The organism is Streptomyces sp. NPDC007095, from assembly GCF_040634475.1.
GTDB lineage: Bacteria > Actinomycetota > Actinomycetes > Streptomycetales > Streptomycetaceae > Streptomyces.
In genome coordinates, this window is record NZ_JBEYFS010000015.1 from 1 (window position 1) to 57,671 (window position 57,671).

Annotated in this window: 48 protein-coding genes and 3 pseudogenes (1 of these 51 running past the window's edge); 31 read left to right on the forward strand and 20 right to left on the reverse strand. The window is 69.9% G+C overall.

Annotation, left to right across the window (positions count from 1 at the left end; translation table 11 throughout):
- Nucleotides 1–91: 91 nt before the first annotated feature.
- Together ABZ656_RS07650 and ABZ656_RS07655 are read right to left on the reverse strand one after the other, a co-directional pair.
- A complete protein-coding gene (locus ABZ656_RS07650; RefSeq protein ID WP_101406081.1) occupies nucleotides 92–622 on the reverse strand; it encodes a hypothetical protein in 531 nt (176 codons plus the stop codon).
- A 60-nt stretch (nucleotides 623–682) separates the two neighbouring features.
- Nucleotides 683–2,440, reverse strand: a complete 1,758-nt coding sequence (locus tag ABZ656_RS07655; RefSeq protein ID WP_360265579.1) for a S8 family peptidase — start codon at nucleotides 2,438–2,440, stop codon at nucleotides 683–685.
- A 285-nt stretch (nucleotides 2,441–2,725) separates the two neighbouring features.
- Here ABZ656_RS07655 and ABZ656_RS07660 point away from each other — a divergent pair, with 285 nt between their 5' ends.
- Nucleotides 2,726–3,700, forward strand: coding sequence for a superoxide dismutase (locus tag ABZ656_RS07660; RefSeq protein ID WP_101406083.1), 975 nt, complete (start codon nucleotides 2,726–2,728; stop codon nucleotides 3,698–3,700).
- A gap of 148 nt (nucleotides 3,701–3,848) precedes the next feature.
- Here the strand turns inward: ABZ656_RS07660 and ABZ656_RS07665 are convergent, their stop codons facing one another.
- From ABZ656_RS07665 to ABZ656_RS07690, 6 genes and pseudogenes are all read right to left on the reverse strand, one after another.
- Nucleotides 3,849–4,844 (reverse strand): PAC2 family protein, encoded by a 996-nt coding sequence (locus ABZ656_RS07665; RefSeq protein WP_095855555.1) that lies wholly within the window; start codon nucleotides 4,842–4,844, stop codon nucleotides 3,849–3,851.
- 170 nt (nucleotides 4,845–5,014) lie between these two features.
- Nucleotides 5,015–5,686, reverse strand: coding sequence for a FadR/GntR family transcriptional regulator (locus ABZ656_RS07670; protein WP_054231141.1), 672 nt, complete (start codon nucleotides 5,684–5,686; stop codon nucleotides 5,015–5,017).
- Nucleotides 5,687–5,786: 100 nt separating this feature from the next.
- Nucleotides 5,787–7,088, reverse strand: a pseudogene (locus ABZ656_RS07675) (amidohydrolase).
- Nucleotides 7,085–7,843: a nucleoside phosphorylase gene (locus tag ABZ656_RS07680; RefSeq protein ID WP_360265652.1), complete on the reverse strand. Its 759-nt coding sequence runs from the start codon at nucleotides 7,841–7,843 to the stop codon at nucleotides 7,085–7,087. The pseudogene ABZ656_RS07675 and the gene ABZ656_RS07680 overlap by 4 nt, the downstream one beginning before the upstream one ends.
- Nucleotides 7,840–8,259, reverse strand: a pseudogene (locus tag ABZ656_RS07685) (ABC transporter permease); the annotation flags it as partial. The pseudogene ABZ656_RS07685 and the gene ABZ656_RS07680, both read right to left, overlap by 4 nt.
- Nucleotides 8,255–8,803, reverse strand: a pseudogene (locus tag ABZ656_RS07690) (BMP family ABC transporter substrate-binding protein); the annotation flags it as partial. The pseudogenes ABZ656_RS07690 and ABZ656_RS07685, both read right to left, overlap by 5 nt.
- Before the next feature lie 329 nt (nucleotides 8,804–9,132).
- On the opposite strand from ABZ656_RS07690, the gene mtnA reads away from it, so the two are divergent.
- Complete coding sequence (mtnA, locus tag ABZ656_RS07695; protein ID WP_101406085.1) at nucleotides 9,133–10,164, forward strand: S-methyl-5-thioribose-1-phosphate isomerase; 1,032 nt, start codon at nucleotides 9,133–9,135, stop codon at nucleotides 10,162–10,164.
- A gap of 83 nt (nucleotides 10,165–10,247) precedes the next feature.
- Here mtnA and mtnB read toward each other — a convergent pair whose 3' ends face one another.
- Genes mtnB through ABZ656_RS07710 form a run of 3 tightly spaced genes read right to left on the reverse strand, consistent with a single transcriptional unit; the run spans nucleotide 10,248 to nucleotide 12,168 of the window.
- Nucleotides 10,248–10,856 (reverse strand): methylthioribulose 1-phosphate dehydratase, encoded by a 609-nt coding sequence (gene mtnB, locus ABZ656_RS07700; RefSeq protein WP_075027707.1) that lies wholly within the window; start codon nucleotides 10,854–10,856, stop codon nucleotides 10,248–10,250.
- Nucleotides 10,853–11,572 (reverse strand): acireductone synthase, encoded by a 720-nt coding sequence (gene mtnC, locus ABZ656_RS07705; RefSeq protein ID WP_101406086.1) that lies wholly within the window; start codon nucleotides 11,570–11,572, stop codon nucleotides 10,853–10,855. Before mtnC ends, mtnB begins: the two co-directional genes overlap by 4 nt.
- Nucleotides 11,569–12,168 carry a cupin domain-containing protein gene (locus ABZ656_RS07710; RefSeq protein ID WP_099923546.1) on the reverse strand — a complete coding sequence of 200 codons (600 nt, stop codon included), beginning with the start codon at nucleotides 12,166–12,168 and terminating at the stop codon, nucleotides 11,569–11,571. The genes mtnC and ABZ656_RS07710 overlap by 4 nt, the downstream gene beginning before the upstream one ends.
- Nucleotides 12,169–12,720: 552 nt before the next feature.
- Here ABZ656_RS07710 and ABZ656_RS07715 point away from each other — a divergent pair.
- From ABZ656_RS07715 to mtnK, 4 genes are read left to right on the forward strand one after another with little or no spacing between them, the layout of a single operon-like run.
- The gene (locus tag ABZ656_RS07715; protein ID WP_360265586.1) at nucleotides 12,721–13,827 is read left to right on the forward strand and encodes a substrate-binding domain-containing protein; all 1,107 of its coding nucleotides are present in this window, start codon (nucleotides 12,721–12,723) and stop codon (nucleotides 13,825–13,827) included.
- On the forward strand, nucleotides 13,814–15,346 hold the full coding sequence (locus tag ABZ656_RS07720) for a sugar ABC transporter ATP-binding protein (RefSeq protein WP_101406088.1): 1,533 nt from the start codon (nucleotides 13,814–13,816) through the stop codon (nucleotides 15,344–15,346). Before ABZ656_RS07715 ends, ABZ656_RS07720 begins: the two co-directional genes overlap by 14 nt.
- A 25-nt stretch (nucleotides 15,347–15,371) precedes the next feature.
- The gene (locus ABZ656_RS07725) at nucleotides 15,372–16,412 is read left to right on the forward strand and encodes an ABC transporter permease (protein WP_360265590.1); all 1,041 of its coding nucleotides are present in this window, start codon (nucleotides 15,372–15,374) and stop codon (nucleotides 16,410–16,412) included.
- A gap of 15 nt (nucleotides 16,413–16,427) precedes the next feature.
- Entirely contained in the window at nucleotides 16,428–17,588 is a 1,161-nt protein-coding gene (gene mtnK, locus ABZ656_RS07730; protein WP_360265593.1) for an S-methyl-5-thioribose kinase, read from the forward strand.
- Nucleotides 17,589–17,680: 92 nt separating this feature from the next.
- Here the strand turns inward: mtnK and ABZ656_RS07735 are convergent, their stop codons facing one another.
- The 4 genes from ABZ656_RS07735 to ABZ656_RS07750 all read right to left on the reverse strand — a co-directional run bounded on the left by ABZ656_RS07735 (nucleotide 17,681) and on the right by ABZ656_RS07750 (nucleotide 22,887).
- A complete protein-coding gene (locus ABZ656_RS07735; RefSeq protein WP_101406091.1) occupies nucleotides 17,681–19,297 on the reverse strand; it encodes a glycerol-3-phosphate dehydrogenase/oxidase in 1,617 nt (538 codons plus the stop codon).
- Between the two features lie 19 nt (nucleotides 19,298–19,316).
- Entirely contained in the window at nucleotides 19,317–20,855 is a 1,539-nt protein-coding gene (gene glpK / locus ABZ656_RS07740; RefSeq protein ID WP_101406092.1) for a glycerol kinase GlpK, read from the reverse strand.
- 132 nt (nucleotides 20,856–20,987) lie between these two features.
- On the reverse strand, nucleotides 20,988–21,782 hold the full coding sequence (locus ABZ656_RS07745; RefSeq protein WP_101406093.1) for an MIP/aquaporin family protein: 795 nt from the start codon (nucleotides 21,780–21,782) through the stop codon (nucleotides 20,988–20,990).
- A 340-nt stretch (nucleotides 21,783–22,122) separates the two neighbouring features.
- The gene (locus ABZ656_RS07750; protein ID WP_067365314.1) at nucleotides 22,123–22,887 is read right to left on the reverse strand and encodes an IclR family transcriptional regulator; all 765 of its coding nucleotides are present in this window, start codon (nucleotides 22,885–22,887) and stop codon (nucleotides 22,123–22,125) included.
- Between the two features lie 269 nt (nucleotides 22,888–23,156).
- Between ABZ656_RS07750 and metH the strand changes: the two genes are divergently transcribed.
- From metH to ABZ656_RS07770, 4 genes are all read left to right on the forward strand, one after another.
- Nucleotides 23,157–26,702 (forward strand): methionine synthase, encoded by a 3,546-nt coding sequence (metH, locus tag ABZ656_RS07755; protein ID WP_101406094.1) that lies wholly within the window; start codon nucleotides 23,157–23,159, stop codon nucleotides 26,700–26,702.
- A 137-nt stretch (nucleotides 26,703–26,839) separates the two neighbouring features.
- Entirely contained in the window at nucleotides 26,840–27,541 is a 702-nt protein-coding gene (locus ABZ656_RS07760; RefSeq protein WP_101406095.1) for an HAD family phosphatase, read from the forward strand.
- A 445-nt stretch (nucleotides 27,542–27,986) separates the two neighbouring features.
- Nucleotides 27,987–29,594, forward strand: coding sequence for an ABC transporter substrate-binding protein (locus tag ABZ656_RS07765; RefSeq protein WP_101406096.1), 1,608 nt, complete (start codon nucleotides 27,987–27,989; stop codon nucleotides 29,592–29,594).
- Nucleotides 29,595–29,700: 106 nt separating this feature from the next.
- Complete coding sequence (locus tag ABZ656_RS07770) at nucleotides 29,701–31,284, forward strand: ABC transporter substrate-binding protein (protein WP_360265655.1); 1,584 nt, start codon at nucleotides 29,701–29,703, stop codon at nucleotides 31,282–31,284.
- A gap of 114 nt (nucleotides 31,285–31,398) precedes the next feature.
- Here ABZ656_RS07770 and ABZ656_RS07775 read toward each other — a convergent pair whose 3' ends face one another.
- A complete protein-coding gene (locus ABZ656_RS07775) occupies nucleotides 31,399–32,073 on the reverse strand; it encodes a response regulator transcription factor (RefSeq protein WP_101406097.1) in 675 nt (224 codons plus the stop codon).
- A 64-nt stretch (nucleotides 32,074–32,137) separates the two neighbouring features.
- On the reverse strand, nucleotides 32,138–33,130 hold the full coding sequence (locus tag ABZ656_RS07780) for a PD-(D/E)XK nuclease family protein (RefSeq protein WP_101406098.1): 993 nt from the start codon (nucleotides 33,128–33,130) through the stop codon (nucleotides 32,138–32,140).
- A gap of 187 nt (nucleotides 33,131–33,317) precedes the next feature.
- Here ABZ656_RS07780 and ABZ656_RS07785 point away from each other — a divergent pair, with 187 nt between their 5' ends.
- The 3 genes from ABZ656_RS07785 (at nucleotide 33,318) to ABZ656_RS07795 (ending at nucleotide 36,768) form a co-directional block, all read left to right on the forward strand.
- A complete protein-coding gene (locus ABZ656_RS07785; protein ID WP_360265601.1) occupies nucleotides 33,318–34,958 on the forward strand; it encodes a site-2 protease family protein in 1,641 nt (546 codons plus the stop codon).
- A 62-nt stretch (nucleotides 34,959–35,020) separates the two neighbouring features.
- Nucleotides 35,021–35,923, forward strand: a complete 903-nt coding sequence (locus ABZ656_RS07790) for a tRNA (adenine-N1)-methyltransferase (RefSeq protein WP_101406100.1) — start codon at nucleotides 35,021–35,023, stop codon at nucleotides 35,921–35,923.
- Nucleotides 35,924–36,189: 266 nt separating this feature from the next.
- Entirely contained in the window at nucleotides 36,190–36,768 is a 579-nt protein-coding gene (locus ABZ656_RS07795; RefSeq protein WP_360265604.1) for a hypothetical protein, read from the forward strand.
- A gap of 48 nt (nucleotides 36,769–36,816) precedes the next feature.
- Here the strand turns inward: ABZ656_RS07795 and ABZ656_RS07800 are convergent, their stop codons facing one another.
- Nucleotides 36,817–37,122, reverse strand: a complete 306-nt coding sequence (locus tag ABZ656_RS07800; protein WP_067365339.1) for a ferredoxin — start codon at nucleotides 37,120–37,122, stop codon at nucleotides 36,817–36,819.
- Between the two features lie 253 nt (nucleotides 37,123–37,375).
- Here ABZ656_RS07800 and arc point away from each other — a divergent pair, with 253 nt between their 5' ends.
- From arc to prcA, 6 genes are all read left to right on the forward strand, one after another.
- Nucleotides 37,376–39,142, forward strand: coding sequence for a proteasome ATPase (gene arc / locus ABZ656_RS07805; protein ID WP_099923559.1), 1,767 nt, complete (start codon nucleotides 37,376–37,378; stop codon nucleotides 39,140–39,142).
- A gap of 234 nt (nucleotides 39,143–39,376) precedes the next feature.
- Nucleotides 39,377–40,888 carry a depupylase/deamidase Dop gene (dop, locus tag ABZ656_RS07810; protein ID WP_360265607.1) on the forward strand — a complete coding sequence of 504 codons (1,512 nt, stop codon included), beginning with the start codon at nucleotides 39,377–39,379 and terminating at the stop codon, nucleotides 40,886–40,888.
- Between the two features lie 166 nt (nucleotides 40,889–41,054).
- Entirely contained in the window at nucleotides 41,055–41,273 is a 219-nt protein-coding gene (locus tag ABZ656_RS07815) for a ubiquitin-like protein Pup (RefSeq protein ID WP_075027689.1), read from the forward strand.
- A gap of 443 nt (nucleotides 41,274–41,716) precedes the next feature.
- The gene (locus ABZ656_RS07820) at nucleotides 41,717–41,935 is read left to right on the forward strand and encodes an endonuclease VII domain-containing protein (protein WP_360265658.1); all 219 of its coding nucleotides are present in this window, start codon (nucleotides 41,717–41,719) and stop codon (nucleotides 41,933–41,935) included.
- A complete protein-coding gene (gene prcB, locus ABZ656_RS07825) occupies nucleotides 41,887–42,732 on the forward strand; it encodes a proteasome subunit beta (RefSeq protein ID WP_054231165.1) in 846 nt (281 codons plus the stop codon). Before ABZ656_RS07820 ends, prcB begins: the two co-directional genes overlap by 49 nt.
- 58 nt (nucleotides 42,733–42,790) lie before the next feature.
- Nucleotides 42,791–43,537, forward strand: a complete 747-nt coding sequence (gene prcA, locus ABZ656_RS07830; protein ID WP_101406103.1) for a proteasome subunit alpha — start codon at nucleotides 42,791–42,793, stop codon at nucleotides 43,535–43,537.
- Nucleotides 43,538–43,729: 192 nt separating this feature from the next.
- Here the strand turns inward: prcA and ABZ656_RS07835 are convergent, their stop codons facing one another.
- Nucleotides 43,730–44,746, reverse strand: a complete 1,017-nt coding sequence (locus ABZ656_RS07835; protein ID WP_180362579.1) for a LacI family DNA-binding transcriptional regulator — start codon at nucleotides 44,744–44,746, stop codon at nucleotides 43,730–43,732.
- Nucleotides 44,747–44,870: 124 nt separating this feature from the next.
- On the opposite strand from ABZ656_RS07835, the gene ABZ656_RS07840 reads away from it, so the two are divergent.
- The 12 genes from ABZ656_RS07840 (at nucleotide 44,871) to ABZ656_RS07895 (ending at nucleotide 57,206) form a co-directional block, all read left to right on the forward strand.
- On the forward strand, nucleotides 44,871–46,130 hold the full coding sequence (locus tag ABZ656_RS07840) for an MFS transporter (RefSeq protein ID WP_360265611.1): 1,260 nt from the start codon (nucleotides 44,871–44,873) through the stop codon (nucleotides 46,128–46,130).
- A 9-nt stretch (nucleotides 46,131–46,139) separates the two neighbouring features.
- A complete protein-coding gene (gene pafA, locus ABZ656_RS07845) occupies nucleotides 46,140–47,501 on the forward strand; it encodes a Pup--protein ligase (RefSeq protein ID WP_054231169.1) in 1,362 nt (453 codons plus the stop codon).
- Between the two features lie 129 nt (nucleotides 47,502–47,630).
- Complete coding sequence (locus ABZ656_RS07850; protein WP_101406106.1) at nucleotides 47,631–48,635, forward strand: FKBP-type peptidyl-prolyl cis-trans isomerase; 1,005 nt, start codon at nucleotides 47,631–47,633, stop codon at nucleotides 48,633–48,635.
- Between the two features lie 69 nt (nucleotides 48,636–48,704).
- The gene (locus tag ABZ656_RS07855; RefSeq protein WP_101406107.1) at nucleotides 48,705–49,076 is read left to right on the forward strand and encodes an FKBP-type peptidyl-prolyl cis-trans isomerase; all 372 of its coding nucleotides are present in this window, start codon (nucleotides 48,705–48,707) and stop codon (nucleotides 49,074–49,076) included.
- A gap of 197 nt (nucleotides 49,077–49,273) precedes the next feature.
- The gene (locus tag ABZ656_RS07860) at nucleotides 49,274–50,227 is read left to right on the forward strand and encodes a WYL domain-containing protein (RefSeq protein ID WP_101406108.1); all 954 of its coding nucleotides are present in this window, start codon (nucleotides 49,274–49,276) and stop codon (nucleotides 50,225–50,227) included.
- A 17-nt stretch (nucleotides 50,228–50,244) separates the two neighbouring features.
- Nucleotides 50,245–51,261: a WYL domain-containing protein gene (locus ABZ656_RS07865; protein WP_101406109.1), complete on the forward strand. Its 1,017-nt coding sequence runs from the start codon at nucleotides 50,245–50,247 to the stop codon at nucleotides 51,259–51,261.
- 113 nt (nucleotides 51,262–51,374) lie between these two features.
- Nucleotides 51,375–51,635: a hypothetical protein gene (locus tag ABZ656_RS07870; RefSeq protein WP_101408255.1), complete on the forward strand. Its 261-nt coding sequence runs from the start codon at nucleotides 51,375–51,377 to the stop codon at nucleotides 51,633–51,635.
- A 10-nt stretch (nucleotides 51,636–51,645) separates the two neighbouring features.
- Entirely contained in the window at nucleotides 51,646–51,840 is a 195-nt protein-coding gene (locus ABZ656_RS07875; protein ID WP_101406110.1) for a hypothetical protein, read from the forward strand.
- 259 nt (nucleotides 51,841–52,099) lie between these two features.
- Nucleotides 52,100–52,384 (forward strand): Sec-independent protein translocase subunit TatA, encoded by a 285-nt coding sequence (tatA, locus tag ABZ656_RS07880; RefSeq protein WP_101406111.1) that lies wholly within the window; start codon nucleotides 52,100–52,102, stop codon nucleotides 52,382–52,384.
- 47 nt (nucleotides 52,385–52,431) lie between these two features.
- Nucleotides 52,432–53,382, forward strand: coding sequence for a twin-arginine translocase subunit TatC (tatC, locus tag ABZ656_RS07885; protein ID WP_101406112.1), 951 nt, complete (start codon nucleotides 52,432–52,434; stop codon nucleotides 53,380–53,382).
- Between the two features lie 31 nt (nucleotides 53,383–53,413).
- Entirely contained in the window at nucleotides 53,414–54,304 is an 891-nt protein-coding gene (locus ABZ656_RS07890) for a diacylglycerol kinase (protein WP_360265617.1), read from the forward strand.
- Between the two features lie 40 nt (nucleotides 54,305–54,344).
- Nucleotides 54,345–57,206: a DEAD/DEAH box helicase gene (locus ABZ656_RS07895; RefSeq protein WP_101406114.1), complete on the forward strand. Its 2,862-nt coding sequence runs from the start codon at nucleotides 54,345–54,347 to the stop codon at nucleotides 57,204–57,206.
- A gap of 176 nt (nucleotides 57,207–57,382) precedes the next feature.
- Here ABZ656_RS07895 and ABZ656_RS07900 read toward each other — a convergent pair whose 3' ends face one another.
- Nucleotides 57,383–57,671, reverse strand: partial view of a hypothetical protein gene (locus ABZ656_RS07900; RefSeq protein WP_360265620.1) — the 3' portion only. It continues 2 nt past the right edge of the window; only the last 289 of its 291 coding nucleotides appear in the window; only part of the start codon is in view: it crosses the right edge, with 1 base visible at nucleotide 57,671; its stop codon occupies nucleotides 57,383–57,385.

Consider the following 57,671-nt stretch of genomic DNA (forward strand, 5'->3'; position numbering starts at 1 on the left):
TACAAAAACGCGGCGCCTGCGTTCGGGGAGAGGTACGAGAAAGCGCGTTCTTTCACCGCCCGGCGCCCCTTCGTTCTTCGTTCTCAGAGCGTCACTTGTTCACGATGACGGCCTGCACGGCGTTGCTGTTGACGTCGTAGACGCCGATGACCTGCTGCCCGTAGGCGAAGGCCTGCTGGACCTCGTCGTGGGTGACCTGGTTGGGGTTCACCAGGGGGCGCCAGGCGTTGTCGATGAACAGGTAGAGGATCGACGGCTGGCCGGGGAGCGGGGTGACCACGTCCCAGAAGTGCTGGGCGATCCCGCTCGTCAGGACCTGCGCCTGCTGCTGTTGCTGCTGCCCGCCGAGCTGCTGGAGCAGCTGCTGGAACGGCTGCTGCTGCCCCATCTGCTGGAGCTGCTGCTGGAGGTGCTGCGGAATCTGCTGCGGCGGGATGTGCTGCTGCGGGTTCTGGTGTTGCGGGTTCTGCAGCTGTCCGAACGGCTGCTGCAGCTGCGGTCCGAACGCCATGGGCTGCTGCTGTCCGAACTGCTGGGGCGGCGCCGTGCTCGGTCCCTGCTGCCCCAGCTGGATGCCCTGCTGGTGCCCTTGCTGCTGACTCATCTGCGGGGTGGTGCTCATACGGGTGCCACCTTCCGTGAATCATCGAATCGTTGACTTGCGGCTACGCCCTCGGATACGTCAGCCCGTGACCACCAGGCCGACGATCTCGTCCTCCGAGAACCAGACACGTACGTCGGGCCGTCCGCCCGCGAAGGCGGAGTGCACCGCCTGACGGATCTCGGGGGAGGGGTTGTTGAGGTTGCGCCAGTCACCGGCCACGAACAGCCGGATCCTGGGCGGGAGTTCGCGCGGGTACGGCAGCAGCTCGTCCCAGTACCGTTCGGCCTGGCCCGAGCCGACCGCCTCCGGCAGCAGACGGGTGACCGCCGCCCTGATGTCCGGCCGGTTGCCGATCCGCTGGGAGGCGGGCCGGCCCGGCGCGTCCTGCTGCGGGGAGCCGGTGGCCCGCAGCACCGCGCGGGCACGCTGCGGGGACATCGGTTCCTGGGCCGCCGCCTTGAGCATGCCCTGCAGCGCGGCCAGGGCACCGACCACCACCGGGGAGGCGGAGGAGGTCCCGGAGAACGTGTCCGTGTACCAGCCGATCTCCTCGGCACCGCCCTGCAGATCGCCGGGCCGGTCCCAGAAGCCGCCGGTGGTCGTGACCTCGCGCCCCCAGCCCTGTGCGTCCACCCGCGCCCCGTAGTTGGAGAAGGCGAGGCGGGAGCGGTCCGGGCCGTGGTCGCGGCCGTGCGTGCCGGGCGGCGGTGCGCCCGCGCCGACCAGCACCGCGCCGGAGGACGGGTTGGCGGGGTTGAAGGGGTTGCGCCACCACGCGGGGAACTCGGCGGGGCGCCGCTCGTACACCGCGTCGTCGAGCGACTCGGCGCCGTTGCCCGCGGCCGCCACGACGAGCACCCCCTTGGCGGTCGCGTACCGGATGGCCGCGAAGTTGTCGGGCCACCACTCGATCGCGATGTAACCCTGCTGGTCGTCGCGCTCCTCGAAGTCGAACCGCGGCCCTGGGGCGTGCAGTTCGACCAGGATGATGTCACCGGGGCCCAGCCGTTCGGCCGCCGCGTGGATCGCGGCCGCCGTGCCCATGCCCTGGAAGGACGCGGCCGCGGTCACCGCGTCCGGCGCGATGCCGGTGATCCCGCGCTCGTCGCGGTCGCCGCCGATCACCCCGATGACGGCGGTGCCGTGGTTGCGCCAGGCGAGGTCCGTCAGCGGGGTGCCGACGACCACGCCGGCGAGCTTCGCGGCCAGGTCCTCGTGGCCCAGCTGCCACGCCCCCTCCACATCGATCACCGTCACGCCCTGGCCCGTACCGCCCGGCCGCTGCCAGGCCCAGTGGGCGTCGATGCCCTCGGGCGCCGGCCGCAGATAGCCCTGGCGGCTGGTGAAGTCCGGGGTGACCGGAGCCCCTTCCTTCGTCCGGCGGCCGTCGTCCGGGCCCGCCGAGCCCTGCGCGGTCCGCCCGGCCGACCCCACCGAGGCGGGGACGGCGCCGGGCTTCACGTACGCCGTGTCGATCTCCGGCAGCGCGGCGATCCGTGAACGCAGCTCCTGGGCGCGGCTCTCGACGCCGCGCACCCGGTAGAAGAGCGCGAGGTCGTTCCCGCCCCCGCCGTCCGCCGGCTGGGACTGCCGCAGTCGTTCCTCGCCGCCGAACAGCGGCTCCAGGGCGAGCTGTTCGTCACTGAGGAACATGTTGAGGGCCGCCACGTCCGAGCCCGCCGCCGAGCGGACGCCATCGGCGCCGGCGCGCAGCCGGGCCTCGGGGCGTGCGACGACGATCAGCTCCTGCTCGGCTCCCCGGTAGGTGAACCCCGCTCCGTCGGGTCCCGGCCCGGCCGTTCCCGGGCCCTGCGTCGGCTGTACCTGGTCGGTCATCGCGTACCGCTCCTCTCGGTTCGGTCCTGCGGGTGCTGCCATGTCCCGTCCCCGGGCCGCGCCTTCGGGGCACAACCTGGCACGCCGACGGCGACTCGTCCACCCCGTCTTCGCCAACTCGGTTTGAAAACAAGTTGAATGGGGAAACCTGTGCAATCCGGCCTGAAACAGATGTCACGCAGCAAACAGGCCAAAGGCTGCGGAGCCGGGTGTCATGTGGTGGGGTGGCAGGGACAGTTGATCGCTCGACCGGTCAACTCCCGGTCCCGCCCGGAAGGACGCACCGTGACATCCACGCACCGTTCGTTCGAAGACCGTCTCAGCCGCCGAAGACTGCTCACCGCCGGTGCCGCGACCGTCGGCGCCGCGCTCGCCGGGTCCTCGGCCGGCCCGGCCCGGGCAGCGGAGAAGTCGTTACCCGCCGTCATACATCTGCCGAACGGCATCCGCCCGGAGGGCATCACCATCGGCGGCGGTGCGTACGCCTACCTCGGATCCATCGCCGACGGTTCGGTCTACCGCGCCGATCTGCGCACCGGACAGGGCCGGACCATCGCCCCGGGGCCGGGTACGGCGGCGGCCGGGCTCAAACTCGACGGCAGGGGGCGGCTGTTCATCGCCACGGTCGGTACGGGCGCCCGCGTGGTGGACGTCCGTACCGGCGCCGAACTCGCGTCGTACGTCCTCGCCACGGAGCCCGAGACCTTCGTCAACGACGTGGTCCTGACCCCCCGCGCGGTCTGGTTCACGGACTCCTACCAGCCCACGCTGTACGCGCTGCCGCTCGGCCCGGGCGGCGCCCTGCCGGACGCGGCCGACGTCGTACGGCTCCCCCTGAGCGGCGACTGGAGCCAGGTGCCCGGCGCCACGATCAACGCCAACGGGATCACGCGGACCCCGGACGGTGCCGCCCTGCTCGTCGTGCAGACCGGGGTCGGCGCCCTGCACCGGGTCGACCCGAGGACCGGAGCCACCCGGCTCGTCGACCTCGGCGACGCGGCGCCCCTCGTCAACGGCGACGGGCTGCTGCTCACCGGCCGGACGCTGTACGCGGTGCAGAACATGCAGAACGCGATCGACGTCTTCCGGCTCTCGCCCGACGGGCGCAGCGGCGTCTTCCAACGCCGCCTCACCGACCCGGGCCTCGACGTGCCGACCACCGTGGCCGCGTACGGGGACCGCCTGTACCTGCCCAACGCCCGCTTCACGACCACCCCGACGCCGGACACCCCGTACGACGTGATCGCCGTCGAACGCTGACGCGAGGAGACCGCGGGGTACGGAACGCGGAGGGGCGGTGCGCCAGGTGCGCACCGCCCCTTCCGTCAGCCCGGCTTCCGCCCGCCCGGCCCGATCCGTCTGGTCCGTCTGGTCGGTCCGATCCGTCTGGTCCGTCCGATCGGTCCGCTCAGTCCTCCGGGGAGTCCTCGTCCTCGGTGCCGGTCTCCGGCCGCGGGGACTTCGGAGGCTTCGGACGACCGCCGGGGTTGTCCCGCAGATACGAGGAGCTGTCGCTGCCGTCGGCCGTGGCGTGTCCGCCGGGGGCCGGGCCCGCCGGACCGCCGCCGTCTCGTCGCCGCAGATAGCGCTCGAACTCGCGTGCGATCGCCTCGCCCGACGCCTCCGGCAGCTCCGCGGTGTCCCGGGCCTCCTCCAGCGTCTGCACGTACTCGGCGACCTCGCTGTCCTCGGCGGCCAGCTGGTCCACGCCCAGCTGCCAGGCCCGCGCGTCCTCGGGCAGCTCGCCCAGCGGGATCCGCAGGTCGATCAGGTCCTCCAGACGGTTGAGGAGGGCCAGCGTCGCCTTCGGGTTCGGCGGCTGCGACACATAGTGCGGTACGGCCGCCCACAGCGACACCGCCGGTACGCCCGCGTGCGTGCACGCCTCCTGGAGGATGCCGACAATGCCTGTGGGGCCCTCGTACTTGGTCTCCTCCAGGTCCATCGTGCGGGCCAGGTCCGGGTCGGAGGTGACCCCGCTCACCGGTACCGGACGTGTGTGCGGGGTGTCACCGAGCAGTGCGCCCAGGATCACCACCAGCTCCACACCGAGCTCGTGCGCGAAGCCGAGCAGCTCGTTGCAGAACGAGCGCCACCGCATCGACGGCTCGATCCCGCGGACCAGCACGAGGTCGCGCGGCTTCTCGCCGCCGACCCGGACCACCGACAGGCGCGTGGTCGGCCAGGTGATCTTGCGGACCCCGCCGTCCAGCCACACCGTGGGGCGGTTCACCTGGAAGTCGTAGTAGTCCTCGGCGTCCAGCGCCGCGAACACCTCGCCCTTCCACTCCCTGTCGAGATGCGCGACCGCGGTGGAGGCGGCGTCGCCGGCGTCGTTCCAGCCCTCGAACGCGGCCACCATGACCGGGTCGATCAGCTCGGGAACCCCCTCGAGCTCGATCACCCAGCGCCTCCTTCCGACGTGCCCCTTACGTACGCCCCAACCTTACGGCGTGCCCAGGGGGCCTCCGCAGCCCCCTTGCACGGGGGAGTGAACGGATCACTGCCCCACCGAAGGGCCGGAAACACTCGTGATCGCCGTCATGAACCAGCCCCGAGTCATCCGAGCTGTTTCTACAGGGTGCTGCGCAGCCACTGCTCCACGCTCGCGATGTGCACCGTCGCCCACGAGCGGGCCGCCTCCGCGTCGCGGTCCCGCAGGGCGGACAGGATCGCCCGGTGCTCGTGAAGGGTGCGACTGACCGCGTCCTCCTGGGTGAGGCCGCGCCAGATCCGGGCCCGGGTGGTGGGTCCCGAGAGGCCGTCCAGCAGCGAGCACAGGACCGAGTTCCCGGAACTCTGCACGATGCCCCGGTGGAACTCCAGGTCGCAGGCGACGAGCTCCTCCACCGAGGGGGCGGCGCCCAGCGCGTCCAGCTGGGAGGTCAGGGCGTGCAGTTGCTGCTCGCTGATCCTCGAGGCTGCCATCGCCGTCGCGGCGGGCTCCAGGATCCGGCGCACGGCGAGGAACTCGAGCACCGTGTCGTCCCGGTGGAAGTCGACGACGAAGCTCAGCGCCTCCAGGAGGAGCTGGGGGTCGAGGCTGGTGACGTACGTGCCGTCGCCCTGCCGTACGTCCAGGATGCGGATCAGCGAGAGCGCGCGCACCGCCTCCCGCAGGGAGTTCCGGGACAGGCCGAGGTCGGCGGCGAGCTCGCTCTCCTTGGGAAGCCGGTCGCCGGGGCGCAGCGTGCCGGAGACGATCATGCCCTTGATCTTCTCGATCGCCTCATCGGTGACTGCCATGGCCGACCTCCCTGTCACTCCGGATGTCGCTGAGTCATCCGATGTCTTGGGCCATTATGTGGGGTCACCAGGCCGAACGGACACACAATCCACGGTCGCATCAGGCGAGAGCCTCCAGATCGGCGAGGGCGGCGGCCTCGTCGAGCGTCGTGAGCACGCGGTCCCGCATCAGGATCCTGCCGTCGACGACGGTGTCCCTCACGTCCGCCGAGTGCGCGGCGTAGGCGAGCGTGGACCACGGGTTGCGCACCGGCCGCACATGGGGCGCGTTCAGGTCGAGCACGATCAGGTCGGCGCGCTTGCCCGGCTCCAGGGAGCCCAGGTGGTCGCCGAGGCCCAGCGCGCGGGCACCCTCGAGGGTCGCCATCCGGACCGCCTGTTCGGCGCCCACCGCCGTGGGATCGCCGGCCGCCTTGTGGACCAGGGCCGCCTGCCGGACCGCCCCCAGCATGTCCAGCGTGTTCGAGCTGACCGCTCCGTCCGTGCCGAGCCCGACCGTCACACCCGCGCTCAGCAGGCGCGGCACCGGAGCGATGCCGCAGCCGAGTTTCAGATTGGAGACCGGACAGTGCGCGACGGAGGTGCCGGTGCGGGCCAGGGCCGCGATCTCGGGACCCGTCAGATCCACGGCGTGCGCGATCAGCAGATCGGGTCCGAGCAGCCCGAGTGAGTCGAGAAGTTCCACGGGCCGACTGCCGTGGCGGACCTCGACGGTGGCGACCTCGGTCGCGTTCTCCGCCGCGCGGATGTGCAGCAGCGCGCCGAACTCCCGTGCCAGCGCGGCGATGCCGGTGAGCTGATCGGGCGAGAGCGCGTAGGTCGAGTGCGCGAAGAGGACGGGTCGGGTGCCGGGCCGAGCCGTCGCGCGATCGGCCAGATCACGGCGGGCTCACGCCATCCGGTCCTCGTACGCGATGCCGTCCGCCGGGTCCGGTACGTCCATGAAGGTCGGCCCGGTGTGCAGCCGCCAGCCCGCCTCCCGGGCGACCCGCTCGGCCGCCTCGTGGAACCAGTACATGTCGAGCGCCGAAGTGACCCCGGCCCGTACGCTCTCGGCGATCGCGGCCCGCACCCCCGCGGCGACGTTCTTCGGCGACAGCAACTCCGCTTCCCAGCGCAGCACCCGCTCCAGGAAGCCCTGGAGCGTGACGTCGTCGGCGCGGCCGCGCAGCAGCGCCATCGCCAGGTGCGTGTGGGTGTTGACGAGGCCGGGCAGGACGAGACAGCCCGTGGCGTCGAGAGTCTCGGCGGCCTCGTACCGCGTGCGCAGCTCCTCGGCGGCGCCGACTTCACGGATCTCGCCGTCGCGGACCGCGACCGCGCCGGAGCGTACGAAGGTACCCGCCTCGTCGACGGTGAGGACGTCCCCGCCGTGGACCAGCAGATCGGCGTGCTCGCTCATGCGGCGCACGCCCTCTCTTCCGCCAGCAGACGCAGTGCTTCCAGCGCGACCACCGCACCGCGCTCCACGCCCGTCGCGACGACGTCGCGGTGCGGGTTGTAGCCGCCGGTGTTCTCCTCGTCGACCAGCTCGTCCGCGTTCGCGCCGTCGATCACGAGCACGCCGCCCGCGACGAGACCGCGCAGCGACGCGGTGACCAGCAGCGCGGACAGCTCCATCTCGATCGCCGCGAGGCCCGCGTTGTCGTAGGCGGTCAGCGGGATCAGGCCCGGCTGGAAGGCCGCCCGGGTCCACACGAGACCCCGGTGGTGCGGGGCGTCCGCGGCGCGGGCCGCGCGCTGGAGCGCGAACACCGCCTCGGGGGAGGAGACCGCCGGGTACTCCGGCGGCAGCAGCTGCTGGGTCACCCCGTCGTCCCGTACGGCCGCCTCCGCGATGACGAGATCGCCGTCCCCGATGCCCGGGCGCATCGCCCCGGCGGTGCCGAACCGCAGGAAGGTCGTGACGCCCGCGTCGGCCAGCTCCTGGAAGAGCAGGATCGCGCCCGGCGCGCCGACTCCGTGCGAGGCGACGGTGACCGGCAGACCCTTCCAACTCCCTCTGAAAACACGGTACTCACGTTGGTAGGAGACCTCCTCGACGCCGTCGAGCAGGGCGGCGACGGCCGCGGCGCGCGCCGGGTCGCCGACGACCACGGCGGACGGTGGCAGACCGGTGCGGGGTATGCGGGTGATGGGCAGCAGGTCCTGGGTCATGAGACGGCTCCAGCGGGGGTGGTACGGCGACGGCGGCGTGCCGTCGTGAGGAAGAGGGCGCCGAGCGTGACGACGTACGGCGCGGCGTCGGTCGCCTGCTGGGGCAGGCCGAGGCCCTGCAGACGGAAGCCGGCGGCCTCGGCGAGGCCGAAGAGCAGCGCGGCGAGCAGGACGCCGAGAGGCAGGGCACGGCCGAGCATGACCGTGACGACGGCGATCCAGCCGCGCCCCGCCGTCATGTTCTCGGAGAACAACGTGACGTTGCCGAGGGCGAGTTGGGCCCCCGCGAGCCCGCACAGGACACCCGAGACGAGTACGGCCGCGTACTGGTACTTGGCCGGGCTGACACCGAGGGTCGCCGCGGCCTGAGGCGCCTCGCCGACCCCGCGCAGGCGCAGTCCCCACACGTGCCGGGTCGCTGTAGCGCCGGAACTGGGGCGTGTCGAGGACGTCCACCGCGCCGACCTTGCCGCTCTTGCTGAGCAGTCCGGCCTCCGCGCCCGCGAGGTACACGCCCTCGTGCTCGCGGAAGACCGCGCAACCGACGTTCTTGAACATCTTCGTCGTGCACGCGTCGACCATCAGGAACTGCTGGTCGGTGTGGGCCTTGGCCTGCTGCGCGACCAGGTCGGCGAACTCGAAGCCGACCAGCACGATGACGTCGGGCCTGGCTTCCACCGCGGCCTGCACGTTCTGCTGCTGCGAGGCGGTGTCGGAGGACTCGTAAACCTTCTGCGTCCCGTCGTGCGCCTTGGCCGCGGCCTTCACCCCGTCGACCGCGAGCTTCAGGAACTCGTTCTGCCCGACGGCGTCGGGAGTGACCAGAGTGAAGGACTTGCCGCCGCTCTTGGCGCCTTCGGAGGAACTGTCCTTGGCGGCGGCGTTGCAGGCGGTGGCGAGGAGCGCGGTGCCCGCCGCGAGGGCGGCGAACCGGAGGGGGCGGCGACTTCTGCGGGACACGGGGGACATGGGGATGACCTTCCGGTGGGTGCGGCGGGGCACGCCGGGGCGGCAGCGCGAAGAGGGTGGAGCGGTGAGGGGGGGTGGAGCTCGGGGCGAACGGCGGGAGCTGAACTGCGGTCAGCTACGACAGCCGTCGGCGGCGCACCGGCCGAAGTCGAGGAAGCGGCGCATCGTGAGCAGCACACGTCCTCCTTCACGTCGGCCTGGGGGCTGCGGGTGCCGGAGAGTAACACCGGTTTCAGGACACGTGTCCGACTGTCTCGAACTGTGGTTCGTAAAGGTCATGTACGGTGTCGCGCATCTTCGGAACATCAGGAGTGCCCGTTATGCCCCAGGAACTGCGCGCCGTCGACTGGACCGGAAACAGCCTCGCGCTCATCGACCAGACGGTGCTGCCGCACCGCACCGAGACCCGCGAGATCCGTGACGTGGACGGGCTGGTGGACGCGATCCAGCGGCTCGTCGTGCGCGGCGCGCCGGCGATCGGGGCGGCGGGGGCGTACGGGGTGGCGCTCGCGCTGTTGCAGGGCGAGCGCGAGGGCTGGTCGGCCGAGGAGACGCGGGCGGCCGTGGCCCGCGTCCGTGCGGCGCGCCCGACCGCGGTCAACCTCATGGTGTGCGTCGACCGTGTGATGGCCCGCTTCGACGAGGGACTCGACGCGGTGCTCGCGGAGGCCGAGGCCGTCCAACGCGAGGACGTCGAGGCGAACCGGGCGATGGGGGCGTACGGCGCGGACTGGCTGCTCAAGAAGGCCGGGGCCAACCGGCCGCTGCGGGTGCTCACGCACTGCAACACCGGTGCGCTCGCCACCGCCGGCTGGGGCACGGCGCTCGGCGTCATCCGTGAACTGCACGCGCGCGGCCTGGTCGAGGTCGTGTACGCCGACGAGACGCGTCCCCTCCTCCAGGGCTCCCGCCTCACCGCCTGGGAACTCGTCCAGGAGGGCATCCCGCACTACGTCCAGGCCGACGGTGCCGCCGCGGGAACGATTCTGAGGGGCGAGGTCGACGCGGCGATCGTCGGTGCCGACCGCATCGCCGCCAACGGCGACACGGCCAACAAGGTGGGCACGGTCGGGGTCGCCCTCGCCTGCGCGGACGCCGGAATCCCGTTCCTGGTGGCCGCCCCCACCACGACGGTCGACCTGGCCACGGCCACGGGTGCCGACATCCACATCGAACTCCGTGGCGAGGACGAGGTACTGGAGTGGTCGGGCATACGCACGGCGCCCATCGGGTCCCGAGGCCACAACCCGGCCTTCGACGTCACCCCGGGCCGCCTGGTGACGGGCCTGGTGACGGAGCGCGGGGTGCTGGAGATATCGGCAGGCGAACTCCCGGCCCACCACCTGCGTTAGCCGCAGGGGCGGACTCACACGGTGCTTTCGTCCCGGGTGAGTCCACCTCTTTCGTCCCGGGTGAGTCCACCCGCCGCGGTCGCTCAGCGGCCCGTCAGTTCCAACTCCAGCAGCCACTCCACCACTTCGGTGTGATGGCGGGCCCGGCGCGGGTCCGTGCCCCAGACGTACAGCCCGTGGCCCGCGACGACGACCGCCGGCATGCGGGGGTCGCGAGCCGCTTCCAGGCGGTCGCCAAGGACCTTCATGTCCTGGCTGTTGGCGATGACGGGGAGGGTGACCTCGACGTCGTGGGCGGGCAGGCCGACGCCCTTGAGCATCTCCAGGTCCCGGAACACGATGCCTCCGGGCTCCCGGCGCCCCATGGCCACGGACGCGACCGTGTGGACGTGGACGACAGCCCCCGCACCCGTGAGCGCGGCCACGCGCGCGTGCAGCTCGGCCTCCGCCGACGGCTTCCCGCCGGCGACCGCCGCACCCGAACCGTCCACCAGCACCACGTCGTCGGGCGTGAGTTCACCCTTGTCGTGCCCGCTCGCGGTGACGGCGAGCCGCAGCGGGTCCCGGCTCAGGACGACGGACAGGTTGCCGGACGTGCCGCGCATCCAGCCGAAGGAGGCGAAGCGGGCCGACTCGGCGGCCAGGACCGCGCCCGCCTCCTTGAGGTCGAGGGCCGGTGTCTCGGCGGTCATGTGGTGCTCCTCGCGATGGTGATCTCGTCGAACGTCCCCGCCTGCGGGTGATCGCCGACGCCCTGCTCGTAGTACGGCTCCCCGGGGCGGCGTACCCCCACGGTCCGCCACCCGGCCGCCCGCGCCGCGTCCAGCTCGCCGGGCCGGTCGGAGAGGAAGAGCAGCCGGTCGGGCGCGCTGCCCAGCGCCGCCGCGATCGTCGCGTACGACGCCGGCTCCTGTTTGGGTCCCGCGTTCTCCGTGTCGTACAACCCCTCGACGAGCGGCAGCAGATCGCCCTCGGGACTGGACCGGAACCAGGCCCGCTGCGCCGCCACGGACCCCGACGAGTACACGTGCAGCCGTACGCCCGCCGCGTGCCACGCGCGCAGCGCCGGGACGACGTCCTCGTAGAAGTGCGAGACGAGGTCGCCGCGTGCGAAGCCCTCGGACCAGATGATGCCCTGGAGGGTCTTGAGCGGGGTGGCCTTGCGATCCTCGTCGAGCCAGCCGTTCAGGGCCTTCTCGACGCGGGCGGCGTCCGCGTCGGGCTCCGCGATCAGCTCCCGCACCTGCGCGGTCGCCCGCGCCACCTCCGGATCACCGCTCCGCTCCGAGAGCAGCGCTCCGAACCGAGAGCGGGAGTACGGGTACAGCACGTCCACGACGAAGCCCGTGGCGCTCGTGGTGCCCTCGATGTCGAGCACCACGGCGTCCACGTCGAACCGGAGCGTCACGCCGTGGCCCGGTCCCGCTGGTACCCCGCGTCGATCGTGTCGAAGTCCGGGAAGCGGTCCGCGATCCGGTCACCGGTGAAGTTCCCGACCCAGCCGTCCTCCTCGTGGAAGAACCGGATCGCGGTGAACGACGGCGACGTCCCCATGTCGAACCAGTGCGTCGTACCGCGCGGCACGCCCAGCAGGTCACCCTTCTCGCACAGCACGGCGTGCACCTCGCCGCCGACGTGGAGGTAGAAGATCCCGGACCCCGAGACGAAGAAGCGCACCTCGTCATCGTCGTCGTGCGTGTGCTCCTGGAGGAACTTCGCGCGCGCCCCCTTCGCCTTGGCGGGGTACTCGGGGTCGTCGCTCGGGTGCAGCCCGAGGACGTCGACCGTCGTGAAGCCCTCCTCCGCGTTCAGCTTCTCGATCTCGGCACCGTAGGCGGCGAACACCGTGTCGCTGTCCGCGTCCGCGGGCACGTCCTCGCGGACCGGCCACTGCTCGTAGCGCACACCGATCGGCGCGAGCGCGGCGGCGATCTCGGCCGGGTCGGAGGTACGGCGCACCAGTGTCTCGGGTCCGGACTCGGGCCAGGTCGTCAGCAGGGTCATGAGAGAAACTCCAAGGGATGGATGGGATGTCCGGATACCGAGACTGGCATCGGTGCCCGGCCCAGAGACGAGGAAGGCGGCGTGCAGGAGGCGGGAGAGCCGGTGGTCAGCCGCGACACGCCGCGCCGGTGCAGCGGTGCATCGCTGTCGCGCATGGTGTCGTCATCGGAAGCCTCACTGTCCGACATCGTCCGGCGATGGTAACTCCCGCCCGGTGATCGGCCGAGTGTGACGAAGTGGTTGTTCCACATACTGAGAAACGACGTCCAATACTTTGACGGCTGGCTGGAAACGTTCACATGATCTGCCTATGAAGACGCTGCTGCTCGTGCGGCGGCTGTACGTGGACTTGCTCCGGTCGACCACAGCCCGCTGTCGCTGACCTACCCCGGAGCGCTCAACCACGCCCCGCCCTCGGTGCGTTCCCCGTGAACCCGAGGCGCCCGCCCGTGTACGAGACGTATGTCGCCCTGGCATGTTTCCTCCCCGGCGCTCCGGACCGGCACTCCCTCTTCGCCTCGCTCATCCTGCTTGCCCAGCTCTGGAGCCCTCATGTCCCGTGCCGCCCGTACCCGCGTCCCCCTCGCCGCGCTGTCGCTCGCCTCCGTCTGCGCGCTCTTCCTCGCGGGCTGCTCCCAGTCCTCCAACGCCTCGCAGAGCACCGGCGACCGGGCCGCCTCGGCCTCCGCCGCGACCGGCAAGAAGCCCGCCCCGTTCAGCAAGGGCGACGTGAAGGTGGCCCTGGTCCGGCAGAGCGGCGCCGGCGACTACTTCGAGCAGTGGGGCAACGGCGCCAAGGCGCAGGCCAAGGCCCTCGGCATCGACCTGACCGTGTACGACGCCCAGGCCGACAACGCCAAGCAGGCCACCGACCTGTCCTCGGCCATCAACTCCGGCGCGCAGGCCGTCATCGTCGACCACGGCTTCCCGGCCACGATCCAGCCCGAGATCGACCAGGCGGTGAAGAAGGGCATCAAGGTCGTCGTCTACGACGTCGAGACCACCGACAAGAGTGTCGTCAGCACCGAGCAGGACGACGCGAGCATGGCGCAGGCCGTGCTCGACGTCATGGCGAAGGACCTCGGCAAGAACGCCAAGGTCGGTTACGTCAACGTCGCCGGGTACGCCGCCCTCGACAAGCGCGACAGCGTCTGGAAGAAGACCGCCGACGCCAATGGCTGGAAGCAGGCGTTCAAGGTCGGCAAGGTCACCGACTCCACCGCCACCGACAACGTTCCCCTGGTGTCCGCCGCGCTCACCCAGAACTCCGATGTGACCGGCGTCTTCGCCCCCTACGACGAACTCGCCAAGGGCACCGTCCTCGCCGTCCAGAACAAGAAGCTCCAGGGCAAGGTGAAGGTCTTCGGCGCGGACGTCTCCAACGCCGACATCCAGAACATGACCGCCAAGGACAGCCCGTGGGTCGCCACGGCGGGCACCGACCCGTCCGCGGTCGGCGCCGCAGTCGTCCGTACGGCCGCCCTGGATCTGGCCGGCCAGCTGAACACCACCTCGGTCGAGTTCCCGGCCGTCGCCATCACCCGGGACTTCCTGAAGCAGAACAAGATCGAGAACATGGACCAGCTGCGCACGGCGCTGCCCGCGCTGAACCTCTCCAAGGTCAGCACCGCGGACTGGATTCCCAATGTCGCCCACTGACGCACCGGTGGAGAGCGCGGCGGTCGCCCTCCGCGACGTCAGCATGGCCTTCGGGGGCAGGACGGTGCTCGCCTCCGTCTCCCTCGACATCGCGCCGGGCAGCGTCGTCGCGCTGCTCGGCGCGAACGGCGCCGGCAAGTCCACGCTCATCAAGATCCTGTCCGGCGTGCACACGGAGCATGGCGGCCAGGTGAGCGTGAACGGCGTGCCCGTCGCGCTCCACTCGCCGCTCGCCGCCCGCCAGTTGGGCATCCAGACGGTGCACCAGCGCATCGGCGAGGGCATCGTGCCAGGCCTTTCGGTCGCCGAGAACCTGGTCTTCGAGGAGCTGGCCCAGACGCGCGGCAACCCCTTCCTCAACGGACGCCGGCTGCTGGCCCGGGCCCGCGAGATCCAGTCGGCCCTGGACCTCGGCTGGAGCGACGCCGTGCTCAGGAGGGACGTCACCGAACTCGGCATCTCCGACCGCCAGTTGCTGATCCTGGCCCGGGCCCTGGCGACCCGGCCCCGCCTCCTCGTCCTCGACGAGCCGACCTCCGCGCTCTCCGCCGCCGAGGCGGAGCGCCTGTTCGCGCTCGTCGAACGGATGAGGTCGGAGGGCATCGCGGTGCTCTACGTCTCCCACCGCCTCGGCGAGATCGACGCGCTCGCCGACCGCCTGGTCGTCCTGCGGGACGGCCGTCTCACCGAGGACCAGGTCAAGCCCTTCGACTGGGACAGCGCCCTGCGCGCCATGCTCGCCGAGGCCCAGGAGACGACCACCGCCCGGCCGCAGCACACGGGCGAACACGGCGAGGTCGTCCTCTCCCTGCGCGGCGTCCCGCTCCTGGCGGGCCACCCGCCCCAGGACCTCGACCTGCGCGTCGGCGAGGTCACCGGCGTCGTCGGGCTGCTGGGCGCGGGCAAGACCGAACTGGCCCGCGGCCTCTTCGGCGCCGAACCTTTCACCGGGGGAGCCGTCGAGCTGGACGGCAAGCCCTACGAGCCGCGCCGCCCGGCCGACGCCATCCGCGGCGGCATCCACCTGGTCCCGGAGGACCGGCACGCGGACGCGCTGGTCCCCGGCTGGTCGGTGGCCCAGAACATCTCCCTGCCGTTCCTCAGGTCGCTCTCCACGGTGGGACTCGTGAGCCGCGCCAAGGAGGACGCGCTCGGCCGCGCCACCATCGAGCAGCTCGGCGTCGTCGCCCGGGACGAACACAGCACCGTCGAGGAGCTGTCCGGCGGCAACCAGCAGAAGGTCGTCGTCGGCCGCTGGCTCGCCGAGAACCCCCGTGTCCTCATCCTGGACGAGCCGTTCCGAGGTGTGGACATCGGCGCCCGCCGCGACATCGGCCGCCGCGCCCGCGCCCTGGCCGCCGAAGGAGCCGCCGTCCTCGTCCTGTCCGCCGACGTGGACGAGATCCTCGAGATCGCCGACCGGGTCGTCGTCCTGGCCGCGGGCGAGATCCGCCTCGACGCCTACGGGGAAGACGCGGAGCGCGACCGCGTGATCCAGACCATCTCGGCGTCCGTCTGATGCCCGGCACACCAGGAGGTACGCCATGACGACCACTCAGAGCACCCCCGTGCGGGCGGCGACCCCGTCCGCGCCCGCCGTCGGCCACCGGATCCAGAACGCCGTCATCAAGTACGGCTTCATCTTCGTCACCGTCACGCTCTTCGCGTACTTCGCGATCAGCGAGCCGTCCTTCCGCGACTCGGCGACGCTCCTCGACACCCTCCGGTACGTCTCCGTCGCCGCCGTCCTCGGCCTCGGCGTCACGCTCACCATGGCCGTCGGCGGAATGGACATGTCCGTCGGCGCCGTCGCCGGGCTCGGCGTCACGGTCGCCGCGAAGACGATGGTCACCTACAACCAGGTCGGCACGGTCGCGATCCTCGCGGTCGTCGCGGCGGGCGCACTGGCCGGGTTGCTGAACGCCCTGCTGATCGTCGTCCTCAAGATCCCCGACATGCTGGCCACGCTCGGCACCATGTTCGTGATCCAGGGCACCAAACTCATCCTGGTCGACGGCCAGTCCATCACCCCCGGCATGACCCAGTCCGACGGCACCACCGCGCCCGGCAGGTTCACCGAGGGCTTCCTGCGCATCGACCGCGGCAGCTTCCTCGGCGTACCCGTCTCGGTGCTGATCTTCGGCGCGCTGACCGTCGTCGCCTGGGTGTTCCTGGCCCGCACCCGCTGGGGGCGTGTGCTGTACGCGATCGGCGCCAACCCCGAGGCCGCGCGGCTGGCCGGCATCCGCGTCGGCGCGTACCGGGCACTCGCCTACGTCCTGTCCGGCGTCCTCGCCTCCGTCGGCGGCCTGATCCTGGCCTCCCGCATCGGCCAGGGTGATGTCTCCGCCGGTACCTCCCAGCTGCTCGAAGCCGTCGCCGTCGCCCTCGTCGGCACCTCCGTCCTCGGCCGGGGCCGCCCCAACGTCTGGGGCACGGCCCTGGGCGCCGTCCTGATCGGGATCATCACCACGGGTCTGACCATCGAGGGACTGCCGTACTACACGCAGGACGTCGTCGAGGGCGCGGTCCTCATCCTCGCCCTGGTCTTCAGCTTCACCCTGTCCAAGCGCCGCACCGCATAAGGGAGTTACGAGTCGATGGGCTACCGCATCCTGGAGACCGAGGACGTCGCCGGCTATCTGCGCGAGCGCGGCCACTGGGGCACCGACGAGCCGGAGGTCCGCGAGGTCTCCGACGGCAACATGAACCGCGTCTTCCTCGCCACCGCCACCGACGGCTCCCGGAGCCTCGCCGTCAAGCAGGCCCTGCCCTGGGTGCGGGTCGCGGGCCCCTCCTGGCCGATGAGCCCCGAGCGCGCCGACGCCGAGGCCCGCGCCTACGAGCAGGTCGCCAAGGTCGCCCCGGACAAGATCCCGGCGATCCACGGCTACGACTCCGGCAACTACGCCCTCGTCATGGAGGACATGTCCGACCTGGAGGTGCTGCGCACGATCCTCAACGAGGGCGGCACCTACGGCCCGGACACCTCCCGCCGCATAGGCGAGTTCGTCGCCCAGCTCTCCTTCGCCACCAGCGACTTCGGCATGCCCTCCGCCGAACGCAAGGCGCTGATCGCGGCCTCCGTCAGCCCCGAGCTGTGCAAGATCACCGAGGACGTCGTGTTCTGCGAGCCGTACCTCGAGCACGAGCACAACCACTGGCACCCCGGCCTCGACGACCTCACCGCCGCCTTCCGCTCCGACCCGCGACTGCGCACCGAGGTCGCCGAACTGCGCCACCTCTTCATGACCGGCGCACAGGCCCTGCTCCACGGAGACCTGCACACCGGCAGCATCATGGTCGGCACGCGCGAGGGCGCCCCGGTGGTACGGGTCTTCGACCCCGAGTTCTCCTTCGTCGGGCCGATCGGCTTCGACCTCGGCCTGTACTGGGCGAACACGCTCGTCTCCGCGGCCCGCGCCGACGCGCTCGGTGTCGAGGGTGACCACGGCGACCAACTCCGGCTCTCCTGGGACGCGTTCAGGGCGGAGTTCCGCCGCCTGTGGCCGACCCGCGTCGACACCTTCTTCGACGACGCCTTCCTCGACCGCTTCCTGGACCGCGTCTGGACCGAGTCCCTGGGCTTCGCCGGCGCGGAGATCGTCCGCCGCGTCATCGGCTTCGCCCACCTCACCGACCTCACCACCCTCCCGGACCCGGTACCCGCCTCCCGGCGCGCGCTCCTCCTCGGGCGCGAACTGATCGTCCGCCGCGCGGAGTTGACGTCACCCGAGGACGTCGAGGCACTCCTGCGCTGACGGGCGCTCGGCTGTGGCGGCGCACGCGGAGGGGCGGCTCCCCCCGTGGGAGCCGCCCCTCAAACCGATCGGATCACCCGCTCAGGGTGTGGTCACTTCTTGTCGAGCAGGTCCTGCACCTTGCCGCGGACCTCGTCCGTGGCGAGCCCGCGGATCGTCAGCGTCGTACGGCGGCGCAGCACGTCGTCCGTCGTCTCGGCCCACTCGTGGTCGCGGGCCCACACGACCTGCGCCCAGATCTCCGGGGCGTCCGGGTGGACACGCTCGCCGAGTTCCGGGTTCTCGTTGGCCAGGCGCGCGATGTCGAAGGCCAGCGAACCGTAGTGCGTCGCCAGGTGCTTGGCGGTGTCGGCGCCCATACGGGGGCCGGGCGCCGGGCCGTCGACGAGCAGCCGGTGGGCGACCGCGCGCGGGTTGGCGACACCCGGCAGCGGCAGCTTCTTCGGCAGCTCGGAGATCGGCTCGAAGTCCTCGCCCAGCGGGTGGCCCGGCAGCGACTCCAGCTTCTTCATGACCGTACGGCCGATGTGCCGGAAGGTGGTCCACTTGCCGCCCGCGACGGACAGCATCCCGCCACGGCCCTCCGTGACGACCGTCTCGCGCTTGGCCTTCGAGGTGTCGCCGGGGCCGCCGGGCAGCACCCGCAGACCGGCGAAGGAGTACGTGATCAGATCACGGGAGAGCTGCTGGTCGCGGATGGAGAACGCGGCCTCGTCCAGGATCTGGGATATGTCCTTCTCGGTGACCGAGACGTCCGCCGGGTCGCCCTCGTACTCCTCGTCGGTCGTGCCGAGCAGCAGCATGTCCTCCCAGGGGAGGGCGAAGGTGATGCGGTACTTGTCGATCGGGGTCGCGAGCGCGGCCTTCCAGGGGGAGGTGCGCTTGAGGACCAGGTGCGCGCCCTTGGAGAGGCGGATGGACGGCGCCGCGTTCGGGTCCTCCATCCTGCGCAGGTGGTCGACCCAGGGGCCGGTGGCGTTGAGGACGAGGTGCGCGTTGACCCCGAACTCCGCGCCGTTCGTACCGTCCTTGAGGTCCGCGCCCGTGACCCGGCCCTTGGTGAAGCGCAGGCCGGTCACCTCCGCGTGGTTGAGGACGACCGCGCCCGCCTCGACGGCCGCGCGGACCGTCATCAGCGCCATGCGCGCGTCGTTCATCTGGTCGTCGCCGTACACGGCCACGGCCTTGAGGTTCTCGGTGCGCAGTTCCGGCACGTCCTGCTGCGCCTTGGCCGGCGAGAGCAGATGGCCGACGCCGTCGCCGAACGCCGACAGTGCGGAGTAGGCGAAGACGCCCGCCCCGAGCTTTGCCGCGCCGTGCGGCCCGCCCTTGTACACGGGGAGGTAGAACGTGAGCGGGTTCGCCAGGTGGGGGGCCACCTGGCGGGAGACCGCACGGCGCTCGAAGTGGTTCTCCGCCACCAGCTTCACCGCGCCGGTCTGCAGGTAGCGCAGACCGCCGTGGAGCAGCTTGGAGGAGGCGGAGGAGGTGGCGCCGGCGAAGTCGCCGGCGTCGACCAGAGCCACCCGCAGACCGGACTGCGCGGCGTGCCAGGCGGTGGAGATGCCCAGGATGCCGCCGCCGATCACGAGAAGGTCGTACGTCGCCTTGGAGAGCTGCTCCCGGGTCTCGGCGCGGCTCGGGTTGGAGCCGGAGGCCGGGTGCGTACCGAGGGCAGGCACGGACTGCAGGGTGGACTGACTGGTCATTGCGGGTTGTTACTCCTTGTCAGTTCTCGTCTTCGATCCAGCCCATGGTCCGCTCCACGGCCTTGAGCCAGCTCTTGTACTCACGGTCGCGGATCTCCGCGTCCATGTTGGGGGTCCATTCCGCGGCCCGGCGCCAGTTGGCGCGCAGGTCCTCGGTGTTGGTCCAGAAGCCGACGGCGAGACCGGCGGCGTAGGCGGCGCCGAGGCAGGTGGTCTCGGCGACCATCGGGCGCACCACGGGGGCGTCCAGGACGTCGGCCAGGGTCTGCATCAGCAGGTTGTTGGAGGTCATGCCGCCGTCGACCTTGAGGGCCGTGAGTTCGACGCCGGAGTCCTTCGTCATGGCGTCGGTGATCTCACGGGTCTGCCAGGCGGTGGCCTCCAGGACGGCGCGCGCGATGTGCGCCTTGGTGACGTACCGGGTCAGACCGGCGATCACACCGCGGGCGTCGGAGCGCCAGTACGGGGCGAACAGACCGGAGAAGGCCGGCACGAAGTAGGCACCGCCGTTGTCCTCGACCGAGGACGCGAGGGTCTCGATCTCGGCGGCGGACTTGATCAGGCCCATCTGGTCGCGCATCCACTGCACCAGCGAACCGGTGACGGCGATCGAGCCCTCGAGGGCGTAGACCGGAGCCTGGTCGCCGATGCGGTAGCCCACCGTGGTGAGCAGGCCCGAGTACGAGTTGATGATCTTGTCACCGGTGTTCATCAGCATGAACGTGCCGGTGCCGTACGTGGACTTGGCCTCGCCCTCGGAGAAGCAGGTCTGGCCGAACAGGGCCGCCTGCTGGTCGCCGAGCGCGGAGGCGACCGGGATGCCGCCGAGCAGCTCGCCGAGCCGGCCGCCGGTCACCTCGCCGTACACCTCGGCGGAGGAGCGGATCTCCGGCAGCATGGCCAGCGGGACGCCGATGGACTCGGCGATCTTGTCGTCCCATGCCAGGGTGTGCAGGTTCATCAGCATGGTGCGGGAGGCGTTGGTGACGTCGGTGACGTGGTGGCCACCGTTCGCACCGCCCGTCAGGTTCCAGATGACCCAGGTGTCCATGGTGCCGAAGAGGATGTCCCCGGCCTCGGCGCGCTCGCGCAGGCCGTCGACGTTGTCGAGCAGCCAGCGGGCCTTGGGGCCGGCGAAGTAGGACGCGAGCGGCAGGCCGGTCTCGCGGCGGAAGCGGTCCTGGCCCACGTTGCGGCCGAGCTCCTTGCAGAGCGCGTCGGTGCGGGTGTCCTGCCAGACGATGGCGTTGTGGACGGGCTCACCGGTGTTCTTGTCCCACAGCACGGTGGTCTCGCGCTGGTTGGTGATGCCGATGGCCTTGATGTCGTCGCGGGTGATGCCGGCCTTCTCGATGGCCCCGGCCACGACTTCCTGGACGTTGGTCCAGATCTCGGCGGCGTTGTGCTCGACCCAGCCCGGCTTCGGGAAGATCTGCTCGTGCTCCTTCTGGTCGACGGAGACGATGCGTCCGTCGCGGTCGAAGACGATGCAGCGGCTGGACGTGGTGCCCTGGTCGATCGCGGCGATGAAGGGGCCGGCGGTGTGTGCGTCGGTCACGGTGTGCTCCTGAAGGTTCCGTATGAAAGGGGCTGGCTCACGGCGTATTGCTCACAGCCTGACGGCGTATTGCTTACGGCTCGGAAAACCTTGCGGTTCAAAGAGGGCCCGAGGCCCGAAGGCCTCGGGGTTTTAAGCAAAGGCGACGTTGTAGAGGCCTGCGGCGATCGCGCCGCCGATCAGCGGACCGACGACCGGAACCCAGGCGTAGCTCCAGTCGGAGCCGCCCTTGTTCGGCAGGGGGAGCAGCGCGTGCACGATGCGCGGGCCGAGGTCACGGGCCGGGTTGATCGCGTAACCGGTGGGTCCACCGAGGGAGAGGCCGATGGAGACAACCACCAGCGCGGTGATCAGGGCGCCCAGCGGGCCGAGGCCGTTGCCCTTGTCGTTGAGACCCTGCGTGAGAACCGCGAGCACCAGCACGACGGTGGCGATGATCTCCGTGGCGAGGTTCTGCACCGCGTTGCGGATCTCGGGGCCGGTGGAGAAGATGCCGAGCACGGGGCCCGCGCCCTTCTCCTCCGCCTCGACGGCCTTGGCACCAGCGGCCTGCGCGTCAGCGGCCCCGACGATGTCGGGGTCGGTCAGGTGCGCGTGGAACTGTCCGTAGTACACGACCCAGACCAGCGTGGCGCCGATCATCGCGCCGAGCAGCTGGCCGCCCCAGTACACCGGCAGGTTGTTCCAGCCGCCGTCCTTGATGGTCAGCGCCAGCGTCACGGCCGGGTTCAGGTGTGCGCCGGACAGTGGCGCGGAGGTGTAGACCGCCGTGAGGACCGCGAAGCCCCACCCGAAGGCGATGGCGAGCCAGCCGGCGTTTCTGGCCTTGGAGGCCTTCAGCGTGACGGCGGCACAGACGCCACCGCCGAGCAGGATGAGTATGGCGGTACCTATGGTCTCGCCGATGAAGATGTCGGAGCTGGACACCCGCGACTCCTTTGTCCTTCGTCCAGGGGAAGGCGAACCCCGGGTCCCACCGGTGGTTCGCGCCCTCAGGGGTGAGGGCGATGCCGGCCCATGGCGTTGTCACACTCTAACGCGTATTGCCGGTAGGTGTTCGACAATGCCGACCGATGGACGGGAGTCTTGCCCTGGGGTTACCAGCTCGTCAAGGGTTCCGTTATCGAAAACACGATCGTTATTGATCGCTGCGAGTTATCGATCTTGAGAGGTCTCGGCGGCTCGCGCGTACATGCCAAAAAGGGGCCGGTACGTGGGACACGTACCGGCCTGTTGTCGTACGGGGTTCAGCTCGTCGTTCGGGGCGTCAGAACCGTCCGGCTCCCAGGTCCCGGGAGACCGCGCGGGCGCAGTCCCGTACCGCCGCGATCAGCTCGGGGCGCAGCTCGCCGTCCCGGCAGATCCGCTCCACGGCTCCCGTGATGCCCACCGCGCCCACCGGCATGCGCCGCCGGTTGTGGATGGGTGCCGCGACCGAGGCGACGCCCGTCCACGTCTCCTCGACGTCGTCGGCGTACCCGCGTGCGCGGGTCAGGTCGAGGACTCCCTCGAACTGCTCCGGTTCGACCGTCGTGCGGGCCGTGAACGTCTTCCGCTCGGCCTCCAGGACCTCGCTGTGCGCCACCGGGTCGTAGGCCGACAGGACCTTGCCCAGGGCCGTGGAGTGCAGCGGCTGCATGGCCCCGACCTCCAGCACCTGACGGCTGTCGTCGGGCCGGAACACGTGGTGCACGATCAGCACGCCGTGTTGGTGCAGCACGCCCAGGTAGACGCTCTCGCCGCTGGAGCGGGCCAGGTCGTCGGTCCACACCAGCGCCCGCGCGCGCAGCTCGTGCACATCGAGATAGGTGGTGCCGAGCCGCAGCAGCTCGGCGCCCAGCTGGTAACGCCCCGAGACGCTGTCCTGTTCGACGAAGCCCTCCTGCTGGAGGGTGCGCAGAATGCCGTGGGCCGTACCCTTGGCCAGGCCCAGCGAGGAGGCGATGTCGGACAGGCCGAGCTGCCGCTCGCCGCCCGCCAGGAGCCGCAGCATCGCCGCCGCCCGTTCGAGCGACTGGATGTTCCGTGCCATCGCCGTGCTGCCTCCGTCCCCTTCGACCGACCGCGTGCGCCTCCGCTACCGCCGTTCGGCAATGTCGAACACTACCGTTCGTTGCCGAGCTCCCGCTAATGGGTCGTCGCAACTTGTTCGGTCTGTCTTAACACCCCGGACGCACACGCCACGCCCGTCCGCCCCGTGGACGCCCCTGACCCCGCGACGGTGCTCGGGCTACCCTGACGGCGTGCGCCTTCCATGGGAAGCGCAAAGCCGACAGCCGTCGCACTTCAGGGAGCACCTTCATGGCTTCGTTGCCGAACCCGTCCCTTTCGTCTGAGCTTGCCGAGAACCGGACCCGCATCGCCGCGCTCCGCGAGGCGCTCGCCGAGCGTGTCGTGGTGGCCGACGGCGCGATGGGCACGATGCTGCAGGCGCAGGACCCGACGCTCGAGGACTTCGAGAACCTCGAGGGCTGCAACGAGATTCTGAACCTCACCCGCCCCGACATCGTCCGTTCCGTCCACGAGGCCTACTTCGAGGTGGGCGTGGACTGTGTGGAGACGAACACCTTCGGCGCCAACCACTCGGCCATGGCCGAGTACGAGATCTCCGACCGGGTGCACGAGCTGTCCGAGGCGGGCGCCCGCATCGCGCGCGAGGTGGCCGACGAGTTCGCCGGCCGCGACGGCCGCCGGCGGTGGGTGCTGGGCTCCATCGGCCCCGGTACGAAGCTGCCGACCCTCGGCCACATCGGCTTCCACACGCTGCGCGACGGCTTCCAGGCGAACGCCGAGGGCCTGATCGCCGGCGGCGCGGACGCCCTGATCGTCGAGACCACCCAGGACCTCCTCCAGACCAAGTCGTCCATCCTCGGCGCCCGCCGGGCCCTGGACGCGCTCGGGGCCGACCTGCCGCTGCTGGTCTCCCTCGCCTTCGAGACGACCGGCACGATGCTGCTGGGCTCGGAGATCGGCGCCGCGCTGACCGCGCTGGAGCCGCTGGGCATCGACATGATCGGCCTGAACTGCTCCACCGGCCCCGCCGAGATGAGCGAGCACCTGCGCTACCTCGCGCGCCACTCCCGCATCCCGCTGCTGTGCATGCCGAACGCCGGGCTGCCCATCCTCACCAAGGACGGGGCGTACTTCCCGCTGACACCGCCCGAGATGGCGGACGCGCAGGAGACCTTCGTCCAGCAGTACGGCCTGTCCCTGGTCGGCGGCTGCTGCGGCAGCACCCCCGAGCACCTGCGCCAGGTCGTCGAGCGTGTGCGCGGGATGGCACCGGCGGAGCGGCGCCCCCAGCCCGAACCCGGCGCCGCCTCCCTCTACCAGACCGTCCCGTTCCGCCAGGACACCGCGTACATGGCGATCGGCGAGCGCACCAACGCCAACGGCTCGAAGAAGTTCCGCGAGGCCATGCTGGAGGGCCGCTGGGACGACTGTGTGGAGATGGCCCGCGACCAGATCCGCGAGGGCGCCCACATGCTCGACCTGTGCGTCGACTACGTCGGCCGGGACGGCGTCGCGGACATGCAGGAGCTCGCCGGACGCTTCGCCACCGCCTCCACGCTGCCCATCGTCCTGGACTCCACCGAGGTCGAGGTCCTGCGCGCCGGCCTGGAGAAGCTCGGCGGCCGGGCCGTCATCAACTCCGTCAACTACGAGGACGGCGACGGCCCCGAGTCCCGCTTCGCGAAGGTCACCAGGCTGGCTCAGGAGCACGGCGCGGCGCTGATCGCGCTGACCATCGACGAGGAGGGCCAGGCCCGTACCGTCGAGACCAAGGTCGCCATCGCCGAACGGCTCATCGAGGACCTGACGACGAACTGGGGCATCCACGAGTCGGACATCCTCATCGACGCCCTGACCTTCACCATCTGCACCGGCCAGGAGGAGTCCCGGAAGGACGGCATCGCCACCATCGAGGCGATCCGGGAGCTCAAGCGCCGCCGCCCCGACGTGCAGACCACGCTGGGCCTGTCGAACATCTCCTTCGGTCTCAACCCGGCCGCCCGCATCCTGCTCAACTCGGTCTTCCTCGACGAGTGCGTCAAGGCGGGCCTGGACTCGGCGATCGTGCACGCGTCGAAGATCCTCCCCATCGCGCGCTTCGACGAGGAGCAGGTCACCACCGCCCTCGACCTGATCTACGACCGGCGCATCGCCCAGCAGGGCGACGAACCAGCCTACGACCCCCTCCAGAAGCTGATGGCGCTGTTCGAGGGCGCCACCACCAAGTCGCTGAGGGCGGGCAAGGCCGAGGAACTGGCCGCGCTGCCCCTGGACGAGCGACTCAAGCGGCGCATCATCGACGGCGAGAAGAACGGCCTCGAGGCCGACCTCGCCGAAGCCCTCCAGACCCGCCCCGCCCTCGACATCGTCAACGAGACGCTGCTCGACGGCATGAAGGTGGTCGGCGAGCTGTTCGGCTCCGGCCAGATGCAGCTGCCGTTCGTGCTCCAGTCCGCCGAGGTCATGAAGACCGCGGTCGCCTACCTCGAACCGCACATGGAGAAGTCGGACGCCGAGGGCAAGGGCACCATCGTGCTGGCGACCGTGCGCGGCGACGTGCACGACATCGGCAAGAACCTCGTCGACATCATCCTGTCCAACAACGGCTACAACGTCGTCAACCTCGGCATCAAGCAGCCGGTCTCCGCGATCCTGGACGCCGCCGAGGAGCACCGGGCCGACGTCATCGGCATGTCGGGCCTGCTGGTCAAGTCCACGGTGATCATGAAGGAGAACCTGGAGGAGCTCAACCAGCGTGGTCTGTCCGCCGAGTACCCGGTCATCCTCGGCGGCGCCGCCCTGACGAGGGCGTACGTCGAGCAGGACCTGCACGAGATCTACGAGGGCGAAGTCCGCTACGCCCGGGACGCGTTCGAGGGCCTGCGCCTGATGGACGCGCTCATCGGGGTCAAGCGGGGCGTGCCGGGGGCCGTGCTGCCGGAGCTCAAGCAGCGCCGGGTGCGCGCCACCGCACCGACGGTCGTCGAGGAGCGCCCGGAGGAGGGCCACGTCCGCTCGGACGTCGCCGTCGACAACCCGGTGCCCACCCCGCCCTTCTGGGGCACCCGTGTCATCAAGGGCATCCAGCTCAAGGAGTACGCCTCCTGGCTGGACGAGGGCGCCCTGTTCAAGGGCCAGTGGGGCCTGAAGCAGGCCCGTGCGGGCGACGGACCGACGTACGAGGAACTCGTCGAGACCGAGGGCCGGCCCCGGCTGCGCGGACTGCTGGACAAGCTTCAGACCGACAACCTGCTCGAAGCGGCCGTCGTCTACGGCTACTTCCCCTGTGTGTCCAAGGACGACGACCTGATCCTCCTGGACGAACAGGGCAACGAGCGCACCCGCTTCACCTTCCCGCGCCAGCGCCGCGGACGGCGGCTGTGTCTGGCCGACTTCTTCCGGCCCGAGGAGTCCGGTGAGCGGGATGTCGTCGGCCTCCAGGTCGTCACGGTCGGCTCCCGCATCGGCGAGGAGACGGCCAAGCTCTTCGAGTCGAACTCCTATCGCGACTACCTCGAACTGCACGGCCTGTCCGTGCAGCTGGCCGAGGCCCTCGCCGAGTACTGGCACGCCCGCGTCCGCTCCGAGCTCGGCTTCGCCGGTGAGGACCCCTCGGCCATCGAGGACATGTTCGACCTCAAGTACCGCGGTGCCCGCTTCTCCCTCGGCTACGGCGCCTGCCCCGACCTGGAGGACCGCGCCAAGATCGCCGAACTCCTGGAGCCCGAGCGCATCGGCGTCCACCTCTCGGAGGAGTTCCAGCTGCACCCCGAGCAGTCCACGGACGCGATCGTGATCCACCACCCGGAGGCGAAGTACTTCAACGCGAGGTGACTCGGCGCGAGGCGAGTCAGTGGGCCCGCACAACCAACAGGCGCTTCACCTGACGCCGTCGTACACTGGACGGTCCACAGCAGGCCGGTTCCCCCTGAGGGAACCGGCCTTCTCGTCCCTCAAGGAGGTGCGCCAGGATGACCACTACGGTTCCCGCGCTCGGTACCCGTACGGCCGAAGGCTCAGCGCTGCAGGCCGTGCTCCTGGACATGGACGGCACCCTGGTGGACACCGAGGGGTTCTGGTGGGACGTCGAGGTCGAGATCTTCCGGACGCTCGGGCACACCCTCGACGACTCCTGGCGCCATGTGGTGGTCGGCGGCCCCATGACCCGCAGCGCGGGTTTCCTGATCGAGGCCACCGGGGCCGACATCACGCTCGGCGAGCTCACGGTGCTGCTCAACGACGGTTTCGAGGACCGTATCGACCGGGCGCTGCCGCTGATGCCAGGGGCGGCCAGACTCCTCGCGGAGCTCGCCGCGCACGAGATCCCCACCGCCCTGGTCTCCGCCTCGCACCGGCGCATCATCGACCGTGTTCTGGCCTCCCTGGGCCCCCAGTACTTCGCGCTGACCGTCGCGGGCGACGAAGTGGAGCGGACCAAGCCCTTCCCCGACCCCTATCTGCTGGCGGCGTCCGGACTCGGCGCCGAACCGGCCCGGTGCGCCGTCATCGAGGACACCGCCACGGGCGTCGCCGCCGCGGAGGCCGCGGGCTGCCACGTGGTCGCAGTCCCCTCCGTCGCCCCGATCTCCCCCGCCGTCCGGCGCACGGTCGTGACCTCCCTCGAAGAGGTCGACCTGCCTTTTCTCCGTGGCCTGATGACGGAAATGCGCTAGGCGTTCACCCAGCGTGCATAACCGAATGTGCCGCTATCCCCTGCGTATCCGCCGGTAAGGGCCCCGGACCTGCCACGGGAAATTCAATCCGGGGCCGGATGGCCGAATTCCGGTACTCTCCCACTGAGTTGACGGTGTGAGGTTCGTCACCTGACAGGGGGTCGACATTCGGTCTGTCGTGTGCAGTAACCCCCCTTTCGGGGGTGGTCGACGTGCCCTTGTGTCCCGATTGGTGGAACGCTGCACTAATCCTTCCGCTGTCGGGTTATCGGTGCGTCCGCGCCCGGTTTCGCAGCGTGATGGGAACTCAACTCCGGTCTCTGCGGGCCGTCCTGGTGGTGCGGACTAATGTCATCGCGAGAACCTCGCCATAACCCCGGTGACTCGCCCGCACCACCCCTGCATGGCGGGTACACGGATACGACAGCTCTGGAGAAACTCGAGCATGAACCGCAAGACTTTGGTGCTGCCGGCCGTTGTCGGCTTGCTCGCCCCGGTGCTCGCCGCGTGTGGCGGTTCCAACAGCGGGGGAAGCGGCGGCGACGCGATCGTCGTGGGCACCACGGACCGGTTCACCGCATCGAAGGATGCCCCGGCTCCTCTCGACCCGGCGTACGCGTACGACGTCGGCACCTGGAACATCCTGCGCCAGACCGTGCAGACGCTGATGGTCCAGCCCCGCGGTGACGGCGATCCCCAGCCCGAGGCTGCCGAGAGCTGCGGTTTCACCGACTCCGGCAACGAGCGCTACGCCTGCACGCTGCGCGACGGACTGAAGTTCGCGAGCGGTGACCCGATCACCGCCAAGGACGTGAAGTTCTCGATCGACCGCGCGATGTCGCTCAAGGCCGACAGCGGCGTGTTCGCGCTGCTGTCCACCGTCGACACCGTGGAGACGCAGGGCGACCGTCAGGTGATCTTCCACCTGAAGACCGCGGACGCCACCTTCCCGTTCAAGCTGTCGACCCCGGTCGCCGGCATCGTGAACCCGAAGGACTACGAGAAGGGCAAGCTGCGCGACGGCTTCTCCGTCGACGGCTCCGGCCCGTACACCCTCCAGGCCGACGTCAAGAACGACGAGGCCGACAAGATCACCTTCACCAAGAACCCGAACTACAAGGGTCTGTTGAAGCCGAAGAACGACAAGGTCGAGATGCGCTCCTTCGAGAGCGCCGACGCCATGGGCGCCGCGCTCAACAAGGGCGACATCGACCTCATGACCCGCGCGATGACGCCGGCGCAGATCAACAAGCTCGGTGCCGCCGGTGCGACCGGCAAGATCGACCTGGTCGAGATGCCCGGCCTCGAGATCCGCTACCTCGGCTTCAACACCGATGACCCGACGGTGAAGAGCAAGGCCGTCCGCCAGGCCATGGCCGAGGTGATCAACCGCGGCGAGCTCGTCTCCAAGGTGTACGGCTCCCAGGCCGAGCCGCTGTTCTCGATGGTCCCGGCCACCATCACGGGTCACTCCAACTCGTTCTTCAACAAGTACGGCGACCCGAGCGTCTCCAAGGCCACCACGACGCTGAACAAGGCCGGCATCACCACCCCTGTGAAGCTCACCCTGCACTACACGACCGACCACTACGGCTCGGCCACCGCGCAGGAGTTCGAGGTGCTGAAGAAGCAGCTCAACGCCAGCGGCCTGTTCAGTGTCGAGATCAAGGGCGAGCCCTGGACGACGTTCCGTCCGGCCGAGAAGAAGAACGAGTACCAGGTCTACGGCATGGGCTGGTTCCCTGACTTCCCGGACGCCGACAACTACCTGGCGCCGTTCCTGGACAAGGACAACACCCTCGGCTCGCCGTACGTGAACTCCACGATCCGCGGCACGCTGATCCCGGAGTCCCGCCGCGAGGCCGACCGGCTCACCGCGTCGAAGAGCCTCACCGAGATCCAGGACAGGGTGGCCGACGACGTCCCGCTCCTGCCGCTGTGGCAGGGCAAGCAGTACATCGCTGCGCGGGACGACATCACCGGCACCGAGTGGGCGCTCAACTCGTCCTCCACGCTCCAGCTGTGGGAGCTCGGCCGCGGTGTGAGCGGCTGACCGGTCCTTCACAGGGCGCCGGGTCCCGTGGGCCCGGCGCCCGACCGCACGACCCGGCGCCCGCTCCACGTGGCGTTCCAGAGAAGCAATGACAAGGCACCTCCTCGTGAACATGCGCAACCAGTGGCCAGTCCTGTCCGTCGCGACGGGGCTGACCGCCGGTCTGCTCGCCGGATGCGGCACGCAGACGAGCGACACCGGTAGCACCGGCTCCTCCCTGGTGATGGGGATGTCCGACGACGTCCTGGCCACCGACCCGGCATCCGGCTACGACCCGGGGTCCTGGCTGTTGTTCAACAACGTCTTCCAGTCGTTGCTGAGTTTCCCCGACGGCGGTACGGAGCCGGTTCCGGAGGCGGCCGAGGAGTGCGCGTTCTCGGACGCCACGACCAAGGTCTACAAGTGCACGCTCCAGGACGGCCTGAAGTTCAGCAACGGTGACGCCCTCACCTCCGAGGACGTCAAGTTCTCCTTCGACCGCATTCTGAAGATCGACGACGTCTCCGGTCCGGCCGTCATGTTCCCCATGCTCGACACGGTCCAGACCCCGGACGCGAAGACCGTCGTCTTCAGGCTGAAGTACGCCGACGCCACCTTCCCCAGCAAGATCGCCTCCGGCGCCGGCTCGATCGTGGATCACCAGCAGTACGCGGACAACGGGCTGCGCAGGGACGGCCAGGCGGTCGGCTCGGGCCCGTACAAGCTGGACTCCTTCGGCAAGGACCAGGCCGTCTTCTCGGTCAACGACAGCTACAAGGGCACCGCCAGGGTGAAGAACTCCGGCATCACGCTGAGGTTCTTCCACGGCGACCAGACCGCCCTGAAGAAGGCGCTGCTGAACCACCAGGTCGACATCGCCTACCGAGGTCTCGCCGCCGACGACATCGCGGACATCAGCAACGACACCTCCACCGGCAGGGGCGTCAACGTCGTCGAGGGCACCAGCGCCGAAGTCCAGCACATGGTCTTCAACATGGACGACCCGGTCGCCGGCAAGCTCGGCGTGCGCAAGGCCATCGCCTATCTGCTCGACCGCGAGGCCCTGGTCAACAAGGTCTACGAGGACACCGCGACGCCGCTGTACTCGATCGTCCCCGCCGGTGTCACCGGCCACGACACGGCCTTCTTCGACCGCTACGGCGCCCGCCCCTCGAAGACGAGGGCCGCCGCCGCGCTCCGGACCGAGGGCATCACGGGCAAGGTCAAGCTCACGCTCTGGTCGACCCCCTCGCGCTACGGCCCCGCCACCGACCAGGAGTTCAGGGCGATCGCCCAGCAGCTCAACGCCAGCGGGCTGTTCGACGCGACCGTGAAGTCCGTCGCGTACGACCAGTACGAGAAGGACATCGCCAAGGGCAGGTACGGCGTGTACGTGAAGGGCTGGGTGCCCGACTACCCGGACCCCGACAACTTCACGGCCCCGTTCTTCGGCAAGGGCAACGTGCTGAGCAACCACTACACGAACAGCGCGATCACCGGTCGGCTCATCCCGAAGACGGCCGCCCAGAGCGACCGCTCCTCGACCGACACCGAGTACGGCAAGATCCAGGACATCGTGGCCGAGGACCTCCCGGTCATCCCGATCTGGCAGGCCAAGCAGTACGCGATCGTGCGGGACAACGTCTACGGCCTCGAGTACTGCCTCGACGCCTCGACGGTGTTCCGCTTCTGGGATATCAGCAAGGACTGACCCACCACCGCCGGTACGAACGCCGAGGGCGCCCTCTTCGTGGAAGGGGCGCCCTCGGTCGTGCTCCTGGGACCCTCGGCCGAGCACCTGGGGGAGTGGACGGCGTATCAGGGGTTACTGCGGTGCGCCCGGGCGCACCAACCCGCTCTCGTACGCGTACACCGCGGCCTGCACCCGGTCGCGCAGCCCCAACTTGGTGAGCACATGGCCCACATGCGTTTTGACGGTGGTCTCGCTGACGAACAGGTCGGCGGCGATCTCCGCGTTCGACAGGCCGCGCGCCACCAGCTTCAGCACCTCGACCTCCCGCTCGGTCAGGGTGTGCAGCGTGTCGGGCACCGGCTCGTCGCCGGACGGCAGATGACCCGCGTACTTGTCGAGAAGCCGACGGGTGATGCTCGGCGCGAGCATCGCCTCGCCCGCGGCGACCACCCGGATCGCCTGCACCAGCTCATTGGCCGGCGCGTCCTTGAGGAGGAAGCCGCTGGCCCCGGCGCGCAGCGCCTCCACCACGTACTCGTCGAGGTCGAAGGTCGTCAGGACGAGCACCTTGGCCGGTCCGTCCCGCCCCGGCCCGGTGATCTGCCGGGTCGCCTCCACCCCGTCCATCCTCGGCATACGGATGTCCATCAGAACCACATCGGGCTGCAGCGCACGTACCTGATCGAGTGCCTGGAGACCGTCACCGGCCTCGCCGACGACCGCGATGTCCTGCTCCGCCTCCAGAATCATCCGGAAGCCGGTACGCAGCAGCGGCTGGTCGTCGACCAGTAGGACGCGGATGGCCACGTAAAGTCTCCTTGAGGTCTGTCCGGCGGACCAGGCCGGAGCTGAGCGACGCGCCGGACAGGCCCTAATCCCGCCCCATTCTGCCCTGCTCGGTGACGCCTGACTCCGGCGCCCTGACCGGCAGCGGATAGGGCGGGGGAGTACCGCCGAATTCCGGACATACCGCTTGGTGGTCGCACCAGCCGCAGAGCTTGGTGGGCCTCGGCCGCCAGTCGCCCGTCTCGGTGGCCTGCCGGATCGCCTCCCACAGGGCGAGCAGCTTGCGCTCGACCCGCTCCAGGTCCTCGATCATCGGGTCGTACGTCACCACGTCGCCGCTGCCGAGGTAGACGAGCTGGAGCCGGCGCGGGACCACCTGCTTCAGCCGCCACACCACCAGGGCGTAGAACTTCATCTGGAACAGCGCACCCTCGGCGTACTCCGGCCGCGGCGCCTTGCCCGTCTTGTAGTCGACGATCCGGACCTCGCCCGTCGGGGCCACGTCGACGCGGTCGATGATGCCGCGCAGTTTCAGCCCGGAGTCGAGCCGGGCCTCGACGGCCAGCTCGCGCTCGGCGGGCTCCAGCCGCGTCGGGTCCTCAAGACTGAACCAGCGCTCCACCAGCTGCTCGGCCTCGCCCAGCCAGCGCGTCAACCGCTCGCCCTCGGGATCGTCGGCGAACAGCTCCACGACCTCCGGCCGCGTCTCGCGCAGCCGGTCCCACTGCCCCGGAATGAGCGACTTGGCGCGCGGAGCCGTCCGCTCCGCCGCCGGGGCGTCGAAGAGGCGCTCCAGCACCGCGTGGACCAGCGTGCCGCGGGTGGCCGCCTCGCTCGGCTTCTCGGGGAGTCTGTCGATCACCCGGAACCGGTAGAGCAACGGGCACTGCATGAAGTCGCCGGCCCGTGAGGGTGACAGCGAGCTCGGAGGCAGGGCCGGTCGGGCCGCGGGAACCGCCGACGCGTCGGTCGCCTCGGCCACGGCGGCTTCGGCCACGGCAGCCTCGGCCGTGACGGCTTCGGCCGCGACGGCTTCGGTCGGCTCGGGCGGCACGGCGCCCCCGGTGCTGGTTTCCATGTCCACAGACCTTACGGCCCGCCACTGACAGTGAGTGCACAGTAGGGGCTTGTGCGCGCTTGTGCGACGGAGCGGAAAACAGAGGGGGTGCCGGGGCGGAACGCGTCGCGACGGACGCATACCATCGACCCAGACCCTCCTGCTTCGCATGATCGGGAGCGGGAGACGCTTCGAACGAGGGGACATCGTGGACGAGAGCGGCGGGAGCGGGCAGCTGCGGTCCGGCACCGACGAAGCGACCGAGCGCCACGGGGAGCAGCGGGACCCCTCGGCCCCGGCCGCGGATGCCACGCGTCCCGGACCGGAACGCTCCGAGCACCCCACCGGGCCGACACCGCCCACGACCCCGGGCACCCCCCAGGCCGCCCCGTCCCCCGACGGCCCCCACGACCCCACCGACTCCGCCCGCGGGGCCGCGACGCACGGCGACTCTTCGAGCGGGGCCGCGACGCACGGCGACTCTTCGAGCGGGGCCGCGGACGGGGCCGAGGCGCCCGGCGATTCCTCGGACCGGGCCGAGGCACCCGCCGGTTCCGGTTCCCCTTCCGACTCCTCGGACGAGGCCGACGCGCGCCACGGCTCCTCCGCCGGAGGCCACCCGCACACCGAACCCGAGCACCCCCGAACCCTGGCCCACTCCGGTACCGGCAAGGCGCAGCCCCCGCGACGCGGCCGGGAGCCCGGTGGCGGGCTGCTGATGGGGCGGCCGTTCGGTGTGCCCGTGTACGTGGCGCCCAGCTGGTTCCTCGTGGCCGCGCTGATCACCTGGGTGTTCGGCGGCCAGCTCGACCGTGTGCTCCCCGAACTCGGCGCCCTGCGCTACCTCGTGTCCCTCTTCTTCGCGGTCGCCTTCTACGCCTCCGTCCTCGTCCACGAGCTGGCCCACACGGTCGCCGCCCTGCGCTTCAAACTGCCGGTGCGCCGGATCCAGCTGCAGTTCTTCGGCGGCGTCTCGGAGATCGAGAAGGAGGCCGAGACCCCGGGCCGGGAGTTCGTACTGTCCTTCGTCGGACCCCTGCTCTCCCTCGTCCTCTCGGGCCTCTTCTACCTCGCCATGCTGGCCGTCGAGCCCGGCACGGTCCCCGGCGTGCTGCTGGCCGGCCTGATGATCTCCAACCTGATCGTGGCCGCCTTCAACCTGCTCCCCGGTCTGCCCCTGGACGGCGGCCGCATGCTCCGCGCGGTCGTCTGGAAGATCACCGGCAAGCCGATGAGCGGCACGATCGCCGCCGCCTGGGTCGGCCGCGCCCTCGCCGTCTCCGTACTGATCGGCCTACCCCTGCTCACCCAGTCCGGAGCGCTCGGCGCCACCCAGGACAACATCGGCGGCATGGACACCGTCACCGACGCCCTGCTCGCCGCGATCCTCGCCGCGATCATCTGGACCGGCGCCGGCAACAGCCTCCGCATGGCCCGTCTGCGCGAACACCTGCCCGAGCTGCGCGCCCGCTCACTCACCCGGCGCGCGGTCCCGGTCGAGACCAGCACCCCGCTCTCGGAGGCACTGCGCCGCGCCAACGACGCCGGCGCCCGCGCCCTGGTCGTCGTCGACGCCAACGGCGAACCGCTCTCCCTCGTCCGCGAGGCCGCCATCGTCGGCGTGCCGGAGCACCGCCGCCCCTGGGTCGCCGTCAGCGGTCTCGCCCAGGACCTCACCGACGGCATGCGCGTCTCCGCGGAACTCGCCGGCGAGGCCCTCCTGGACACTCTCCGTGCCACCCCGGCGACCGAGTACCTGGTGGTGGAGGACTCGGGCGAGATCTACGGAGTCCTGTCCGCGGCGGACGTCGAGCGAGCCTTCGTCAAGGCGATGGCCCGCCCGTCCTGAGCTGTACGCCCCCCCGCCCGAACGTGGTCGGGACCCCGCGCAGGGACCGGTAGGCTGGTCACATGTCCGAACCGACCGGTGCCGCCCGCAGGCGCGGGCCCTTCAAGGTCGGGGACCAGGTTCAGCTGACCGACCCCAAGGGCCGCCACTACACGTTCACGCTCGAGGCCGGGAAGAACTTCCACACCCACAAGGGTTCCTTCCCCCACGACGAGCTGATCGGCGCTCCCGAGGGCAGCGTTGTCCGCACCACGGGGAACGTCGCCTATCTCGCGCTGCGCCCCCTGCTCCCCGACTACGTCCTGTCCATGCCCCGCGGCGCCGCCGTGGTCTACCCCAAGGACGCGGGGCAGATCCTGGCCTTCGCCGACATCTTCCCCGGCGCGCGCGTCGTGGAAGCGGGCGTGGGCTCCGGCTCGCTCAGCAGCTTCCTGCTGCGCGCCATCGGCGACCAGGGCATGCTCCACTCCTACGAGCGCCGCGAGGACTTCGCGGAGATCGCCCAGCAGAACGTGGAGCGCTACTTCGGCGGCCCGCACCCCGCCTGGCAGCTCACCGTCGGCGACCTCCAGGACAATCTGTCCGACACCGACGTCGACCGTGTCATCCTCGACATGCTCGCCCCCTGGGAGTGCCTGGAGGCCGTCTCCAAGGCGCTCGTCCCCGGCGGCATCCTGTGCTGCTACGTCGCCACCACCACCCAGCTCGCGCGGACCGTCGAGTCCATCCGTGAGATCGGCTCCTTCAACGAGCCGTCCGCGTGGGAGTCGATGATCCGCAACTGGCACGTCGAGGGCCTGGCGGTCCGCCCGGATCACCGGATGATCGGCCATACCGGCTTCCTGCTCACCGCCCGCCGACTCGCGGACGGTGTCGAGCCGCCCATGCGTCGCCGCCGCCCGGCCAAGGGCGCATACGGCGATGACTACACCGGTCCGAACGCCGACGGCGGCTCAGGCCGCTGACCCGACCGGCGCCCACGCCGTCGACGCACTCAACGCACCACACCTGTGGCCGAGTTCCCGGAAGCACTCCGGAGCTCGGCCGCAGCGCGTTCCCGTACGTGGGCCGCGGGACAGGCCGACAACTCCGCCGCAAGCCCTTTCCGTTGGCCCACCGCCGTGACACGCCGCCAGAAGTCCGGACCCCGCCGTTCCACCCCACTGTGACGTGTGGCACCATGCTGGCCACCCCACCCCCACCGTCACGGCCCTCCCAGGAGACGCTCCTAGTGCAGCAATCCGTCGTCCCGGAACTGGCACACACCCACACCCGCCCCATCCACTGGCTCGCCACGGCCACCGCCCTGGCCGGAGTCGTCGCCCTCTCCTCGGTCCTCCAGCCCGGCTCCGCGACGGCGGCTCAGCCCGGCCCCGGGGCCAAGTCCGTCCCGGCCGCGACGGCGCCCCCGGACCCCGAGGGCGTCAAGTTCCCGATCGAGTGCGGGCCCGTCAAGGTTCTCGTGCAGAAGAAGGCGTCCGGAGACCTGGACGGCGACGGCAGCCCGGAGACGGTGGCCGTGGTCCGCTGCGACGCGGGCATCGGCACCCCGCCCAACGGCGTCTACGTCATCACCCGGGGCGGGTCGGGAGCCAAGAAGGCCCGCGTCGTGGCCACCCTGGTCGACCCGAAGGACCGCCTCAGCGTCACCGACTTCGCGGTGCGTGACGGCGCCGTCACGGCGACCCTGCTCGGCTACTCCTCTGCCGACGTGCCGAGTTGCTGCCCGGACGTGAAGGAGCAGGCCAAGTGGCAGTGGAAGAACGGCACGTTCATCCGCTCGACACCCTCCGGGGCCCAGAACGCATGAGAAGCATGTGAGAAAAGAGACACGTCGTGACGCGGAGTGCCCTTCGGGTCACTCCGCGTCGGGGCCGTAGACCTCGACCCTGTCCGAAACTCGACGTACGTGGATGCAGTCGCCCGGGCACTCCTTCGCGGAGTCGGCGACATCCCGCAGAAGCGTCAGCGGTACGGGCGTTGTGGCGCCCGGGGCCTGCAGGAGCTCGTCGTCGGCGCTCTTCACGTAGGCCAGGCCGTCGATGTCCAGCTCGAAGACCTCCGGCGCGTACTGGGCGCAGATGCCGTCTCCGGTGCAGAGATCCTGGTCGATCCAGACCTCGAGAGCCTCGCTGCCGCCTGGGGCCTCCTGCTGCACGGTCATTTCTCCTGCCGTTTCCTGCGTCGAGCGATCCGCAGACTGGGGAATCGGGCCAGCTCTGACGGGTGTTGAACACGTCGACCCTACCTCCGCCCGCTTCCCGACCGTGTTCGGTGGGTATTCCCCTGGCGTGAGGGAGAGCGCAAGGGTGAAGATCGGACACACCCCGACAGTCTTTGTGATCTAGGGGTTTCAATCGACACCCACCCAGGTAGGGTCTGGAAGCGTCCAGCTCCCCTTGGAGGAGGTGAGGACCGTGGCAGCCCACGACGACGACATGAACCGCGGCATCCGCCCGGGACGAGGGTCCGATGACCCTGCCGGGCAGGTTGCCTACCTTGAGCAGGAGATCGCCGTCCTGCGACGCAAGCTCGCCGACTCTCCGCGGCACACGAGGATTCTCGAAGAGCGGATCGTCGAGCTGCAGACCAACCTGGCCGGCGTGTCCGCACAGAACGAGCGGCTCGCCAACACGCTCCGTGAGGCCCGCGACCAGATCGTGGCCCTCAAGGAAGAGGTCGACCGGCTGGCGCAGCCACCGGCCGGCTTCGGTGTCTTCCTCGTGGCGAACGAGGACGGCACGGCGGACATCTTCACCGGGGGCCGCAAGCTCCGGGTGAACGTCAGCCCCAGCGTGGAGCTCGAAGAGCTCAGGCGCGGCCAGGAAGTGATGCTCAACGAAGCCCTCAACGTGGTCGAGGCCATGGAGTACGAGAGCGTCGGCGACATCGTCACCCTCAAGGAGATCCTCGAGGACGGCGAACGCGCCCTCGTGGTGGGGCACACCGACGAGGAACGGGTGGTACGGCTCGCCGAGCCGCTGCTGGACGTCACCATCCGTCCCGGTGACGCCCTGCTTCTCGAACCCCGTTCCGGCTATGTCTACGAAGTTGTCCCCAAGAGCGAGGTCGAGGAGCTCGTCCTCGAAGAGGTCCCGGACATCGGCTACGAGCAGATCGGCGGCCTGGGAAACCAGATCGAACTGATCCGCGACGCGGTCGAGCTCCCTTACCTCTACCCCGACCTCTTCAAGGAGCACGAACTGCGGCCGCCCAAGGGTGTGCTGCTCTACGGGCCTCCTGGATGCGGCAAGACGCTCATCGCCAAGGCGGTCGCCAACTCGCTGGCCAAGAAGGTCGCCGAGGTCACCGGCCAGGCCACCGGCAAGAGCTTCTTCCTGAACATCAAGGGCCCCGAGCTCCTGAACAAGTACGTCGGCGAGACCGAGCGGCAGATCCGCCTCGTCTTCCAGCGTGCTCGTGAGAAGGCCAGCGAGGGCACCCCCGTCATCGTCTTCTTCGACGAGATGGAGTCCCTCTTCCGCACCCGTGGATCGGGCGTCAGCTCGGACGTGGAGAACACCATCGTCCCCCAGCTGCTCGCCGAGATCGACGGCGTGGAAGGCCTGGAGAACGTGGTCGTGATCGGCGCCTCGAACCGCGAGGACATGATCGACCCCGCGATCCTGCGCCCCGGACGACTCGATGTGAAGATCAAGATCGAGCGCCCGGACGCCGAGGCCGCCAAGGACATCTTCGCCAAGTACCTCACACAACGCCTCCCGCTGCACTCCGACGACCTCGGTGAGCACGGCGGGGACCGGGCGGCCACCGTCCACGGCATGATCCAGACCGCCGTGGAGCAGATGTACGCCGAATCCGAGGAGAACCGCTTCCTCGAGGTCACCTACGCCAACGGCGACAAGGAAGTCCTGTACTTCAAGGACTTCAATTCCGGCGCCATGATCGAGAACATCGTCGGCCGCGCCAAGAAGGCAGCGATCAAGGCCTTCCTCGAGCAGAACCAGAAGGGCCTTCGGGTCTCCCACCTCCTCCAGGCGTGCGTGGACGAGTTCAAGGAGAACGAGGACCTGCCGAACACCACCAACCCGGACGACTGGGCCCGAATCTCCGGAAAGAAGGGCGAACGGATCGTTTACATCCGTACGCTCGTCACTGGAAAGCAGGGCGCGGACACCGGACGCTCCATCGACACGGTGGCGAACACCGGGCAGTACCTGTAAAAGCCAGGGCGGCTGCGGGTGCCCTCCACGGGTACCCGCAGCCGACTGCTTTCCGGGGCACGGCTGGAGCAGAGCAATGACGCAAATGATCTCCCCACCAGCGCAGAGGCGTTCTAGGCTCTTTCGTACCGCCGAGTCGCGCGTTGCGGGGACGGGCACCGCACACGCACCGGAGCACCAGCGGTACTTGAGCAGCGCCCCCGACCGAGGGCGCTGCCGGGCAAGGAGGGCCGCATGACCGTACGGCGAGTAATGGGCATCGAGACGGAGTACGGGATCTCCGTCCCCGGCCACCCCAACGCCAATGCCATGCTCACCTCGTCCCAGATCGTCAACGCGTACGCGGCGGCGATGCACCGGGCGCGCCGCGCCCGCTGGGATTTCGAGGAGGAGAACCCGCTGCGGGACGCGCGAGGCTTCGACCTCGCCCGCGAGGCCGCCGACTCCAGCCAGCTCACCGACGAGGACATCGGCCTGGCCAATGTCATCCTCACCAATGGCGCACGGCTGTACGTGGACCACGCGCACCCGGAGTACAGCGCTCCCGAGGTCACCAACCCGTGGGACGCCGTCCTGTGGGACAAGGCCGGCGAGCGCATCATGGCGGAGGCCGCGGAGCGCGCGGCCCAGCTCCCCGGCGCCCAGCCGATCCACCTCTACAAGAACAACACCGACAACAAGGGCGCCTCGTACGGCACGCACGAGAACTACCTGATGAAGCGGGAGACCCCGTTCTCGGACATCGTGCGCCACCTCACGCCGTTCTTCGTCTCACGCCAGGTCGTCACCGGAGCGGGCCGCGTCGGTATCGGACAGGACGGGCACGAGCACGGCTTCCAGCTCAGTCAGCGCGCGGACTACTTCGAGGTCGAGGTGGGCCTCGAGACCACGCTCAAGCGCCCCATCATCAACACCCGCGACGAGCCGCACGCGGACGCCGAGAAGTACCGCAGGCTGCACGTGATCATCGGTGACGCGAACCTGTCGGAGATCTCGACCTATCTCAAGCTGGGCACGACCGCCCTGGTCCTGTCCATGATCGAGGACGGCTTCATCGCCGTCGACCTCGCCGTCGACCAGCCGGTGCGCACGCTGCACCAGGTCTCGCACGACCCCACGCTGAAGCGGCTCGTCACGCTGCGCAGCGGACGCACGCTGACCGCGGTGCAGCTCCAGATGGAGTACTTCGAGCTGTCGCGCAAATACGTGGAGGAACGCTTCGGGGCGGACGCCGACGACCAGACCAAGGACGTCCTGGCCCGCTGGGAGGACACGCTCAACCGCCTGGAGAACGACCCGATGAGCCTCTCGGGGGAGCTCGACTGGGTGGCCAAGCGGGAGCTCATGGAGGGCTACCGGCGCCGTGACGGCCTCGACTGGGACGCGGCACGGCTGCACCTGGTCGACCTCCAGTACGCCGACGTACGGGCCGAGAAGGGCCTGTACAACCGTCTGGCGGCGCGCGGCAAGATGAAGCGGCTCCTGGAGGAGCGGGACGTCGAGCGGGCCCGTACGAAGCCGCCGGAGGACACCCGTGCGTACTTCCGCGGGCGCTGTCTGGAGCAGTACGCGGACGACGTGGCGGCGGCCTCCTGGGACTCGGTGATCTTCGATCTGCCGGGCCGGGACTCGCTCCAGCGCGTCCCAACCCTGGAGCCGCTTCGCGGAACGCGTAATCACGTCAAGGAGCTCCTCGACCGCTGCCGCACGGCGGAAGACCTGGTCAGGGTCCTGTCAGGCGGCTGACCGAGCCGCCAGGGGCGTCGGAGCCCGGGCGGCACAACGGGGTGGAAAGACGCGACGCCCGGGAATCATCGAGGTGGCTCCCGGACGTTGTAGCAACTGCGGGGCCGATGTCGGACCCTGCTTGTAGGGTCTGATCAAGAACGTCGAACCGAGCGGGGTGAGGGTTATGGCGACCAAGGACACCGGCGGCGGACAGCAGAAGGCGACACGTTCCACCGAGGAGGTCGAGGAGACGGCGCAAGACGCGCAGGTCTCCGAGGACCTCAAGGAGCGCCAGGAGAAGCTGAGCGACGACGTCGACTCGGTTCTGGACGAGATCGACGATGTACTCGAGGAAAATGCCGAGGACTTCGTTCGGAGTTTCGTGCAAAAAGGTGGACAGTAGGGGTCAATGGGCCGCTCTTCCCTTCGAATCGAAGGCGCGAACGTCTGGGGTAGGGAGTGGCGGGAGAGCAAGGCGTGAAGCGCTGCACAGGGTGTGAGCGGGCCCTGCCCACTGCTTCCTCTGCAGCGGACAGGAACCGGCGTGATGGTCTTCAGGTGCGGTGTCGGGAGTGCGTGGCGGAGTACAGCGCCGCGCATTACCGGCGCCGCCGGGAGGCCATCGGGAAGTCTGTGCGCCAGAGAGTGGACGTTCCCCCCGGACACAAGCTTTGCCGAACGTGTGGGGAGATCAAGCCCCACGGCGAGTGGCATCGCAACGCGACTGCCTCGGACGGCCTCTCGACTCGCTGTAAGGCGTGCCGGGCCATCCAGGGACGGGAAGGCCATCTCAAGCGCCACTACGGCATGACCGAAGCCGAACGGGACGAGATGATCGCCTCTCAAATGGGGCTCTGTGTGATCTGTTTGAAAGCTCCCGCAGTTCATGTGGATCACTGCCACGAGACGGGTAGGGTCCGTGGCGTACTGTGCTTCAACTGCAATTCGGCCATCGGCAAGTTGGGAGATGATCCCGACGCTGTTCGTCGGGCTGCCGCCTACTTGGAAGGATCCCCGTGGAAGCCAACACTCGTAGCACCGGGCGTCTACCGGCTGCCTTCCTGACGCCCGGGTCGTCGTCCTTCATGGACTTCCTGTCCGAGCACCAGCCGGAGATGCTGCCGGGCAAGCGGCAGCTGCCGCCCGTCCAGGGCGTGATCGAGGCCCCGCACGGCACGACCATCGTCGCCGTCACGTTCCCCGGCGGAGTGGTCCTCGCCGGCGACCGCCGGGCCACCATGGGCAACATGATCGCTCAGCGCGACATCGAGAAGGTCTTCCCGGCCGACGAGTACTCGGCGGTGGGCATCGCCGGTACGGCCGGTCTGGCCGTCGAGATGGTCAAGCTGTTCCAGCTGGAGCTGGAGCACTTCGAGAAGGTGGAGGGCACCACGCTCTCCCTGGAGGGCAAGGCGAACCGGCTCTCCACCATGATCCGTTCCAACCTCGGCATGGCCATGCAGGGCCTCGCCGTGGTCCCTCTCTTCGCGGGTTTCGACGTGGACCGCGACAAGGGCCGCATCTTCTCCTACGACGTCACCGGAGGCCGCTCCGAGGAGCAGGGCTACGCCTCCACCGGCTCCGGCTCGATCTTCGCGCGCGGTGCCATGAAGAAGCTCTACCGCGAGGACCTGACCGAAGAGCAGGCCACGACCCTCGTCATCCAGGCGCTGTACGACGCGGCCGACGACGACTCGGCGACCGGTGGTCCCGACGTCGCCCGCCGGATCTACCCGATCGTCACCGTGATCACCGAGGACGGCTTCCGCAGGCTCACCGACGACGAGTCCTCCGACATCGCTCGCGCGATTCTGGAGCGGCGTCTGGAGCAGCCGGACGGTCCGCGGGCCGCGCTGCTCTGAGCCCGGCTCTTTTTGCCAAGGTGACCCAGTGACTTCGACAGAAAGGGACGGATAACCGGTGTCGACGCCGTTCTATGTCTCACCCCAGCAGGCCATGGCCGACCGGGCGGAGTACGCCCGCAAGGGCATCGCCCGCGGTCGCAGCCTCGTTGTGCTGCAGTACGCCGACGGCATTGTGTTCGTCGGCGAGAACCCGTCCCGTGCGCTGCACAAGTTCAGCGAGATCTACGACCGGATCGGCTTCGCGGCCGCCGGCAAGTACAACGAATACGAGAATCTGCGGATCGGTGGTGTGCGCTATGCCGATCTGCGGGGTTACACCTATGACCGTGATGATGTGACCGCGCGGGGTCTGGCGAATGTGTACGCGCAGACGCTGGGCACGATCTTCTCCTCGGCCGCCGAGAAGCCGTACGAGGTGGAGCTCGTTGTCGCCGAGGTGGGGGAGACCCCCGAAGGTGACCAGATCTATCGGCTGCCGCACGACGGGTCCATCGTGGACGAACACGGGTCCGTCGCGGTGGGTGGCAACGCCGAGCAGATCAGCAGCTATCTGGACCAGCGCCACCGGGACGGGATGTCGCTGGCGGAGGCGCTGAAGCTGGCCGTGCAGTCGCTGTCGCGGGAGCCGAACGGGGGCGAGCGGGAGATCCCCGCGGAGCGCCTGGAGGTAGCGGTGCTGGACCGTACGCGTCCGCAGCAGCGCAAGTTCAGGCGGATCGTCGGGCGTCAGCTGGGCCGGCTGCTGGAGGAGGGCGGCGCGGAGACCGCCACGGAGGCCGAGGACGCCGAAGACGAGGAGTGACCGTTGGTCTTCGCCCTGCCCGCCGGTGCCGGTGGGTGGGGCGGGCAGGGCCGGTGCATCAGCCCGTCGCCGCCGGATCGGACGTTGCCCTATGGGGAGCCGTTTCCAGACCCGGACGTAAGCGACGGGCTTTGATGTACCGGCCCTGTCCCCCTCGTGCGTCGGCGGCTGCGGGTGCGTGGGGCGTGCGGCCTACGGGGAGCCTGGCGGGGCTGTGGAGCCTCGTACGACCAGGTGTACCGGGATGTCGCCCACGGGGGGCGTTCGGCCGTCCAGGACGGCCAGGAGGGCTTCCATGCCGCGTTCGCCGAAGCGTTCCGCGTCCAGGCGGACGGTGGTGAGCTCCGGGTCGATGGCCTGGGCCAGTGCCAGGTCGTCCAGGCCTGTGATGGAGAGGTCCTCGGGGATGCGCAGGCCCAGGCGGCGGGCCGCCTTGTAGGCGCCTGCAGCCAGTTTGTCGTCGTCGCAGACCAGGGCGGTGGGGCGGGGGCCGGGGGCGGCGAGCGCCGTTTCCGCGACGGACAGGGCGTCCTCGAAGGAGATCGGGGCTCGGGTCGTGCGGAGGTCCGTACCGGGGACCTCGGACAGGCGCTCGGCCAGTTCCCGGGCGCGTACCGCGAAGGTCCAGGACGGGATGTCCGCCGCCAGATGGAGGAAACGGCGGTGGCCCAGGGACAGGAGGTGCTCGGCCACCTGTCGTACGCCGTCCTTGATGTCGAGGTTGACGGTCGCCGCGCCGAGGCTGCCCTCCGGGTCGCTGTCGAGCATCACCAGGGGGAGCTGGTCGCCCCGGATGGCGGTCAGGGCGTCCGCGGCCATGGAAGAGGCGATGACACCGTCCAGGGCGGCCGCCGCGGAGCCGAACGGGTCACGGGCGGGGCCGATGCCCTCGGGGGAGGGGTACAGGACCACGCCGAAGCCGTGGTCCGCCGCGACGCGGGCCGCGCCGGTGTAGACGCCCGCGAAGAACTCGGTGGTCAGCGCGGGGACCACCAGGAGGACCGTACGGGTGCGGCCCAGGCGGAGGTTGCGGGCGGCCAGGTTCGGGCGGTAGCCGAGCTCCTGGGCGGCCTCGCGGACGCGTTCCGCGGTCGTCTCGGAGACCCGGCCGCGCCACTTGTCGCCCAGCACCAGAGAGACCGCGGCCTGGGACACCCCGGCGGCCTGGGCGACGTCACGACTCGTCGGGCGGGTGCTACCTCGTGCCACCGGCGACCTGCTCCTTCGTCTGGACTCGCGGACTGGGCACATGGTACGTATGACGCAGGGCGTTATACGTAAAACCTCGTGTGCATGACCAGTCGGACGTCACGCGTTACCGGAAGGGCATGACATGGCCGCGGGATACCTGGAGATCCTCAGGGCGAGGCACGCCGCACGGCTGCTCGCCGGCACGCTCACGGGGCGGCTGCCGAACGCCACCGCCGCCATCGCCGTCGTGCTCTTCGTGCGGGCGGAGGGCGGGACGTACAGCCTGGCCGGTGCGCTCGCCGCCGTGTACGGGGTGGGCAACGCCGTGGGGCAGCCGCTGCTCGGACGGCTCGTGGATCTGTACGGGCAGCCCCGCGTCCAGCTGCCGGCCCCGCTCGTCTCGGCCCTCGGGATGGGCGTCTTCGCCTTCTCGGGCACCGACCCGCTGCCGGTGGCGTACCTTTCGATGGTCGTCGCCGGGCTCTTCACGCCGCCTCTGGAGGGCGGTCTGCGGGCGTTGTGGCCCTCCGTGCTGCGCCGGGAGGAGCAGGTGCACACCGCGTACGCGATGGACGCCGTGGCGCAGGAAGTCATGTTCACCGTCGGACCCTTGCTCCTGACCCTGTGCGCTTCGCTCTGGTCCGCCCGGGCGGCGCTGCTGATCCTGAACGTCGTCGGGGTGCTGGGCGCCCTCTCCGTGGTCCTCTCGCCGCCCTCGCGCGCGTGGCGTTCGGCACCGCGCGAGGCGCACTGGCTCGGCGCGTTGCGCTCACCCGGGCTGCTGGCGCTGCTGGGCGCGTTCCTGTTCGTGGGGATCGCGCTCGGCTCGATCACGGTCGCCGCGGTGTCCTACGCCGACGACCACGGCGGCGACGCGGTGTACGGCTGGCTGATGGCGGCCGTGGGGCTCGGGGCCCTCGTCGGTGGGACGGCGTACGGGGCGCGGCGGTGGAGCGGCGCGCCCGAGCGGCGACTGCGGGGGCTGGTCGCCCTTCTGGCGGTGTGTTACCTGCCGCTCGTGCTGATGCCGGGCGCGGTCGCCATGACGGCCCTCGCGGCGCTCGCCGGGGTCTTCCTGGCGCCCTGCATCGCCTGCGCCTTCATCATCGTCGACCGGCACGCGCCGAGGGGCACCGTCACCGAGGCGTTCTCCTGGCTTGTGACGACGTTCACCGTGGGAGCGTCGGTCGGAACGGGCCTGGCGGGCCCGGTCGTCGAGCGGGGCGGGGCGGTGTGGGGCTTCGCCCTGCCGGGCGCCGCGGGTGCCGCCGCGCTGGTGGTTCTGCTGGCCACGGGGCGGGTCCTCGCAGCTACCGGGGACGGTGCGGTCGTTGCGGTCTCATCGGAAAATGATCCAAACCGTGCCGTCGAACCCCGTTTCAGCTCGGGGGATCGGGCGTAATGTTCAGTCATGGACCGCCGCATTTTCGGGCTGGAGAACGAGTACGGCGTCACGTGTACGTTCAGGGGACAGCGCCGCCTGTCTCCCGACGAGGTGGCGCGGTACCTCTTCCGCCGTGTCGTGTCATGGGGCCGCAGCAGCAATGTCTTTCTGCGGAACGGTGCCCGCCTCTATCTCGACGTGGGATCACATCCGGAATACGCGACACCCGAATGTGACAACGTGACGGAACTCGTCACCCACGACAAGGCCGGCGAGCGCATTCTCGAAGGACTCCTGGTCGACGCCGAACGACGCCTGCACGAGGAAGGAATCGCGGGCGACGTCTATCTGTTCAAGAACAACACCGACTCGGCGGGCAACTCCTACGGGTGCCACGAGAACTATCTGGTGGCCCGGCACGGGGAGTTCTCCCGGCTCGCGGACATTCTCATTCCCTTCCTGGTCACCCGGCAGCTGCTGTGCGGTGCCGGCAAGGTGCTGCAGACTCCGCGCGGCGCCGTGTACTGCGTGAGCCAGCGCGCCGAGCACATCTGGGAGGGCGTCAGCTCGGCGACGACCCGCTCCCGGCCGATCATCAACACCCGCGACGAACCGCACGCCGACGCCGAGCGCTACCGGCGGCTGCACGTCATCGTCGGTGACTCGAACATGTCCGAGACGACGATGCTCCTCAAGGTCGGCGCCACCGACCTGGTACTGCGCATGATCGAGGCCGGTACGGTCATGCGCGACCTCACCCTGGAGAACCCCATTCGGGCGATCCGCGAGGTCAGCCACGACATCACGGGCCGGCGCAAGGTGCGTCTGGCCAGCGGCCGGGAGGCCTCCGCGCTGGAAGTGCAGCGGGAGTACTTCGAGAAGGCCGTGGACTTCTGCGAGCGCCGCGGCATCCGCACCGGCACGGTCGAGCAGGTGCTCGAACTGTGGGGCCGCACGCTCGACGCGATCGAGGCCGAGGACCTCGACCGGATCGGTACCGAAATCGACTGGGTGATGAAGTACAAGCTCATCGAGCGGTACCGGGCCAAGCACAACATGACGATGTCGCATCCCCGGGTCGCGCAGATAGACCTCGCATATCACGACATCCACCGGCGTCGTGGTCTGTACTACCTGCTGGAGAGGAAGGGGCAAGCCACCCGGATCTGCAACGATTTGAAGATCTTCGAGGGCAAGTCCGTGCCGCCGCAGACCACTCGGGCCCGGCTGCGCGGCGACTTCATCCGGCGCGCTCAGGAGCAGCGCCGCGATTTCACCGTCGACTGGGTCCATCTCAAGCTCAACGACCAGGCGCAACGCACGGTGTTGTGCAAGGACCCGTTCCGTTCGGTCGACGATCGGGTGGAGAAGCTGATCGCGGGAATGTGAGCGCTGGGTTCCGCGTGTGATGGCGGAACGCAACGCGGGGCGCCGTACGTTTTCCGTACGGCGCCCTTCTCACGTCGTAGAGTTGCGCGCACGCCATCAACCAAGATCGATCGATACGAGGCCCTCACCGTGCGCCGACGCTCCCTCCTCATTGCCGTACCCGCCGGACTGGTCACGCTCGCCGGATGCGGTGACGACAAGTCGGACAAGGCCAAGTCCAGCAGCAGCCCGTCCCCGTCGGCCCCCGCGTCCGCCTCGGCGGCGCCGCCGCCTAAGATCGTCGACGGTCCGCTGCCGGCGATCACGGCCGGGACGAAGTTCGGTGAGAAGCCGACCGTCGCCAAGGGCACCGGCTCCCCGTCGAAGGATCTGGCGGTCAAGACGGTCATCGCGGGCGGCGGCAAGACGGTCGCGGAGAACGACTACATCCAGGCCAACTACCTCGGCCAGGTCTGGGACACCGCCAAGGTCTTCGACAACTCCTACGACCGTAAGACGCCGCTGGTCATCCAGCTCGCGCAGGGCGGCATCATCGACGGCTGGCGCTATGCCCTGGTGGGCAAGAAGGTCGGCAGCCGCGTCCAGATGTCCGTGCCGCCGACCTGGGGCTACGGCACGCAGGGCAACACGCAGGCCGGCATCAAGGGCACCGACACGCTGGTGTTCGTCGTCGACATCGAGAACACCTTCAACGCGACGAGCTCCGCCCAGGGCAAGGACGTCGCGCAGAGCGACGCCGCCCTCCCGAAGGTCGGCACCAACACCGACGGCAAGGCCCCCTCCATCGACGTGCCGAAGGCGACGGCCCCCACGAAGCTCGTGTCGGACTACGTCATCGAGGGCGACGGCGACGAGGTCAAGGCGGACAGCAGCGTCCTGGTGCAGTACAAGGGCGTGCTCTGGGACACCGGCAAGGAGTTCGACTCGACGTACAGCAGCGGCCGGCTGGCGTCGTTCTCGCTGCAGCAGGTCGTCAAGGGCTGGGCGCAGGGCCTGACCGGCAAGAAGGTGGGCAGCCGCGTCCTCATCGTCATCCCGCCGGCGCTGGGCTACGGCAACAACCCGCCGAGCGGCAGTGGCATCAAGAAGGACTCCACCCTGGTGTTCTCGGTGGACATCCTGGCCAAGATGTAACGCCTTGCGGGATGTGAGACTGTCGGTGTTGCTTTAAGGCCTTTACGCGAACAAGCAGGAGCTAGAGACGTGAGCATCGAGAAGCCCGAGATCGACTTCCCGGGCGGCGAGCCCCCGGCGGACCTCGAGATCAAGGACATCTGGGAAGGCGAGGGCCAGGTCGCCAAGGCCGGCGACTTCGTCAAGGTCCACTACGTGGGCGTGGCCTTCTCCACCGGCGAGGAGTTCGACGCCTCCTGGAACCGCGGCACCCCGCTGGAGTTCCAGCTCGGTGTCGGGCAGGTCATCAGCGGCTGGGACCAGGGTGTGCAGGGCATGAAGGTCGGCGGCCGTCGCCAGCTGGTCATCCCGGCGCACCTCGCGTACGGCGACCGTGGCGCCGGTGGCCGAATCGGCCCCGGCGAGACGCTGATCTTCGTCTGCGACCTGGTCGCGGTCTGATCCACAGCGGGATCGGGTCTTGATCCGATCATCATGAAGGCCGGGTTCCCGCCCGAACTTCGTACGCTCTGTGATCGGGATTAGTCCGAAGCCGATCACCTGGGGCCCATGCCTGTCCGGGCATGGGCCCTCGGCTTTTGCCGGGGCACTCCGGAGCGGTACGGTCGTCGGTCGGAAGCACCATAGGAAGGGCGTCGATGGCCATTGCCAAGGCCGAGCGGCTGATGAACCTCGCGCTGTGTCTGCTCGGGACGCGGCGGCCGCTCAGCAAGCGCGAACTCCGCGAGTCCATCGAGGCCTATCTGGAAGCCGGGTCGGACGACTCCTTCAACCGGATGTTCGAGCGCGACAAGGACGATCTGCGCGAGCTGGGCCTGGTCATCGAGACGGTGGAGAACCTCGACGGCGAGGTCGGCTATCTCGCCCGCCGCGACAGCAACCGCCTGCCGCCCATCACCCTCGACGCCGAGGAGGCCGCCGCCCTCGGCCTCGCCGCCAAGGTCTGGCAGCAGGCCCGGCTGGCCGGCGCGGCGAGTGGTGCGTTGCAGAAGCTGCGCGCCGCCGGGCTGCCCGAGGATGTGGACCCCTACGAGGCGCATGGCGCCCTCGAACCGCACATCCCCGTGCACGAGGCGGCCTTCGAGCCGCTGATGCTGGCCTGCCGCGACCGCCGCCCGGTCGTCTTCGACTACCGCAAGGCCACCGCCGCACACCCCGAGACCCGGCAGGTCGAGCCGTGGGCGCTGGAGTGCTGGCGCGGCCACTGGTACCTGGCGGGCTGGGACCGTGACCGCGGCGCCGAGCGCGTCTTCAGGCTCTCCCGGATCACCGGCAGGGTCCGCTCCCGCGCCGGGCGCTACACCGCAGAGGTGCCCGACGTCGTCACCGTGCGGGAGACCGTCGCGAGCTGGGCGGGCGAGATCGCCGACCGCTCCGCGCTGATCCGGCTGCGCACCGGCTCCGGCTACCCGCTGCGGGCCAAGGCCGTCTCCGTACGGGAACTGGTTGACGGCTGGGACGAGTTGGAGATTCCGTACGGGCACGGGCTGGACGCCTGGCTCGTCGAGTTCGGGCCCGACGTGGTGGTCCTGGAGCCCGCCGAGCTGCGGGCCGATGTAGTGGACCGGCTGCGCGCCGTGGCCAAGGGCTGAGGGGGAACGCAGAGAACGTGGCAGGAAAACCGGCCAGGCCCACGAACGCGATCGACCAGACCCGGCGGATGCTCTCCCTGGTGACCTATCTGCGCGAGCGCCCGGGTGCGCACGTCGGTGATGTCGCCCGGGCCTTCGGGATCACCGAGGACGAGCTGATCTCCGACCTCGACGTGCTGCCGCTGTGCGGGACCAGCTTCCGCGGTGGTGACCTCCTCGACATCGACACCGACGGCGACCGCATCTGGTGGCACAACCCCGACGACGTCGCCGAACCCCTCCGTATCGCCGCCGACGAGGCGACCGCGCTGCTGGTGGCCGCCCGCGCGGTGTCCACGCTGCCCGGGCTGCGCGAGGGCGACCGGCAGGCGCTGCTGCGCGCCACCGCCAAGGTGGAGGCCGCCTCGGGCGAGGCGGCGGGCGCCAGCTCCCGCCTCTCGGTGACCTTCGAGTCCGAGGGCGGCGTCTTCGCGGACGTCGACCGGGCGATCTCGGAGCGGCGCCGGCTGTGGATCCGCTACTACTCGCCCTCGCGCGACGAGCTCACCGAGCGCGAGATCGACCCGATCCGCCTGGTCAGTGTCGGGCACACGTACGTGGAGGCCTGGTGCCGCCGCTCCGAGGCGCGCCGGACCTTCCGGCTCGACAGGGTCGCCGAGATCCGCATCCTCGACGAGCCGTCCGCGCCGCCCGAGGTCGAGCTGCGAGACCTCTCCGAGGGGCTGGTACAGCCCGCGGCCGAGGACCCCGAGGTGGTCGTCGAGGTCGGGCCGGGCGGGCGCTGGGTCGCGGAGTACTACCCGCACGACAGTGCGGATGAGCTGCCGGACGGCGGGCTGCGTGTCACCTTGCGGACCCCCGACCCCACGTCGCTGCGACGGCTGGCGCTGCGCCTGGGCCGGGACGGCCGGATCGTGTCGCCGCCGGAACTGGCGGACAGCGCTCGCGAGGCGGCTCGGGAGGCACTCGCGGCCTACGACGGCCTCGAGGGCGATGAGGACGGACCGTACGACAGGCAGGAGCAGGGGCTTTGACCACGTCGGCGATGTCGGGCGCGTCGGGGAGGGCCGGTACCTCGCAGAGGGCCGGCGGGCCGGTGAAGGCGGGCGGCGCGGAGCGGACCGGCGCGTCCTTGGGCGCGGCGGAGATGACGGTCGTCACCGCGTTCGCCGGTATGCGGAGAGTCGCCGACGTGCTGTTCAAGGCGGGCTGCCCCGACTGCCGGGCCGCTCTGGAGCTCAGGGCGAACGCCCTGATGCTGGCCATCGGCGCCACCAGCCGCACCACGTTCTACTCCTTCACCTGCACCGAGTGCGGCTCGGCCGTCCGCAAGCCCGCGGGCGAGCGCATCGTCGAACTCCTCACCGGCGGCGGGGTGCGCACACTCCGCCTGCACTCCACGTCTTAGGCTCGGCCTCATGTTCTGGCCGATGTTCGCGATTGTCGTGGGTTTTCTTGGAATCGCCGTTCTCGGCGTGCTCGCTGTCCGTGTCTTCGTGGAAGCGGAACGTCTGGGGCGGCAGGTGACGGACTCCGCGCGCCGGATCAACCAGGCGGCGGACGACCTGGAGCGGGCGGCCGTCGGGGTCGCGCGTTCTGTGGATGCCGTATGACCTTCCAGGGATCCCGGTATGAGTCCGTCGCGGGATACGCAATGCGCCGTTTGAACCTGTCAACTTGCCGGTGAGGGCGAGTACGCTTCTGATCGCGGTCCGGAGAACGAGGCGCGGGCCGCGAACTGGGAGTACGCACAGGGATTGCCCCGCGTTCACCCCTGAGCGTTACGATCGCTGTCATCACGACGTTCGGACACATGTCCGACCGATCGGACAGCACCCCGACCCAGCCGCCTCGGTGAGAAGGTAAAGACTTATGTTCGGAAGGCTCGGCGCTCCCGAGATCATTCTCATCCTCGTCGTCATCATCCTGCTGTTCGGCGCGAAGAAGCTTCCGGACATGGCGCGCTCCCTCGGAAAGTCCGCGCGCATCCTGAAGAGCGAGGCGAAGGCGATGAAGGACGAGGGCAGCACCCCCGCCCCGGCCGGTCCGCCCAGCACCGACGAGCAGCCCCCGGCTCAGCGCACGATCCAGGCCGCGCCCGGCGATGTGACCAGCTCCCGCCCGGTCACCGAGCCGACGGACACGACCAAGCGCTGACGCAGGGCCGGACGCCTCCGGCCCGCCGCACGAGATGAGGACGTGGGTTGCTCAAGTCTGCCCGCAAGAAGGAGAAGGATCCCGAGGGACGGATGCCCCTTGCGGACCACCTTCGTGAGCTCCGCAACCGGCTCGCGAAGGCGATGCTGGCCATCGTCATCGTCACGGTCGTGGCCGCCTTCTACTACAACGACATCATCAACTTCTTCACCAAGCCGGTGCTGGACTCGGTCGGGTGTCCTTCGAGCTTCGCCGAGCTGGCGAAAACGCCCAAGGGCCACCAGCAGTGCGCGCAGATCACGATCAACGGTCTGCTCGCCCCGTTCACCCTGGCGTTGAAGGTCTCGTTGATGGCCGGTGTCGCGCTCGCCTCGCCGGTGTGGCTCTACCAGCTGTGGGCGTTCGTCGCGCCCGGTCTGCACCAGAACGAGAAGAAGTACGCGTACGCGTTCGTCGGGACGGGCGTTCCGCTCTTCTTCGCCGGTGGCTTCTTCGCCTACAAGGTGCTGCCCACCACCGCGAAGGTGCTGATCGACTTCACGCCGGACGGCGTGAACAACCTGCTGCCGCTCGACGATCTGCTCGACCTCGTCACGCGCATGGTGGTCGTCTTCGGCCTCTCCTTCGAGCTGCCGCTGCTGCTGGTCATGCTCAACCTCACCGGCATCCTGACCGGCAAGCGCATGCTCGGCTGGTGGCGCGCCATGATCATGGGCATCACGGTCTTCGCGGCCGTAGCCACGCCGAGCACCGACCCGCTGACGATGCTGGCGCTCGCGGTACCGATCTGGGTCCTGTACTTCGGCGCCGTCGTCTTCTCGCTGACGAACGACCGGCGCAAGCGGCGCCGCGAGGCCGAGGGTCCGGCCGACGACGAGGCTTCCGACCTGGACCTCACGCCCGACGACATCGGCGAGGTCGAGAGCGTGTCGGCGCACCGCGCGCTGCCCGAGCAGTCGGGCACGGACCGGGTCAACGGTTATGACGACGTGACCTGACGAAGCCCGGAGATCTCGTAGGGTCAGGGCCGTGACCAGCGAGATCACCCTCTTCGTCAACCCCACCGCGGGACGCGGCCGGGGCGCCCACGCGGCGCAGCCGGCCGCTTTCGCATTGCGAGCGGCGGGATTCTCCGTCCGTACGGTCCTCGGGGAGAACGCCGAGGACGCCCTCACGCGCGCGCGTGAGGCCGTCGAGGGCGGCACCGGCGCCCTCATAGCCGTCGGGGGCGACGGCATGGCGAACCTCGCCCTCCAGGCCGTCGCCGGCACCCGCACCCCGCTCGGCCTGGTCGCCGCCGGCACCGGCAACGACTTCGCCCGTGCCCTCGGGCTTCCGGTGCGCGACCCGGCGGCCGCGGGACGGCTGATCGCGGAGTCCCTCAAAGGGGCGCGGCTGCGCGACATCGACCTGGGCCGGGTGAACGGCACCTGGTTCGCCACCGTCCTCGCCTCCGGCTTCGACTCCCGGGTCAACGATCGCGGCAATCGCATGCGGTGGCCGGTCGGCCGCTTCAAGTACGACCTCGCCATGCTCGCCGAACTGGCGGCCCTCAGGCCCCTCCCGTACCGGATCACCCTGGACGACGGCGAGGTCCGGGAGATCCGGGCGACCCTCGTCGCGGTCGGCAACGGGTCGTCGTACGGCGGCGGAATGAGGATCTGCGCGAGGGCCGAGCTGGAGGACGGGCTGTTCGACGTCACGGTCGTCGGGGAGTGCAGCCGTACGACCCTGCTCAAGGTGTTCCCCAAGGTCTACCGGGGCACCCACCTCGACCACCCCGTCGTCACCGCGCACCGGGCCACCAAGGTCGAGCTCGTCGCCGAGGGTGTCACCGCGTACGCGGACGGGGAGCCGCTGGGGCCGCTGCCGCTCACCGCGGAGTGCGTGCCCGCGGCGGTGCGCGTGGCAATTCCCTGAGCTGCGGGAATCCGGGGTTTGAGATAAACAGATCCGGATATTGATCGTCATGTTGTCAGTGGCTGCCGGTAGTCTCGAAAGCACGATGACAGAGGACCTCTCACCGGCCGAGCGGTATGCGGCAGCACGGAAGCGCGCTGTCGAGCAGGCCACCGCGCTCGCCTCCTTCCGCGAGATGTACGACTTCGGCCTCGACCCCTACCAGATCGAGGCCTGCCAGGCGCTCGAAGCGGGCAAGGGTGTGCTTGTGGCCGCGCCCACCGGCTCGGGCAAGACGGTCGTCGGCGAGTTCGCCGTCCACCTCGCCCTCCAGCAGGGCAAGAAGTGCTTCTACACCACGCCGATCAAGGCGCTCTCGAACCAGAAGTACGCCGATCTGTGCCGCCGCTACGGCGCGGACAAGGTCGGCCTGCTCACCGGCGACAACAGCGTCAACTCCGATGCCCCGGTGGTCGTCATGACCACCGAGGTGCTGCGCAACATGCTGTACGCGGGCTCCCAGACCCTTCTCGGCCTCGGCTATGTGGTCATGGACGAGGTGCACTACCTCTCCGACCGCTTCCGCGGCGCCGTCTGGGAGGAAGTGATCATCCACCTCCCGGAGTCGGTGACCCTGGTGTCACTCTCGGCGACCGTGTCGAACGCGGAGGAGTTCGGCGACTGGCTGGACACCGTGCGCGGCCACACCGAGGTGATCGTCTCCGAGCACCGGCCCGTCCCGCTGTTCCAGCACGTGCTGGCCGGCCGCCGGATGTACGACCTCTTCGAGGAGGGCGAAGGCAACAAGAAGGCGGTCAACCCCGACCTCACCCGCCTGGCCCGTATGGAGGCCAGCCGTCCCTCGTTCCAGGACCGCAGGCGCGGCCGTGCCATGCGGGAGGCCGACCGTGAGCGCGAGCGCCGGCAGCGCTCGCGGATCTGGACACCGGGCCGCCCCGAGGTCATCGAACGGCTCGACGCCGAGGGCCTGCTGCCCGCGATCACGTTCATCTTCAGCCGCGCCGCCTGCGAGGCCGCCGTCCAGCAGTGCCTGTACGCGGGCCTCAGGCTGAACGACGAGGAGGCGCGCGCGAAGGTCCGCGAGATCGTCGAGGAGCGCACCGCGTCCATTCCCTCCGAGGATCTGCACGTCCTTGGCTACTACGAATGGCTGGAGGGCCTGGAGCGCGGCATCGCGGCCCATCACGCGGGCATGCTGCCCACGTTCAAGGAAGTCGTCGAGGAACTCTTCGTACGCGGCCTGGTGAAGGCCGTGTTCGCGACCGAGACCCTGGCGCTGGGCATCAACATGCCCGCCCGCTCGGTGGTGTTGGAGAAGCTCGTCAAGTGGAACGGCGAGCAGCACGCCGACATCACACCCGGCGAGTACACCCAGCTCACGGGTCGTGCAGGGCGCCGCGGCATCGATGTCGAGGGCCACGCCGTCGTGCTGTGGCAGCGCGGCTTCAGCCCCGACCACCTGGCGGGACTCGCGGGCACCCGCACCTACCCGCTGCGCTCCAGCTTCAAGCCGTCGTACAACATGGCCGTGAACCTGGTCGAGCAGTTCGGCCGGCACCGCTCGCGTGAGCTGCTGGAGACGTCCTTCGCGCAGTTCCAGGCCGACAAGTCGGTCGTCGGGATCTCCCGGCAGGTACAGCGCAACGAGGAGGGGCTGGAGGGCTACAGGGAGTCCATGACCTGCCACCTCGGGGACTTCGACGAGTACGCGCGACTGCGCCGCGAACTCAAGGACCGCGAGACGGAGCTCGCCAAGCAGGGCGCGGCGCAGCGGCGCGCCGAGGCGGCCGTGGCGCTGGAGAAGCTCAAGCCCGGCGACATCATCCATGTCCCGACCGGCAAGTTCGCGGGCCTGGCGCTGGTCCTCGACCCGGGGCTGCCCGCGGGCCGGTCCAACGGCCACCGCGGCTTCGAGTACCACGACGGACCGCGTCCGCTGGTCCTCACCGCCGAGCGCCAGGTGAAGCGACTGGCCTCCATGGACTTCCCGGTGCCGGTCGAGGCGCTGGAGCGGATGCGCATCCCGAAGTCCTTCAACCCGCGTTCTCCGCAGTCCCGTCGCGACCTCGCCTCCGCGCTGCGCACCAAGGCCGGGCACATCGTTCCTGACCGGCTGCGCAAGCGCCGCTCCGAGGCCGCCGACGACCGTGAGATCGCCCGGCTGCGCACCGCGATCCGCGCCCACCCCTGCCACGGCTGCAACGACCGTGAGGACCACGCCCGTTGGGCCGAGCGTTACCACCGGCTGCTGCGCGACACCAAGCAGCTGGAGAACCGCATCGAGGGCCGGACGAACACCATCGCCCGCACCTTCGACCGGATCGTCGCCCTCCTCACCGAGCTGGACTACCTGCGCGGCGACGAGGCCACGGAGCACGGGCGACGGCTCGCCCGGCTGTACGGCGAACTCGACCTGCTGGCCAGCGAATGCCTGCGCGCCGGGGTCTGGGAAGGCCTCGACCCGGCCGAACTCGCGGCCTGTGTCTCGGCGTTGGTGTACGAGTCGCGGGTCGGTGACGACGCGATGGCGCCGAAGCTGCCGTCCGGCAAGGCCAAGGCGGCGCTCGGTGAGATGGTCCGCATCTGGGGCCGTCTCGACGCGCTGGAGGAGGACTTCCGGATCACCCAGTCCGAGGGCGTCGGCCAGCGCGAACCGGACCTCGGCTTCGCCTGGGCGGCCTACGAGTGGGCTTCCGGCAAGGGCCTCGACGAGGTGCTGCGCGAGGCGGAGATGCCGGCCGGTGACTTCGTCCGCTGGTGCAAGCAGGTCATCGACGTGCTGGGCCAGATCTCGGCCGCCGCGCCGGTCGCCGGTGGTGAGAGGTCGACGGTCGCGAAGAACGCGCGCAAGGCGGTCGACGGCCTGCTGCGCGGAGTGGTCGCCTACTCGTCGGTGGGCTGAGTGGGCTGAGCCGAGCCGGTGGCCCGGTCGCTCGTGGTGCGCCGCCTCCCTGCCGGGGGTGGCGCACCTTGTGTGTCAGCCCCAGCTCGGTGAGGGCTCGTGCGGCTCCTCATGAGGCACGGGGCGGCCGGTGTGGGCGTCCAGGAGGACACGGTCGCCGATCGGGCGGGTCAGCTTCACCGTCGGAACAGCCAGGCCGGCACGGTCGCCGGGCCCCGGCTGGTGGTCAGGGTCATCTCGCCCGGCTTCGCCCCGGTCACGGTCAGGTGCGGGCCGTCGTTCCCGCCGCGCGCCACCCTCTCGTACGCCTTGCCCGCCGCCATCAGCGGCAGGGTGAGGGAGGCTCCGCTCTTCCACCTCACCTCCCCGTCCTTCCGCGGGAGTGCCGGAAGCGCGCCGCGCAGCACGAAGTTGTGCGTGGTGAAGGCCAGCTTGTCGGTTTCGTCGCGCAGGCCGCCCTCGGGC

Bases quoted from the DNA above. Each gene is read 5' to 3' on its own strand.
- ABZ656_RS07650 (WP_101406081.1), bottom strand. From the start codon at position 622: ATGAGCACCACCCCGCAGATGAGTCAGCAGCAAGGGCACCAGCAGGGC.
- ABZ656_RS07655 (WP_360265579.1), bottom strand. From the start codon at position 2,440: ATGACCGACCAGGTACAGCCGACGCAGGGCCCGGGAACGGCCGGGCCG.
- ABZ656_RS07670 (WP_054231141.1), bottom strand. From the start codon at position 5,686: ATGGCAGTCACCGATGAGGCGATCGAGAAGATCAAGGGCATGATCGTC.
- ABZ656_RS07680 (WP_360265652.1), bottom strand. From the start codon at position 7,843: ATGACCCAGGACCTGCTGCCCATCACCCGCATACCCCGCACCGGTCTG.
- mtnA (WP_101406085.1), top strand. From the start codon at position 9,133: ATGCCCCAGGAACTGCGCGCCGTCGACTGGACCGGAAACAGCCTCGCG.
- mtnB (WP_075027707.1), bottom strand. From the start codon at position 10,856: ATGACCGCCGAGACACCGGCCCTCGACCTCAAGGAGGCGGGCGCGGTC.
- ABZ656_RS07710 (WP_099923546.1), bottom strand. From the start codon at position 12,168: ATGACCCTGCTGACGACCTGGCCCGAGTCCGGACCCGAGACACTGGTG.
- ABZ656_RS07715 (WP_360265586.1), top strand. From the start codon at position 12,721: ATGTCCCGTGCCGCCCGTACCCGCGTCCCCCTCGCCGCGCTGTCGCTC.
- ABZ656_RS07720 (WP_101406088.1), top strand. From the start codon at position 13,814: ATGTCGCCCACTGACGCACCGGTGGAGAGCGCGGCGGTCGCCCTCCGC.
- ABZ656_RS07725 (WP_360265590.1), top strand. From the start codon at position 15,372: ATGACGACCACTCAGAGCACCCCCGTGCGGGCGGCGACCCCGTCCGCG.
- mtnK (WP_360265593.1), top strand. From the start codon at position 16,428: ATGGGCTACCGCATCCTGGAGACCGAGGACGTCGCCGGCTATCTGCGC.
- ABZ656_RS07735 (WP_101406091.1), bottom strand. From the start codon at position 19,297: ATGACCAGTCAGTCCACCCTGCAGTCCGTGCCTGCCCTCGGTACGCAC.
- ABZ656_RS07750 (WP_067365314.1), bottom strand. From the start codon at position 22,887: ATGGCACGGAACATCCAGTCGCTCGAACGGGCGGCGGCGATGCTGCGG.
- metH (WP_101406094.1), top strand. From the start codon at position 23,157: ATGGCTTCGTTGCCGAACCCGTCCCTTTCGTCTGAGCTTGCCGAGAAC.
- ABZ656_RS07760 (WP_101406095.1), top strand. From the start codon at position 26,840: ATGACCACTACGGTTCCCGCGCTCGGTACCCGTACGGCCGAAGGCTCA.
- ABZ656_RS07765 (WP_101406096.1), top strand. From the start codon at position 27,987: ATGAACCGCAAGACTTTGGTGCTGCCGGCCGTTGTCGGCTTGCTCGCC.
- ABZ656_RS07780 (WP_101406098.1), bottom strand. From the start codon at position 33,130: ATGGAAACCAGCACCGGGGGCGCCGTGCCGCCCGAGCCGACCGAAGCC.
- ABZ656_RS07790 (WP_101406100.1), top strand. From the start codon at position 35,021: ATGTCCGAACCGACCGGTGCCGCCCGCAGGCGCGGGCCCTTCAAGGTC.
- ABZ656_RS07800 (WP_067365339.1), bottom strand. From the start codon at position 37,122: ATGACCGTGCAGCAGGAGGCCCCAGGCGGCAGCGAGGCTCTCGAGGTC.
- dop (WP_360265607.1), top strand. From the start codon at position 39,377: ATGACCGTACGGCGAGTAATGGGCATCGAGACGGAGTACGGGATCTCC.
- ABZ656_RS07815 (WP_075027689.1), top strand. From the start codon at position 41,055: ATGGCGACCAAGGACACCGGCGGCGGACAGCAGAAGGCGACACGTTCC.
- ABZ656_RS07820 (WP_360265658.1), top strand. From the start codon at position 41,717: ATGGGGCTCTGTGTGATCTGTTTGAAAGCTCCCGCAGTTCATGTGGAT.
- ABZ656_RS07840 (WP_360265611.1), top strand. From the start codon at position 44,871: ATGGCCGCGGGATACCTGGAGATCCTCAGGGCGAGGCACGCCGCACGG.
- pafA (WP_054231169.1), top strand. From the start codon at position 46,140: ATGGACCGCCGCATTTTCGGGCTGGAGAACGAGTACGGCGTCACGTGT.
- ABZ656_RS07860 (WP_101406108.1), top strand. From the start codon at position 49,274: ATGGCCATTGCCAAGGCCGAGCGGCTGATGAACCTCGCGCTGTGTCTG.
- ABZ656_RS07870 (WP_101408255.1), top strand. From the start codon at position 51,375: ATGACGGTCGTCACCGCGTTCGCCGGTATGCGGAGAGTCGCCGACGTG.
- ABZ656_RS07875 (WP_101406110.1), top strand. From the start codon at position 51,646: ATGTTCTGGCCGATGTTCGCGATTGTCGTGGGTTTTCTTGGAATCGCC.
- tatA (WP_101406111.1), top strand. From the start codon at position 52,100: ATGTTCGGAAGGCTCGGCGCTCCCGAGATCATTCTCATCCTCGTCGTC.